Here is a 52,763-nt window from a genome sequence, read left to right as displayed (position 1 = left end):
TCATTGCACTGTCCCAGGCCCGCGACGACCACGAGCGTGAACTCATCAAGCTCTACCACGACGGCGGCAACACCATTGAGCTCTGCGGCCTGACGGAGAAGCTGAAGGCCAAGGGCCTGCTGGTCGAAGACTAACCGTCCGCAATGGGCGCCTGCACACGCCTACCACATTACGATCGAAAGCCACAGCCTATGAGAAGGGCACTGTGCCTGGCTGACCGGAAAGACTGGGACGCAGAGGACTTCGATAATCTCGACGAATACCGCCAGAAACCACGGCGTCAGCAACTGGTCTGCCTGGCCTGCGGAGGCAAGGCGAAGTTCCGCTCAGCCGGTTCCAACCGGAAGGCCACGTTCAGCGCCCGGCACTCTGCGGACTGCTGCCTGAACTCCCCACCATGGACGGTGTTCCGGTACTTACAGTATTGAAGCGTCGGAAGGCGGGTGGTTCAGTTCTTGTCCAGGGTCCCGCTGGCCATTGCTCCGAGTAACCTGCAGTCTTTGTCAGAAATATCCGATAGCGCCCGACCCGACGACCACCACGTGCTTCGTCCGTTGCGCGGCCTGACGAGTGCTTTCATCTTATGAGCCCCGCCGGTCCCCGGCCGCTGGGTGCGGGCTGTTCAGCTTGGCGGGGAGCGGGGCGCGCCGGTGGAAAAGACGGACCAACTTTCATTGCTAGGACAGCTCACGGACAAGTATTCTTCGAGTGTGGAACTGACCGTGACGGCGGTGCGTGACGGAGGCAAGGTTGCCTTCCCAAACGATTACCGCTGCCCAGGTGCGCTTGTCGAATACAGGGCAGGAACCCTGGAAATCCAGGCCCACCACCAAGATGGCCGGCTTCGGCGTTTCGGGCGGCATAATTGCCGCCGTCAGGGGTTCACCCGTGCCGCTTACCGAACGCATGGTCTCCGCCCGATGGGTGATGCGTTTCTCTGCAGAATCGTGAGGAGATCACCCTGTTAGTAAAAGTCCCTGATCAGGCGTCTGAAGCGGTCGACGACGCCTGCGGCACCTGACTGCACACGCCAGTGGACGCCAGCGCTGTCCAGCGGAGGATCGTTTGACAGCGCAGTGGAACATCCTTGAGCGGTCGTGTTGAAGCATGGCTTCACGACGTCGGATGGCTGGTGCGGTTTTCGAAGTTCCCTGCGGGCATTCCCCATGCTGAGGGACCACCGGGACGCTAGTGAATCCCGTCCATATGTTGAAGCTCAGTGATAAGGCCACGTTCGTTCGGTCGAATCTGACGCCTTGGTTTTCCACGAACTGCCGATCCTGGCCTGCCACGGCTAGTCGAATCAAAGGACCAACCATGCAACGCATCTTTTCGTCACGGCCCCTCGCGCTGCTTGCGGGCTTATCTCTTGCAGTCGCCGGGTCCATCGTGAGCCTGCTCCCGGCAGCCGCGCCCGCGGCAGCTGCGGTACCTTTGGCCACGGACCGGATTGTCAGCACGCACCAGAGCACCCCTTCGACACGAATCGTCTCGCCCGCCTTCACGACAAGTCAGACGAACGAACTCCTAATTGCCTTCGTCATGTCGGACGGGCCGCAAGCCCCGGGGGAGACTTTCTCCTCGGTCGTCGGTGGCGGCCTCTCGTGGCGGTTGCGCGAGCGGACCAATGCCCGACCGGGCACCGCGGAGATTTGGCAGGCAGTCGCGCCGACCATACTGACGAACGTCACGGTTACGGCCACCAACTCGGGTTCGTACCAGTCGTCGATGACTGTTGTCTCCTTCGTCGGCGCGGATTTGGTCACTGACGGCGCTGTTGGAACAGGAAACGCCGCTACGGGGGCGCCCAACGCTTCCCTGACCACATCGCGGGCAGGCTCATGGGTGTGGGGAGCGGGAAATGACTGGGACAAAGCCACTGCCCGTACAGTCGGCGCCGGGCAAACAAAGGTCGACGAGTACCTCTCAAGCCAAGGCGACACGTTCTGGGTCCAGCGCCAAAGCGCGATAACGACGGCGGCACCTCCTACCGTGGTGGCGATCAATGACACAGCACCCACAACGGACAGGTGGAACCTCTCCGTCATGGAAATTCTTCCAGCCTCGACGGCAACAGGTGACACCACCGCGCCGGTGATCTCCTCCGTATCTGCCGGCACGCCCAGTTCCAGCGGAACAACCATCACCTGGACCACCGACGAAGCGTCCAACTCCCAAGTGGAATACGGCACGACCACGGCATACGGCCAGAGCACACTTCAGAATTCCGCGCTGCAGACCACACACTCGCAGGCGCTGTCCGGGCTCTCGGCCAGCACCCTGTACCACTACAGGGTGAAATCCGCCGACGCGTCAGGCAATCTGGCTGTCTCGGGCGACGCGACGTTCACCACGGCGAGCGGGTCCAGCACGGACCCGTCAGTGATCGGCTCGTGGGGCCCTGTCGTGGGTTGGCCGGAGGTGTCCATCCACGCGGCGCTGACACCTGCCGGCAAGGTTCTCACATGGCAAGGCGACTTCTCCCAAGGCGGCCAGCAGTACCTGCTCGATCCGGCGACAGGCAACTACACCCAGGTACCGAGCGCCGCCGTCGATCTTTTCTGCGCAGGGCAGGCGGTCCTGTCCGATGGCCGAATTCTCGTCGTCGGCGGGACCTCGACAAAAGGTGGACTGGGCATCCGCGATGTGACGGCCTTCGACCCGGTCACGGAAACCTGGCAGACCCTGGCGCCTATGAACCATCCCCGGTGGTACCCGACGGCGACGACGTTGGCCGACGGGCGCGTGCTGGTGACCTCGGGTTCGAACGCCAGCTTGCCGGACCTCGTGACCATTCCGGAAGTCTATTCACCCACCACGAACTCGTGGACCGACCTGACGGGCGCGAACCGGAGTATCCCGTATTACCCCTTCATGTATCAGCTGCCTGACGGCCGCGTCCTCCAGGCAGGGGCGTCCGAACAAGCCACCTCGACCCTTGCCCTGAATGTGTCCACGCAGCAATGGACCACCGTGGACTCCCGTGTACTGGACGGCGGCTCGATCGCGAACTACGCGCCGGGCAAATTCATCAAGGCCGGATCCGCCTCGGACGGTGGATTCACGGGGCAATCCACCAATACCGCCTCCATCCTGGATATGAACGCGCCAAGCCCTGCGTGGCAAGCGACGGCCCTCATGGCGTTTCCCCGTAGCTTCGTGAACTTGACGAACCTGCCCGATGGCTCAGTCCTTGCCACCGGAGGCGGAACGGACAAATCGGGTCAGGATGTCACCAAAGCCGTGATGCAGGCCGAGGTCTGGCAACCGGCCGCGGGAACGTGGAACTCGATGGCGCCGATGTCGGTTCCTCGCCTCTACCACTCGGTGGCCGTTTTGCTCCCGGACGGTCGGGTCTTCATATCCGGCGGCGGGGACGACGGGGTCACGGACCAGAGAAGTTACCAGATCTACTCCCCGCCGTACCTCTTCAAAGGCCCGCGGCCAACCATCTCCAGCGTACCGGGCAGCGTCCAGTACGGTTCGACCGCATTCATCGGAACACCGGACGCGAGCCGGATCCAATCGGTGTCCCTGATCAAGACAGGATCCGTGACCCATGCCTTCGATGAGAACGCGAGGGCCTTGAACCTGAACTTCTCGCAAACTTCCGGCGGTCTGAACGTCCAAATGCCTGACAACGGCAACTACGCCCCTCCAGGGTATTACCTGCTCTCGATCATTGACGGCAATGGTGTTCCGTCCACAGCCGGCATGGTCCGGTTGCCGGCACCGGGCCAGGACACCACCCCTCCAACGGCGCCGGCGGGCCTGGCTGCCTCTGCCTCTGCAGGGCAGATCGCCTTGACGTGGACGGCCAGTACAGACAACGTGGGTGTCACCTCATACCGGGTTTCGCGCGACGGAACCGTGATCGGGACTTCGCCGTCGACCAGCTACACCGACAGTTCGGTGGTCTCCGGGACGACGTACACCTACACAGTTGCCGCCCTCGACGCGGCAGGCAATGTCAGCCCGCCGTCGAACACGGCCACGGCGCAAGCCGTCGCAGCACCTCCCGGCGTCACGGTCGACAAGATCGTCGCGGTCCACCAAGGCACCAGCACGACGACGATCAGCGCCCCGGGTGTGACAACCACCGGCTCCAACGAACTCGTCCTTGCCTTCATCAGTTCGGACGGGCCAAGCTCCGCGAATTCAGCCCGGATAGCCAGCGTTGCCGGCGCAGGGCTGACCTGGACACTCCGGCAAAGAACCAACACGCAACCAGGCACCGCCGAGATCTGGCAAGCCGTCGCCCCCGGCCCCCTTTCGAATGCGACCGTCACCGCCACACAAGACTCGGGCAGTTGGCAAGCCGCCATGACCGTCGTCGCCTTCCGCGGGGCAGACACCACACCAGGAGCAGCACTGGGTGCGAACGCCTCCTCTGGCGCGCCAACGGCCACCCTCACCACCACCAGGGCCGGTTCCTGGGTCTGGGGCGTCGGCACGGACTGGTCCAACCCGATATCCCACGCGCCAGGGCCGAATCAGACCCTCGTTGACCAGTTCCTGGCGCCAGCGGGGGACACGTACTGGGTCCAACGACAGAACTCCACCTCACCGACGAACGGCACGCCTGTGACCATCAACGACACGTCCCCAACAACCGACCGGTGGAACCTCGCGATCATCGAAATTCTCGCCGCGCCCTAGACCTGGGCGCGACGACGCCATCCCGATTGAATTCGTGGGTGCCAAGGGTCTCCTGGCCCGCCGCCCGTTGGAAGGCATAGAGGACCCCGGAGGGAACATCGTGTACCTCGCCGACCGGATCTGACCTACGCAGACGCGGCGCAACTCACGACTTCGTGCTGAAGATACTTCCGCGGAGCCCTGCTTTGGTGACTTTCCGTTACTCCCGAATGATGTTGTACGTGTCACATCTATTTGCTTCCGGCAGCGTGCGGCCACGATCCTTGCAAGACCTAGTCTTTTTTTAGCGCTTGTCAGAGCGTGCCCAATGGAGGACACAATTTATGACTAACGTTCTTTGGTTTTCTGAGCTTGGCTTGTCCGACCTTGACCAGGTCGGCGGCAAAAATGCATCGCTCGGGGAAATGGTCCGGAATCTCGCCTCTGCAGGGGTGAAGGTTCCGGGCGGTTTCGCGACGACGGCGGACGCTTACCGGCGTTTTCTGGCGGAGTCGGGCCTGGATGCACGGATTGAAGGCATTCTTGAGGGTCTGGACAGCGGCGATGTGACTGCTTTGGCCAAGGTCGGCCAGGATATCCGGACCCTGATCCGTGAGACGCCGTTCCCTGCCGGTTTCGAAGACGACGTCCGCACCGCCTATCAGCGCCTAGCCCAGGAGCATGGCGGGGACGTGTCGTGGGCGGTACGTTCCAGTGCCACGGCGGAGGATCTTCCGGATGCTTCGTTTGCGGGCCAGCAGGAGACGTTCCTGAATATCCGCGGCATCGGGAACATCCTGCTCGCCATCAAGGACGTGTTCGCTTCCTTGTACAACGACCGGGCCATTGCCTACCGCGTGCACCATGGCTTCACCCACTCTGAAGTGGCGCTTTCGGCTGGTATTCAGCGGATGGTGCGTTCCGACGTCGGCGCTTCCGGTGTGATGTTCACCATGGACACCGAAACCGGCTTCACTGACGCTGTCTTCATCACGTCCTCGTACGGTCTGGGGGAGGCCGTGGTCCAGGGCGCTGTGAACCCGGATGAGTTCTACGCGTACAAGCCGGCCTTGGCGGCCGGACGGCCCGGCGTGCTTAAGCGCGGCCTGGGGGACAAAGCTGTGCAGATGGTCTACACCGATTCCGACGAGGTTGGCCGGACTGTTGACTTCATTCCGGTGCCCCAGGATTTGCGGTCCCGTTTCAGCCTGACCGATGCCGAAGTTGAAGAGCTTGCCCGGCATGCGGTGGCTATCGAAGCGCACTATGGGCGCCCGATGGATATCGAGTGGGGCAAGGACGGGGTGGACGGAGAGCTGTACATCCTGCAGGCTCGTCCCGAAACCGTGGAATCACGCAAGGCTGCCGGGACCACTTCCCGGTACACCCTTGCCGAGCGCTCCACGGTACTGGTGGAAGGCCGGGCCATCGGGGCGCGGATCGGCGCCGGGCAGGTGCGTGTATTGTCCTCGATTGACCAGATGGCCTCGTTCCAGGAAGGCGATGTCCTGGTGGCCAACATGACGGACCCGGACTGGGAACCCATCATGAAGAAGGCCGCAGCAATCGTCACGGACCGGGGTGGGCGTACCTGCCACGCCGCCATCATTGCCCGCGAACTCGGCATTCCCGCCGTCGTCGGCACCGGCTACGCATCCCAGATGCTCAAGGACGGCATTCCGGTCACCGTCAGTTGTGCCGAGGGCGAAGCAGGGCTGGTCTATGACGGGTTGCTGGAATACTCGCTGCACGAAACCAGCCTGGAGACCATGCCGGAGGCTCCAGTGAAGATCATGATGAACGTTGGCACTCCGGAACAGGCATTCAGTTTCGCCAAACTTCCCAACCATGGTGTTGGCTTGGCGCGGCTTGAGTTCATCATCAACCGGCAGATCGGCGTCCACCCCAACGCCCTGCTGGCCGTGGCCGGCGAGATCGAGCGCCCTGCAACCCTGGATGACTTCACCGTCCGGCAAATCCAGGAGAAAACTGCCGCCTACGATGGTCCACGCGATTACTACATCAGGCGCCTGGCCGAGGGAATCTCGACCATCGCCGCCGCATTTGCGCCTGAGCCGGTCATCATCAGGCTCTCGGACTTCAAGTCCAACGAGTACGCCAACCTCATGGGTGGTCCTGCGTTTGAACCGGAGGAAGAGAACCCCATGATTGGGTACCGGGGAGCGTCCCGGTACCTTTCTGCAGCCTTCCGGCAGGCCTTCGAACTCGAATGCGAAGCACTGAAGTACGTGCGCAACGACATGGGCCTGACCAACATCAAGCTCATGGTTCCGTTCGTGCGGACCCTGGAGGAGGCCAGCGGCGTGATCGACCTGCTGGCCGCCAACGGACTGCGAAGGGGCGAGAACGGCCTGGAGATCGTGATGATGTGCGAGCTGCCGGCCAACGCGCTCCTTGCCGACGAGTTCCTCGAGTACTTTGACGGCTTCTCCATCGGCTCCAACGACCTCACCCAGCTCACCTTGGGCCTGGACCGTGACTCCGCTTTGGTGGCCGAAGGCTTCGATGAGCGGAACCCGGCCGTGACCAAACTGCTGGAAATGGCGATTACGGCGTGCCGGGCCAAGGGCCGCTATGTGGGGATCTGCGGCCAGGGACCCAGCGACCACCCGGACTTTGCCGAGTGGTTGCTGGGACAGGGCATCAGCTCGATTTCACTGAACCCTGACGCCGTCACCGAGACCTGGCTGCGGCTGGCACGCACCACGAGCACCGCGCTCTAAATGGCAGAGCATCACAGCGTGGGGGCGGGTTCACCGCCCGCCCCCACGGTGTTCTTCCTTTCGGACAGCACCGGGATCACCGCCGAAACACTGGGCAACACGCTGTTGACCCAGTTCCCCGGTCAGCGGCTGGAACGGCGGACCATCCCGTTCATCACCACTGTGGAGCAGGCGCGTGACGTTGTTGCCTTGATCGACAAGGTGGCGGCCACCGGCCCGGTTCCCATCATCTTTTCGACGGCGGTCGGGCCTGACATCCGTGCCGTCCTCGCCCAAAGCCGTGGTCGGCTTTTTGACCTGTTCGGTACCCACATCGGCCAGCTCGAAGAAACGCTCGGCGCCGCGGCCAACGGCAAGCCCGGCCAAGCCCACGGCGTAGGAGACGCCGTCCGCTACCAATCCCGCATGGCAGCCGTTGAATACGCCATCGAACACGACGACGGTCAGTCGCTCCGTGCGCTCGAGCGCGCCGAATTGATTCTCATCGCCCCGTCCCGATGCGGGAAGACTCCCACCACCATGTACCTGGCCTTGCAGCACGGCATCCTGGCCGCTAACTTCCCTTTGGTCGAAGAGGATTTCGACAACATGGCGCTCCCGAAGCCAATTCAGCCATTCGCGGGCAAGTGTTTCGGACTGACATCCCAGCCCGTCCGTCTGAGCCAGATCCGTCAGGAGCGACGACCCGGCAGCAGCTATGCATCCCTGAACCAATGCACGTTTGAGTTGCGCAACGCCGAGGACATGTACCGGGCCAACAACATTCCTTATGTGAACTCTGCCTCCATGTCCGTGGAAGAAATTTCCGCCACGGTCCTCCAACGCCTGCAACTGCATCACTGACGGAACAACGGTGCGAGTGACTCCCGTCCGGCGATGAGTCCGGCGACGTGCCCGGCGTCCCTGCCGACCCCACCCACGAGGCCCGAGGTCAACCCGTATTGAAACGGCATGCCCACGAAGAACAGTCCTGGCAGTTGTTCCACGGCGCCCCGGGAGGTGAGCGGCCAGCCCTCTTCGTCCGCGGGAAGCCCCCGGATCCAGCCGAAGTCCGGTTGGTAGCCGGTGGCCCAGATTACGGTGGAGACTTGAAGTGTTGCGCCATCATCCAGAACAGGTTGGCCCTCACGGGCGCCGGCCAGTCGTCGCAGGCGCGTGACTCCCGCCGCGTCGAGCTCTTGGGTTGAGGCCCGGATCAGCGGGGCGCCGTGCGTGGTGAAGCCGATCGCGACTTTGCGTCCGATGGGGGTTGAACGGGTCAGCAGGTTGTGGATGAGGAGCCACCAGAGCCCGACGGCGTATCGCGTCACCGGATCCGGAACGTGGAATGGGGGAGTTCCGGCGACATAGGTACGGTGCGTGCGCGCGAGCTCCAGGGCGATTTCGACGCCGGAGGTACCGGAGCCGACCACCAGGACGTCCCCGGGCGGAACTGAGTCCGCGTTCTTGTATTTTGCTCCGTGCATTTGCTGGATGCTGGGGTCAAGATCCGCGGCGAAGCTCGGAATCCTTGGCCGCGCATTCGGACCCGTGGCAACAACAACGTTCTTAGCCAGGATCGGTCCCTCGCTTGATTGGACCCGGAACAAGCCGTCCTCGCGTTCGATGCCATCGACCTGGACACCATGACGTACCGGAAGTTCCCAGTTCGAGGCATACGCCTCGAGGTATCCGGCCATCGCGTCTTTGCTGGGAAAGCTGCCTCTAGCGGCCGGAAATGGCAAACCGGGGAGCGAATCGTGCTGTGCCGGCGTGAAGAGGCGCAGTGAATCCCAACGGTTCCGCCACACGTCGCCGACGCGCGGATGGGAGTCCAGGATGAGGAAGTCTTGGCCACGTTTTTTCAGATGGAAGCCGGTGGCGAGCCCTGCCTGACCGGCACCCACAATCACGGTGTTAAGTGGCTCAATGCTGTCCATCGCGAAGCCTCCTGAAGAGCGAATTCCGACTTGATTAGAATACCATTCCAGTCATTAGAATGCTATTCTTTCTCTGTGGAAATCCGGCACAATGACAGACGAATAGCTCAAGCTGCCGCTACCAAAGCCGCCGTGGTGGAGGCCTCTCGTCAGCTGTTTCTGAGCAGGGGATACGTGGCCACCACTGTCGGGGCTGTTGCCGAGCAGGCTGGTGTGGCAATCCAGACCATCTACAACTCCGTGGGCAACAAAGCCGCATTGCTCTCGGCCGTGGTTGACGCTACGGCTGCAGGCCCGGATGCCTCCCGCTCCGTTCCGGAGATTATGCGCGAACGGACAGCGGCCGCCGCTGATGCAGACGCAGTTATTGCACTATTGGCCGACTGGTTTGCCGAAGTTCATCCACGGAGCAGCGAACTATTCAGCGTGATGAGGCAGGCATCCGCCGTCGATCCTGAGGTGGCCGAAGTGCTGCGGGACCGGGCCGAGCTCCGGCTGCGGAACTATGCGGAGGCGGCGGCCGCGCTCAGGAAACGCGGGGTGCTTACCTCCGGAATGAGCGACGAGCAGGCCGCTGCGGTGATCTGGTCGGTGGGTCACCCGGACACCTACAGATCACTGGTGCTGGATTTCGGTTGGGAGCCGGAACGGTACCGGGATTGGGTGCACGCAGCCCTGAAAGCCGCCCTCGCCTAGCCAGGCAGACTGGCGCCAGCTTCTCAGATGGACGCCTTCGCCGCCGACCCTCGCCCCACTGACTTGAGTCAGCCCAAACACAATGGGCGCTGCTTGCTGGCCCTCTGTTGAAATGAAGCATCTAACGATGCGTCACATAAGGTAAACCGTCAGGTAGCTCTCGGGATTCTCGAAGCGAATGATCTTACGGTTCGGGAATGCTTACAAAACCTCAGCTCATCAACAGCGGCATCGGGGTGGCCGTCGTCGGCATTGTCGCCGGCGCCTTTTTTGTGTTGGACGGCGTGCCGCAACCGGCCTCCAACACGGCAGTCCGTACCGTAGCGATCGGCGCAGCGGACCTCACTGCTGTGTCCACCGCAAGCGGTAATGTTTCGCCCGCAAGTACGACCGTCATCAACGCGCAGAATTGCACCGGACCGATCGCGACGGTCTCCGCAGTGACGGGACAGCAAGTTACAGCAGGGCAGGTGTTGGTCACCATTGATCCGACCAACGCCCAGAACGCGCTTGCTGTTGCCCAGGCCCAACTGGATTCCGCCGCGGCGCAGGCGAACCAGCAGCAGGCATCAGCCAACAACCAAGTAGCTGCGGCAAACCAAACTCTGGCCAATGCCCAACAAACGGTCGACCTGGACGCGGGCCAGCAGGCCACTGCCGTGGCAGGTGCGCAGACCGCGGTGAACAATGACAATGCAGCTGTTGCGTCTGCTCAAACCGCTGCCAGCGCCCAGCCGAGCAACCAACAGGCCCAGGCCGCCCTCAGCGCCGCCCAGGCCCAGCTGGCGAAGGACAAGCAGGCGCTGACCCAGGCAGTCAACCAGCAGGCCAGCTCAGCACTCAAGGACAAAGAGCAGGTCGCATCGGCCGCGACGGCGCTCAACGCCGCGAAAAGCGGGGGTGGCGTGACCGCCAATACCACCTCTGCCCAAGTCGCCGTCGACACTGCCACCAAGAACCTGGCGTCCTGCTCCCTCGCGGCCCCGGTTAGTGGGACGGTCACCGCCGTCAACGCGGTGGTTGGTGGCAACGCCGGCAGCAGCGGCGGCTCATCCAGCTCCGCCTCCTCAGAGGCATCCAATGGATCCGGCACCACGGGCAGCGTGTCCAAGGATGCCACAGGAACATCGTCCTCCGGGCTCATCACGATCAGCGACACCGCACATCTGCAGGTCATTGCCAACTTCGCCGAATCGGACATTGCCGCCATGAAGGCCGGTGACTCCGCGACCTTCACGTTTCCGGCCCTCAAAACCGACCCCGCCGCGGCACCGGTAAAGGGCACGATCACGGCGATCGCCCAGAACGCCACCACCACCAACAACGTAGTCAGCTATCCAGTGACCATCTCGATCAGTAATCCCCCGGCTGACCTCCGGCTCGGGCAGAGCGCGAACATCTCCGTGACCACTGCGACCGCCAAGAACGCCCTGGCGGTGCCTTCGCTGGCAATTACCACCACCGGAGCCACGCAAACCGTCAGCGTCCTCAAGGACGGGACCCCCACCCCGGTGACCATCACAACGGGGATTACGGATAACGGACGCACCCAGGTGCTTACCGGCCTCAGCGCAGGTGACCAAATTGAACTCCCGGCCATCTCCTCCACCTTGGACACCACCGGGACCACGGGACGAACCGGTGGCGGCACCGGCGGGTTTGGCGGAGCTGGAGGCGCCAGTGGCGCACGTGGAAACGGCGGGTAAGCAACAATGAACGACGCCGTCATCGAACTGCAATCCGTGAGCAAAATCTACGGCAAAGGCGAGGCCGAAGTGCGGGCACTGGACTCGGTCAGCATCTCCATTCACCGCGGCGATTTCGTCGCCATCATCGGGGCGTCTGGCTCCGGAAAGTCCACCATGATGAACATCATTGGCTGCCTCGATGGGGCCAGCGAGGGTACCTACCACCTCGATGGCATTGATACCGGGACTCTGGATGAATTCCAGTTGGCGCAGATCCGCAACCGGAAGATCGGCTTCGTCTTCCAGAACTTCAACCTGATTCCGCGTACCCGCGCCGTGGACAACGTGTCCATGCCCCTCGCCTACGCAAAGGTGCACCGCAAGGAACGGCGTGAACGGGCCCTGGCGGTACTCGATTCGGTAGGACTGGCCTCCCGAGCCGACCACAAGCCTTCACAGCTCTCGGGCGGGCAACAGCAGCGCGTTGCCATCGCCCGCGCCCTCGTGACCAACCCGGTACTGCTCTTAGCCGATGAACCAACGGGAGCATTGGACACCAAGTCCTCTCACGAGATTCTTGACCTGTTTGAATCCTTGCACGCCAGCGGACGGACCATCGTGATGATCACGCATGAAACCGACGTCGCGGCACGCGCCAACCGCGTCGTGCGGTTCCAGGACGGCCACATCATTGAGGACTACAGGCTCCGCGACGTCCATGGGCGGCCGGAAGCGACGACGGTACCAGCATGATGATCGCCGAATGCGTACGCTTCGCGCTGACGGGGGTGATGGCCAACAAGATGCGCTCTATCCTCACGACACTGGGCATCCTGATCGGCATCGCATCCGTCATCATCCTGCTGGCCGTGGGCGCAGGAACCTCGAACGCCATCAAAGCCCAGATCGGCAAACTGGGAACGAACGTGCTGACCGTAAGCCGCCAAACCACGTCCGGGGGCCGCACAGTCGGGGGACAGGCAGTCACTGGGCCACGGTCCCGGGGCACCAATCTCACCGTCCAGGACATGGCAGCGTTGACTGATCCTGTCATGGCTCCCGACATCGCGGCGACAGCCCCGGTTGTCACTGCCCAGAACGTCACCAGCACGTACCAGGACGCAACCCATACCGTGGCGACCTTCGTGGGGACCACGCCGTCGTACTTTGCCATTTCGAACGACACCCTGGCAGCGGGCTCCTACTTCAGTGACGGCGACGCCGGCAGCGGCACCGCAGTGGCCGTGATAGGCAATACCGTGGCACAGGATCTGGTAGGCAGCTCAGCGACCTCGGCGGTGGGGCAGACCATCGCCCTCAACGGACAGAACTTTGTGGTCTCCGGAGTCTTGGCCCAGAAAGGGTCCTCGGGACTGAATGATCCGGATGACCTTGTGGTCATCCCCTACAGCGCCGCCCAGGACAAGTTCACCGGATACTCGCCCTCCCTGGCCTCCATCACTGTCCAGGCAAAGTCAGCGGACGTGATGAACCAGGCACAGAACGAGGTGCAAATGATCCTCGATGCCAGGCACAACGTCACCTCCGCCAACCGTGACTATCAAGTGCGGAACCAGGCCCAGATCCTCACCACGGCCACCACCACCACGGCCACGCTGACCGTCCTCTTGGGCGCCGTAGCCGGTATCTCGCTCCTGGTTGGGGGGATCGGCGTCATGAACATCATGCTCGTCACGGTCACCGAACGTACCCGCGAGATCGGCATCCGCAAAGCCATCGGGGCCTCGAGGGGAAGCATCGTGAGCCAGTTCCTGATCGAATCCTTCATCATTTCACTGATCGGCGGGGTGCTTGGCATTGCTGCGGGCTACGTCGGCAGCGCCTTTCCCGTGATGGGAACCCAACCCGAGGTCCAATGGTGGACCGTGTGGCTCTCATTCCTGGTGTCCGCAGCCATCGGCCTCATTTTCGGCATCTACCCGGCCAACAAAGCGGCGAAACTCCGGCCAATCGACGCCCTTCGATACGAATAACCGGCCCACTTCCCCCAGCACGTCCAAGAGAAAATCCCAACAGGAGTCCCACATGTCCTACCCAACGCCCGAGCCCGGTTCCAACAACCAGCCAGAGCCCCACCAGCTCGACAACGAACGTCCCACCGCAGGACAGCAAACCGCCGGACAGCAAACCGCCGTACTGCACGCCACCGGCCAGGAACCCACCGCCCAAGGTTGGGGACAGCCCCAGACATCGGAGCCGTTCGTGCCAAAGAAGCGGTTCAAGATGGGCCGCCTGACGCAGATCCTCCTTGCGGTGCTGCTGGTTGCCATCGGTTTCTTCGCCGGCGTCGGCGTCACTAAGGCAATGGATGCGGGACAGGCCCGTCCGGGGCGGGGCCAGTTCCAGAATTTCAACGGCGGCCAGGGGCGGAACCGCCAGAACGGGTCCCCCACCAACGGGGCCTCGCCGAGCGCCATTCCCTCGGCGCCCACCACAGCGGCGCCGTAATCACCTACGTAACTGTTACGTTCGCAGGGAAGCGGAGCCACGGTCGTGAAACACAGACAAATTGTTGCTGTTTCCTCCGGCGGGTCAGGACCTTAGAAAAGGGCCTCGGCCACGGCCCCTGTCACTTGGTGGATGACCTCGGTGCGCTCGGGGACGCTGCTTAGATCCTCACCTTTGGTGTAGACGACAAGGGCGTAGGCGCGGCCATCCTTGTCCAGGACGCCGGCGTCGTGCAGTTCTCCGCCCAGCTCGCCGTACTTGTGGAACACGGTGACGCCGGCGGGAACGGCGGCGGGGATGAGCGTCTCATCGTTAGTGTCCTGCATGGTAGATAACAGTTCAGTGGTGTCCCCGGCATTGAGCAAGTTCCCGGAGTAGAGCCCGGCAAGGATGCGCGCCATGTCCACCGGGGCGAGTGTATTGCTCTCGGGGTCGTACTGCACGCCCAAAGAATTCGCGTACGCCGTCAGCTCCTGGTGGCCGACGGCATTCATAATCAGCGACCAGGAGTCATTGTCGCTTTGCTGGATCATTGCTTTCAGCTGGAAGGACGCGGGATAGGCTGCGAGGGGCTCGTCCAGGGATGCCCCGCCCGTTTCAACAAGATGGTAATACGCTTCCGCGGCCAGGACCTTGGCGGTGCTGGCGGCCTCAAAGGGCTCCTCGACCCCGTATTGATGGACTTCCTGCCCGTCGGCTCCGGCCGACACATCCATGAGCGCCACCCCGATCTGATACTCCGGGTACGCGTCGATGATGCCCTTGATCTTGGCGTCCAATGCCGGATCAATGACGTTGACTGTTCCGGGGACAGCCGCGGCGGATGGAGCTGCGCTCCTCCCCGCAGCCGGATTATTCGTCGTGCCACCCGGCCGGACGATAGACGTCGAATGGGCCTGCGCGGCCGAGTGGACGCCGACAGGCAGCGCCACGGCCAGAAGAATCGCGCCCGTGGCCATTATGACCACCCGGCGGCGTCGAAACGTCAGGGAGCGGAGGCGCGCGTCGCCCATCCGGGGAGACTGTCTCCCAAGGGGCCGGGGTGTGAGTTCTTCCACAGTCGGTACGATAGCCACGGAACCTATGTCGGAGCTTTGAACTGGCTGTCAGGGGGATCTGGTCCAAGGGATGCCCGCTGTCGTGGCCGACGGCTACCATCGGGTATGCGCAAGCTACTACACGGACGAAAACACCGACATTCCACTCAACTGGCTGACGTGCCCCGGTAATTACCGCAAGCCAACCGCATGCCGGGTGGAAGGAGGAAGGTGTCGTTCTTTCAGCTTTCGCTGATCGCCGCGGTCGCGCTACTGGGACCGCTGCTGGCGCTTCCCCGGAGATGGCATTTCCCCGTCGTTCTGGGGCAGTTACTGGCTGGCATCGCCATCGGGCGTACGGGTTTGGGTCTGGTGGACTCCTCGGATGCCACGTTCACCTTTGTGGCCGACGTCGGGTTTGCCCTCGTCATGTTCGTCGCAGGAACGCATGTCCCAGTGCGGGACAAAGCCATCCGCCCGGCACTGGGCGCGGGTGCGCTGCGTGCCGGCATCGCCGCAGTGTTGGCGGCCGTCGTCGGAATCGGCATTGCCTTTGCCTTCGGCACCGGACATGCTCCTCTTTACATCGTTCTGCTCGCGTCCTCGTCGGCAGCCTTGGTCCTGCCGATCGTCGATTCGCTGCGGCTGAGGGGACCACAGGTTTTGACGACGACGGCGCAAGTGGCGGTGGCGGACATCGCCTGCATTGTGGCGCTTCCGCTTGCTGTCGACCCATCCAATGCGCCGAGGGCAGCTGCAGGGGCAGCCGTCGTCGCGGCGTGTGCTGCGGTTTTGTTCTTCGTGCTTCGCTGGCTGGAGCGCAACGGCACGCGCGCACGGGTGCATGCCGTGTCCGAGGACCGGAAGTTCGCCCTGGAGCTGAGGGTCCAACTTGCCGTGCTGTTCGCGCTCTCCGGACTTGCTGTGGCGGGTCACGTGTCCATCATGCTGGCCGGGTTCTCCTTCGGCCTGGTGGTCGCAGCGGTGGGCGAACCCCGGCGATTGGCTCATCAGCTATTCGCCGTCAGCGATGGCTTTCTGGGGCCAGTGTTTTTCGTCTGGCTTGGCGCATCGCTGGATCTGCGCGCCCTTGCCGGAAGCCCCAAAATGCTTCTCCTCGGGATTTGCCTTGGTCTGGGTGCCCTGCTGGTCCATGGAAGCCTGCGGCTATTGGGCCAGCCTCTGCCGCTCGCGGTGCTTGCAGCGTCCCAGTTGGGAGTGCCGGTTGCCGCGGCAACGATCGGCTCCCAATTGCATTTGTTGGCGACGGGAGAAGCCGCGGCCATTATCCTCGGAGCCCTCATCACCATCGGGGCGAGCACCGCCGCAGGCTCACGGGCCGCGCGCACGTTGACGCAGCCCGGCCCGGCGCAGGCGGGCAACGCATCCGGGGGCGGCCCGACCTTGGCTGCGTAGTTCGCCTGCGCTGGGCAACTTCCGCCAGTCCCTGAGTTCCGCGCTGTTGCCGTAGCGTGAGGCCAGCGTCCGCTGGCCGTTGCAGAACTACGAAGCCCTATCCTTCGGGGGCGTGACGCTGTATTCGGCAATAATCACGCCGGTGGTGGTGGCGATGCTGCGTTCCAACTTTAGGTCCGTACGGGCTCCTTCCGGGAAGAGACGGGTTCCTGATCCGAGCACGATGGGGTGAATAAGAAGTGCGTATTGATCGATCAGGCCTGCGGCGTATAGTTGGCGCACTAATTTATCGCTGCCCATGATCATGAGGTCGCGGGGTTGCGGTTCTTGAGCGCGGCTACGGTCGAAACTGCATCTCCGACGAGGAGTTCGCTGCTGGGGTACGACAGCTTGACGTCAGGGTTGTGCGAGACGACGAACTTTTCTGACCCCACCAGTACGTCGACGAATGGGTTGGGCCCCATGGAGGTCCAGTATCCGAGGACGTCGTCGTAGGTGCGGTGGCCAAACAGGAGGCTATCCCCAACGCTCATTCCCTCGCCGGCATACTTCATTGATACGTCGTCCTGGTATCCATCGGCCCACCCGCCGTGCGCGAACGCGTCTCGTGTGTCTTCATCGGTGCGGCCGGGTCCCACTAGGGGACACTGCACAATAACCGATGTCTTGCCGGACTTGAGCTGCGCCCGGTCAAGGATCCACCATCGGACGCTCAGAACCAGTTCAGAACATCTTGCATTAGCCACATGACCAAGCCGAAGAGTAGGAAGATCGGCATCAGGTATAACACCCAGAGGCCGTGAATTTTCCGCTTTGTCATGCGAGGCTCCTTCCGTTGACTGCGAGTTTACCCAGAGCCGCAGCCCGAACTGCCGATTGAGTGCCCATAAGCCGGTGGCTATAAGGACGCTTCAAAGCGCACGGTCAGAGCCTGTTGCCTCATTGCAATACCTCCGGGAAGAGAATACGTTGCCTCATTTGAAGCCTCCGGATGAGTGGCTTCGTTGCCTCGTTGAAGAACCTCCGGATTGCCTAGCCGTTCCAGGCTCGGTTTACGGGTTTGAGGGGTGCTGGTTTCTTGACCAGGGCCAGTGTTTCCAGCTGTCCGGTGAGCGCCAGAATCTGACGTAAGAGGGCTCTGGGCTTGATGCCTTTGAAGGCGCCGGCTGGCACGAATCACAGCAAAGCATTGCAAATGACGAATCTAGAATCTACACTCTAGGGAACGACCAGATGTGGTCGAGCTCACTGAGAGGGAAAGCAATGTCGCTTGCACTTGCCGCGTTGTCACACGCGCCATCATTTGGGAACGTCGATCCCGGGGGAACGATCTTCGCCGAAATGAATGAAGCCCTGGGAGAAGTTCGCTCATTCGTTGAGGACTTCGCCCCGGATGTTACCGTCATCTTCGGCCCGGACCACTTCAACGGTGTGCTCTACTCGATGATGCCGCCGTTCGCCATTGGTGCTCAGGCTGTCGGTGTTGGCGATTACGGAACCGGCGAAGGCCCCCTCCCTGTCGATTCCGAGACTGCCCGGGAACTGCACGCGCTCACCATTGCCCAGGGAATCGACATAGCTCGTTCGGAGCGTCTCCAAGTTGACCACGGCGTCATGCAGCCGTTGGAATTCCTGTTTGGCTCGGGCTTCACCAACCCGTTCGTTCCCGTATTTGTGAACGCCATCGGCAAGCCCCTTACGCCCATGGCCCGGATCCGTCTGATGGGTGAGGCGTTGGGTCGCGCTGCCCAGCAACTGGATAAGCGCGTTCTCCTTGTGGCCTCGGGCGGGCTCTCCCACAACCCGCCGATTCCCGAGTACGACGGCGCGCCCGACCCTGTCCAGCAGCGTTTGGTCTCTTATGCACCGTCTAAAGAAGACCGTGCAGCCCGCGAAGGAAAGATCATTGAGGGCATTCAGGCTATTGCGGACGGCCGCGCATCCAGCGCACCCCTCAATGAGGAATGGGACCAGAAGCTGATGAAGGTGTTCCGTTCGGGCTCGCTGAGCGACGTGGACGGCTGGGACAACGACGAGTTCATTGCCGAAGGCGGAAGCGCAGCACATGAGATGCGTTCCTGGATCGCGGCTTTCAGCGCATTGTCGACGGCGGGCGACTACAGCATGGTGGTGGACCGCTACTGGCCGGTTAAGACCTGGGGTGCCGGCTTCGGTATCACAGCTGCTGTTCCCCAGAACGCATGACCCAGGTAACCATGTGGGGCGAGATTGCCGACCTTCCCCACACCCTTGAGTATGTTCAAGTAGGACCATGGCTGACACGGGTCCTTACCGTGGGCGCCGGACAGCAAACCCTGGTCCTCCTCAATGGCACCAGCGGGCACATCGAAGCGTGGACCCACAACATCCGTGCGCTGGCGCAGAATTACAAGGTCATCGGTTACGACTACCCCGGGCATGGCTTTTCAACGTTGGCTGAAGCCGACTTGGAAATCCCGGACTACGAGGCACATCTGCTGGATCTCCTGGACGTGCTGGGCCTGGACAAGGTGCACCTCCTGGGCGAGTCCCTCGGTGGGTGGATCGCTATCAAGTTCGCCGCGCACCACCCCGAGCGCCTGCACACCATTGTCCTGAGCGCTCCCGGCGGCCGCATGGTGGGCCCTATGTCCATGGATCGTGTCAGCCCAGTGAGTCGCAAGGCCGTGGAGGACCCCAGCTACGAGAACGTCAAGGCACGGCTCCAAGTGGTCATCCACAACCCCGAACAGATCACGGACGAGCTGGTGGAAGTACGCCGTGCCGTCTACAGCCGGCCGGGCTTCATCACCTCCATGGAGCACATCATGGCGCTCCAGGTTCCGGACATCCGCGCCCGGAACCAAGTGACCAAGGAAGACTACGCTGCCATCCCGGTGCCGGCCCTGCTCGTGTGGACGGACCATGAGCCGACGGGCGGTGTGGCAACGGGCGAGACCCTGGCGGCGGCAATTCCGGACGGCGAATTCGCGCTGATCCGCAACGCCGCCCATTGGCCGCAGTGGGAGGATCCCACGAAATTCAACGAAAAAGCACTCGACTTCCTCAGCAGAAAGGCGTGATGAAGATGTCGGACATCATTACGGAGATCGCTGACGATCTCTACAAGGCGCGGACAACGCGCACCCCTATCGAATTCGTTCGCCACCGGCTACCGGAGAAGGACAAGGACGCGGCCTACCGTATCTCCGAGCTCGTTACCCAGCAGCGCGAAGCCGCGGAAGGCCGCCGTCGCGTTGGTCGGAAAGTTGGCCTGACTAATCCTGTGGTCCAGGCGCGTGCCGGCGTGGACGAGCCTGACTACGGCATCATCCTGGACAACATGGTCTTCGAGTCCCCGGTTGAGCGGCCGTCGTCAGCGTACTTCCACCCCAAGATCGAAGCCGAGCTGGCGTTCGTCCTGAAGTCGGACATCCTGGATCCGGACCTGGCATCAGTGGAAGCGGCCATCGACTATGTGACGCCTGCAATGGAACTGGTTGATAACCGTTACCACAGCTACAAGATGGGTATCGTTGACACGATCGCTGACAACGCGGCCTGCGAAGGAATTGTCACAGGTTCGGTTCGCATCCCTTACGGCGAAGTCGACCTCAAGCAGGTCGAGATGGTCCTCTACCGCGGCGACGAAGAGTTGACGCGCGGCGTTGGCGGAAATGTCATGGGCGATCCCATCCATGCAGTGCAGTGGTTGGCAGATACCTCGTTGAGGATCGGCAAGCCCCTCCGTGCGGGAGAAATCCTGCTCTCCGGATCCATCGGATTGATCGTGGACTGGGATCCCAACATTACGTACTCGGCGAAGTACTCGCACGGGTTCGGAGACGTCGTGGCGCACCTGACGGAGGCCGTCCATGCATAAGGTGACGATCGAAACCCGGGTGGCCATCGAGGCACTCGTCGCGGAATTGCTGTGGCGCCTCGATCACGGCAAGGCGGACACAACCTGGGAGCTATACACGGAAGACGCTGTATCCACCGGCCCCTTGGGCGACATGGATGGCCGTGACGCCATCAAGGCCTGGGGCGAGCGTCGCGCCAAGGTCACGGGAGTTGTGGGCCGCCACCTCATCGGCGGCATCCGTTTGGAATGTGTAGGCGGGGAGCTCCATGGCTGGACGCAGTACCTGACGTTCCGGGACTCCTCGGAGAACCCGCTCATGCCTGCCAGCGTGGGTGAATTCCGGGAGGTCTACCGCGAGGTAGACGGGGAATGGAAGATCGCGCGACGCGAGATCAACCCCATATTCGGCGGAATGAACGCTGCCGCCCACGCCAAGCGCCTGACGGAAAGCACCGCGAAATGAAGTGGGAGAGCCGCGGCGGGCGGCCGCCCGCACTGTTGCACCAGGCAATCCCTTCCCTCTCCGTCACGGAGTGGGCGCTGGCTGCTGGATACGACGGCGTGGTGGTCGACCTGCAGCACGGCGAAGTGGGGCTGGAAGCAGCCTGCACCATGCTGCGGGCCACACCCCGCGATTCCGCCTACAGCTATGCCCGGGTAGGAAGCCTGGATCCGGCCCCCATCCTTCGTCTGCTGGACAGCGGTGCACGCGGAATCATCGCACCTACCATCGAGTCGGGGGAACAAGCGCGAATGCTGGTAGAAGCCACCAAGTACCCCGGTGTGGGCAACCGTAGCCTCGGTCCCAGCAGGCCGTCCCTTTATAAGGGAGAGTCCTACACCGAAGCGGGCAACCGCGCCGTGTCCACCATCGCCCAGATTGAAACAGTGGCCGGCCTGAAGAACGCGGAAGAGATCGTCACGACTCCCGGCCTGGACTCCATTTACGTCGGGCCGGCGGACCTGGCCGTGTCCTTCGGCCTTCCGGGCAGGGGCGACTGGGAAGACGGACCCGTCCGCGAAGCCATAGTCCAATTGGCTGCCTTGACGAGGGAACACGGCGTGACTTTGGGCATCTATTCTGGCTCCGGTACTTACGCAGCCGACCTTCTTGACCGGGAACTCGTCGACTACGTCGGCCTCGGCATTGACCTCGTCTTCCTTAGCCGTGCGGCTCAGGAATCCATCAAGACCCTGAGGGGCCCAGAATGAGCGACCGCAAGGACGTAATTATCATCGGAGCCGGTCCGGTCGGTTTGACCCTCGCCAACCTCCTTGGCCAGTTTGGCGTCAACACCGTGGTCCTTGAAGGCCGCGATGAACTCATTGATTACCCGCGTGCCGTCGGCATTGACGACGAGGCGCTCCGGACCATGCAGACCATCGGTTTGGTGGATAAGGTGCTGCCGCACACGGTGCCTGACCAGAAGATCCGGATCGTCAACGGCGACCGCAAGGTGCTGGCGGAAATCAATCCCACCACCCGCGAGTTCGGCTGGCCCCGAAGGAACGGCTTTATCCAGCCCCTGGTCGATAAGGCCCTGCTCGAAGGCCTGGCGCGGTACCCCCATGTGGAGGTGCGTTTCGGTTGCCGGGTGGACGCTTTTGGATCGGATTCCGACGGCGTTAGCGCCACGGTCAGCACGCCCACTGGACAGGGAAGGGTTACCGGCAGCTACGTCGTGGGTTGCGACGGCGGCCGGTCGCTGACCCGCCAGCACCTTGGGCTGGCATTCGAAGGCGAAACCCGATCGACGCGCGGACTCGTGATCGACGTCGCGAACGATCCCATCGGTACACCGCATGCAGTGTTCGGTGGAGACCCCAGCCGCGGCTACGCAACGCTCAGCCTGCCCCACGGCATCCGGCGCTGGGAGTTTACGCTGTTCGAAGGGGAATCGGAAGAGGTGGCCGAGGATGATGAGTTCGTCTTCTCCCTCCTGGCCCCCCACGTACCCGATCCAGCGAGCCTGAACATCATCCGCCGTCGGGTCTATGCCCACCACGCCCGCGTCGCGGAGAAGTTCCGTGTGGGACGTTTCCTGCTGGCGGGCGATGCGGCCCATGTCATGCCCGTTGTGGCTGGACAGGGGTGGAACTCCGGCATCCGGGATGCCTTGAACCTGGGCTGGAAACTCGCAGCCGTGGTCCACGGCAAAGCCAGCGACCGCCTGCTTGATTCCTACGAAGACGAACGCCGTGAACACGTCAAGGCCATGGTGGCTTTGTCGCTGAACATGGCAAACCTCGTGACGGACCACAACAGGCTGCGCACGGCCGTCCGCGATATGGCCGCCGCCGTGGTGGACCGGCTTCCCAAGGCCCGCGCCCGCCTGAACAACCAAGGCTACAAACCCATGCCTAAGTACGATCACGGCATTGTGGTTCCGTCGAAGCTCCCCACGTGGAAGTCTCTCCCGGACAGGGAAGACGCGCCGCGTACGGTGGGAACGTTGTTCCCACAGCCCACAGTCCGCAACGAGGAAGGTATGTCGGTCCTGTTGGACGACGCCACCGGCCAAGGGTGGCGTGTGGTGGTCTGGAACAACGATCCCATGGCGTTCGTCAGTGAGTCTGACGCGGAGAAGCTTGGGAGGCTGGGCGGTGTCCTTGTGCACGCAGTGCCGGCCACGCAGCTGCCGTGGGCCAAAGCTGCTGCCGCGCCTGGCGTGCGGGTAGTGGGCGACGAAAGCGGCGTTCTGAAGGCTTGGTTCGACGAAAGGCCCTTCTCTGCGATCATCGTGCGGCCCGACCATGTGGTGGCTGCTGAGTGCCTTGCACAGGAACTCAGCGGCGTTTTGGGCAAGGTTTTCAGCGTGGCCGACGTCACATTATCGCCGCAGAACGCATAACATGATTAAGAATGCATAATCCATTGACAAAGGCTTAATCCGCAAAATACTGTTGCTGCAACTCGCCAGCACAGGCAGTAAGGCGGGAAGGCCCGCCCAACGTTCACTCAAGGGAGAGCGAATCTCATGAACATCAAGAAAGCCCACGCAGCTACCGTTGCTGCCTTGGGCCTGGCACTGACCCTCAGTGGCTGCGCATCAGGATCTGTGGACGGTAGCACTCCGGAAGCAGCAGGCAGCACATCCGAGGGACTCACCAAGGTCACCTACGGTATCTTCCCGTCCAACACCGTTGCAGCCATGCAAGTGGCCATCGACAAGGGCTACTTCAAGAAGCAGGGCATCGACCTGGAGCTTGTGGTTGGAGCCGGCAGCAGCGCGGCCCAGCTGCCTGCGCTGGCGTCCGGCGAACTCGACTTCATGTTGGCCAGCCCGGTCACGGCGCTGACGGCAACAACACAAGGCCTGGACGTCCGCATTGTTGAGGGCGTCACCCAGAACGACCCCAAGATCGTGGAAGACTCCACGGCAGTGGTTGTTGGAGCCTCATCAACCATCAAGTCGGCCCGCGATCTTGAAGGCAAGAAGGTCTCGGTGAACGCCCTGGGAAGCATCGGTGAGATCGGCATTCGGGAAGCTGTAGCCAAGGATGGCGGCGACCCGAAGAAGGTGGCGTTCGTTCAGTTGTCCTTCCCGGAGGTTGCAGCGCAGATCGAGGCTGGCCAGATCGACGCCGGCATGGCCGGTTCACCCTTCATGCAGCAGGTGGTTTCCAAGGGCGGCAGGGTAGTCAGTGACTTCATCCAGGAGGCCGGGCTGGGTTCGAACGAACTAGTGACCATTTCCAGTGGCAAGCTGGTGGAGGGTGACTCCGATAAGGTGAAGCGCTTCACGGCGGCCATGAAGGAAGCCCTGCCTTTCCTGACGGAGAACAACGACCTGATCCGCGATGCAATGCCGGCCGCTTTGGGGACGGACCCTGCAGCTGCGAAGAAGGCCCAGCTCTCTCTCTACAACCCGGACATCTCAAAAGAAACCATCCAGCTTTTCGCGGATCTGCTCGTCAAGTACGGCATCGTCAGCACCAAGCCGGACGTTGACAAGGTGATCTGGAAGCCATAACCCGCTGTTGTCGGGGCCGCTGGCCGGCCCCGACAACAAATTTCATCGCAACAACCGAGAGCAGAAACCGTGGAAACACAAACTCCGATCCTGAGCCGCGTGGCTGTGCGCTCCCTGCCCACGCGGGAACAGACAGTGCGGCGTGCTGCGCAGTGGGCTGCTATTGGGCCGTATGTCCTGGGTGTCGCTGGCATCCTCGCCGCACTTATCGTCTGGGAAGTCTTCTCAGCCTTCGGCCCGGTCAGCCAGCACCACTTGCCACCACCATCGCTGGTCATTCCAACATTCCTCACCAACTTGACCTTCACCCAATTCTGGATCACCGTCGGCCAGACCATGTGGGCTTGGTTCCTCGGACTCATCATGGCCATCCTGGGTGGCGTAGCGGTTGGGCTCCTTATCGGTTCGAGCAAATTCCTACGGTCGGCGACCCACACCACCATCGAGTTCCTCCGCCCGATTCCGGCTGTCGGCCTGATTCCTTTGGCTGCACTGCTCTTTGGCCCGAGGATCGGCGCCGAGCTACTGATCGTAGTTTACGGTTGCTTCTGGATCGTCCTGATCCAGGTCCTGTACGGCATCACGGACATTGACAAAGTTGCTGATGACACAGTGCACACCTTGCGCATGACCTGGCTGCAGCGCGTGCGGTACCTCGTTCTCCCCACGCTCCTGCCGTACCTGATGACGGGCATCCGGCTCGCAGCTACTGTCGCCTTGATCCTGTCCATCAGCGCGGAGCTCATTGTCGGTACACCGGGGATAGGACGTGCGGTCGCCCAGGCCCAGCTCAATGACAACCCGTCGGCGATGATGGCCCTCATCATTACATCAGGTCTTTTGGGAATCGTCGTGAACCTGATTTTCCGTTTCATCGAGCGAAAAGTGCTCTTCTGGCACAGCTCCGTCCGTTCGGAGGTGGCGGCATGACCGTCCTCAAGCGTTTGGGCATGTGGCTGGGCCTGCCGGTCATCCTCATAGCCATCTGGTGGGCGGCAACAGCCCAGGGCGTCAACTTCTTTGTCCCCAAGCCCGACAAACTGGCCGACACTTTTGCCAAGGTGTGGTTCAGCGAGAAGTTCTTCAACGACGTCCTCCCGAGCATGGGGCGGCTCCTGATCAGCCTCGCAATCTCCCTGGTGCTCGGCGTCGCCCTCGGAATTGCAATCGGCCTTTCCCGCAGCTTGCGGTGGCTCCTTGAGCCGTTGCTTGAGTTCATCAGGGCGGTGCCGTCAACCATCCTCATCCCGGTCCTGCTCCTGCTCATCGGTATCAATGACACGATGAAGGTGACGGTGATCGTCCTGGGCTGTCTTTGGCCCATCCTGTTGAATACGGTTGAAGGCGTGCGTTCCCTCGATGAAGTATTGAAGAACACTTCGCTGGTCTACCGGCTCCGTGGCTTCAACCGCATGCGTTACCTGGTGCTGCCCGGAGCGATGCCGCTCATCATGGCCGGCATCCGGCACAGCCTCGCCGTGGGACTCATCCTGCTGGTCGTTTCGGAGATGTTCGCCTCGACCGACGGTATTGGCTACTCGATTATTAATTTCCAAAACCGCGTTGCAATCCCTGAAATGTGGAGCGGCATCGTCCTGCTGGGGATCATAGGTGTGTTGCTCTCGGTTGCATTCCAAGCGATCCAAAAATGGGTTTTGGGATGGTACTACGGTCTTAAGGAGGCCTCCAATGACGGCTAACAAGTCGGACGTCCGTCTCAGTGTCCAGCAGGTCCGGAAGGTCTACGGCGTAGGCTCCCGCAACGAGGTGGAGGCCGTCAGGTCACTCACCTTCGATCTCCATGCCGGTGAGTTTGCCTGCCTCGTGGGTCCTTCCGGCTCCGGAAAGACCACACTGCTGAAATGCATTGCCGGACTTCTTGAACCAACCTCCGGTGAGGTGGTGCTGGACGGCAAGCGCGTCTCCGGTCCAGCCGAGGGCATGGCGGTGGTATTCCAGGAATACAGCCGCAGTCTCTTCCCCTGGCTCACTGTGGAAGAAAACGTCGGGTTGCCTCTGAAGACATCAGGTGTGCCGAAGGCCGAACGCAGGGTACGTGTCAATGAAGCGCTGGAGGCGGTCAGCCTTTCCCACGCGACCAAGAGCTACCCTTGGCAGCTGTCCGGCGGCATGCAGCAGCGCGTGGCCATCGCCCGGGCTGTGGCATCCAACCCGAGCGTCCTGCTCATGGACGAACCGTTCGCGGCGGTTGACGCTCAGACCCGTGGCGAGCTCGAGGACCTGGTGCGGGACGTATGGAAGCGCCTGAACATGACCATCCTCTTTGTCACCCATGACATCGATGAGTCCGTGTACCTGGCGGAGCGCGTCCTGGTCTTGTCCAGCTCGCCGACCATTGTCCAGGCCGACCTCCACATCGACCTTCCGGACGTCCGCAGCCAAGCAGACACCAGGTCCCTTCCCCGCTTCGGCGAACTGCGCCACGAGATCTATGAGGAAGTGCAGTTTGCCAAGATCAACCCCGGCGGACAACGCTCTGCGACGCGTGGGGAGTTGAACGCATGAGTCCCCGGGCAGGTGCGGATGTCAGCAGCAACGGCAAGACCGAGACCGGCAAGCGTCGCCGCGTCCACCAATCCACGCCGGAAAATGAACGCGCCATCCTCGAAGCTGTGCTCCAGCTGGCCGTGAAAGTGGGCTACGAAGGCACCACCATGGCCGAGGTGGCCCGGGTTGCCGGCCTGCCGATCGGTTCGGTCTACTGGCACTTCGAAAACAAAGAGGGCCTGTTTGCTGCACTGATCGACTATTGTTTCGAAAACTGGCAGACCCGTCACCGTGGACCGGAGAACAGGGCAATCCTTCGTACGAGTATCGCCGGGTCCGCCGCCAATTCGACTGATCCCGAGCACGCACAGGAAGCGTTCTGGATCATCGGCCTGCTCTTCGCCTTGGAGAAGCGGCTGGCAGGAAACGCTGCCCGCCAGAAGTACCTGGAAGTGCGCGAGCAAATGTATGAGCTCATGGTGGAAGCCGTCACTCCAGGGCTTCCGGAAGCCGCGCTGCGCGCCAAGCCCGACCTTGCGCGGAAAGTCGTCATGCTGGGCCGCGCCCTTACGGACGGTTTCTACATCTCGGCATCCGCGGGAGACCAGATCGACTTCGCCGAAGCGGCCGAACTCTCAGCGCTCGCCATGGACAGGCTCGTCCAGCACTACGCCGAGCTCGGCGAGGCGGAGGACAAGGAGTGAACGCACCAGTCAAGGTAGCGCTGGTGGTAGGCGGTGGCCGCGGAATCGCGGGTGCGGCAGCCAGGGCGTTGGCTGATGACGGGTACAAAATCGCAGCCCTTTCTCCCTCCGGCAGTGCCATGGAGTTGGCACGTAGCCTCGGCGGGGTGGGCGCGGTTGGTTCGAACCGTTCCGTTGTGGACCTGCAGTCAATAACCGACTTGGCGCTGGAGACTTACGGGCGGATCGACGTCGTAATTAACAGTGCCGGCCACGCGGCCAGGAAGCCGGTGCTTGAGATCAGCGACGACGAATGGCTCGAAGGCTACGAGATGTACCTTATGAACGTTATTCGCATGGCTCGAATTGTCACTCCCCACCTGCTTGCCGCCGGCGGGGGATCGGTTGTGAACGTTTCCACCAGTTCCCCTTTTGAACCGAATCCGAACTACCCGGTGTCCGGCACTTTCCGTGCCGCACTGGGGTCGTTCACCAAGCTGTATTCCGACGAGTACGGTCCGTCCGGAATACGAATGAACAACGTCCTCCCGGGCTTCACCAAGGAGGAACCCGGTATCGTGCCGGCTGAATGGACCGCCCGGATACCGCTGCGCAGGGCTGCCAGCTCCGGGGAAGTGGCCCGGGTCATCCGGTTCCTCGCAAGCGAGGAATCAAGTTACATCACAGGCCAGAACATCCGTGTGGATGGCGGCTCGTCCCGCTCCGTGTAGGAACTGGGCATTCAAAGAAAGGTTTTAGCTATGGCAGTTGGTGTGATTGCCGAGATGGGCTATCTCGCAATGCGAACCAGGGACTACGACGAGTCCCTTGAACTGGCCACCGATGTCCTCGGCCTGCGTATGACGCTGAACGATGACAACCGTGCCTACCTGTCCGCTGCGGACCGCCATCACGAGCTGGTTTACGTAAAAGGCGAAGAGGACGGAATCGACCATATCGGCCTTGTTGCGGACAGCCCGGAGGGGCTTGAAATCATCCGCAAGCGCCTGGAGGCGGCTGGGTTCCCCATCCTTACCCGTAGCCCACTCGAGCGGGAGATCGGTGAAGGCTTCGCTGTCCTGGGTCCGGAGGGATACGTCTACCACGTCTATGTGGGGATGAAGGACTTCCGTCACGGTCCTGCGTCCTTTGGTCCAGACCGGTATGGCCACATCAATATCCATCCCCAGAACCCCGCCGTCATGAAGGACTTCCTGGTGGAGTTCTTCGGCTTCAAGGTTTCCGATGTCATTGGCCAGGACTTCGCGTACTTCCTGCGGTGCAACCCGGATCATCACGGTATTGCCCTCATCAAGGGCCGCGGTTCCTTGCACCACCACGCGTGGCAGACCCAGTCCATCGCAGACCTTGGCAGGCTGGGTGACAGGTTGTTCGCCAAAGGTCGTCGGTTGATCTGGGGTCCCGTGCGCCACGGAGCGGGACACAACATCGCGGCCTACTACGTCGAGCCCAACGGCACTGTGGTGGAACTGTATACGGATCTGGAGCAGATCCACGACCTCGACCGTCCTCCCATCGAATGGGATCAAGATGACCGGACTTGGTTCAACCGCTGGGGCGTCTACAACGGCGAGGACTTCCGCTTGCACGGTGCCTTCCCCATCGCGTTGAACTAGTAACGGGCCGGGTCGCCCTTACTCGTTGGGCAGCCCGGCTTCGGACGCGGCATGGAACTCGGCTTCTTCGATCACATCGATCGTGCGCATGTAGTGCTCACGCAGAAGCTTGGTGGCCGTCGGAGCATCGCGGGCAATGGTTGCCTCGAGAATGGCCCGGTGCTCGGCCTCTATGTCCCGGGTTTGGGCGCGCTTGTCCGGAGCGGTCCAGAGGCGGTACAGGGCGGTAGCCTCGCCCAGGGTGGCAGCGAAGTCCTGCAACAACGGGACGGGGCAGGCTTCCAGCAGCTTCGCGTGGAACTCCTGGTGGGCCAGGAACCATTCAACCGAAATATGGTTCGGGTCCTCGGTGGTGCGGCGCGGAGTCCGCTCCAGGCGGTGGTGCACTGCAAGAAGATCGGACTCCCAGGCAACGTCGCCCTGTTCGATGGCCAAGGTCAGGCCATATTCCTCCACACGGCAACGAAGTTCACCCAGGCCGCGCAGTTCTTCCAGGGTGTATTCGGAGACGAAAAAGCCTCTGTTGGGACGGAATTGCAGCAACTTTTCACCAGCCAAACGCACCAGCGCTTCACGGACGACAGTGGAACTGGCGCCGTACCGCTTGGTGAGCTCACCAACCTGGAGGTTGGTACCCGGGGCCCACTGGCCAGCAAAGATTTCGGCCCGTAACTTGCCCCGGACCACTTCGCTGATGGTTTCTGCATTCGCTTGTCGTGCCATGGCACAAGCGTACACTTACGCACTCATGGATCGAAAGTACATTATTGACTCAAGAATGCATTCTTTGTATAGTTCAAAAACCGGCAAGCCCGGAGGCAATGACGCCGGCACAAGAAAGGATTCACATGCGCTACGCAAGTTACTTGAACCAAGAAGGCCAGCCCACATGGGGCCTGGAGGCCAACGGAGAACTGCTTGACCTTGGTCCCAGTGGCGCCAGCCTCAGCCCCTCGCTGCAGTCGGCCATCGAGGAAGGCCTGCTGTCAGCTCCCCTGGAGGGGGACAAGGCGCCGGTCCAGCCGGTTGAAGGAACCACCTTCCTCCCCGTCCTGTCAGCGCCCGGCAAGGTCATCTGCATCGGCGTCAATTACCGCAGCCACCGGGAGGAAACCGGACGGGACGAGCTAGGCAAGCCCACCGTCTTCGCACGCTTCTCTGACACCCTTGCTGCCCACGGCGCAGACCTGCCGATTCCCGCAGAAAGCTCCATGTACGACTACGAAGGCGAAGTCGCACTGGTGATCGGAGCCCACGCGGACCACGTCAAGCCGGAAGACGCGTGGAACTACATCGCCGGCTACGCCGCGTTCAATGACTTCAGCGCCCGCGACTGGCAGCGCCACACGGGTCAGTGGACCCCCGGCAAGAACTTCCCACTCAGCGGAGCCTTCGGCCCCTACTTCATGTCCGCCGAGGAAGTCGGTGACGTCACCGAGCTCGTGGTGGAAACCCGTGTAAACGGCGAGGTCCGGCAGCATGCCGCCGTCGCTGACCTCATCTTCGACATCCCCGCCATCATCGAGTACGTCACCGCGTTCACTCCGCTGGCTCCGGGCGACGTCATTGTTACAGGTACGCCCGGCGGTGTGGGGCTGTTCATGGAGCCGCCAACATTCCTGGTCCCCGGTGACGTGGTTGAGGTTGAGGTCGGCAAGCTCGGCACCCTTCGCAACGTCCTCGTTGCTTAAGAATGCGTGGAGGTAACACCATGGAGGACTTCGAAGTTGCGGTCGTGGGGGCCGGCCCGGTTGGACTGACGGCGGCGCTGCTGCTTGCCGACGGCGGTGCACGCGTTGTGCTGCTCGAAACCGCCACGGCGCCGATGGACCTGCCGCGGGCCATCAGCATCGCTGACGAGACCTTCCGGACGATGGACCGCTTGGGCCTCGCGGAAGCGCTGAAGACGGAATCGCTGCTGGGAACCGGCAGCCGCTACTTCGGGTTGAATGACAGGCCCCTTGCGTCGTCCACGCCTGTTCCCTCCCGCATCGGCCATCCTGCGAAGTCGCAGTTCGACCAGCCCGTGCTGGAAGAGCTGCTGTGGAACAAGGCCCAAAACCACCATGGGATTGAGTTCCTCGCCGGTGCCCAGGTAACTTCCATCAGCCAGAAAGCCGACGGTGTGAGCGTCGGATTCGACTCCGACGCCGACGCCGGCGCCAGCGCCGGCACCGTGACGGCGTCCTGGCTTGTTGGGGCGGATGGTGGTCGCAGCTTTATCCGCGAGAGCCTGGGCATCGACCTGGTGGGTTCCACCCAGCAGGAACGATGGATTGTGGTGGACTTGCTCAACATCCCCGGGGCACGCGAACCCTACGCCGAGTTCCATGGAAACGGGACCCGTCCCTACGTCCTGGTTCCGGGAATCAAGGGCCGCCTGCGGCTTGAGTTCATGCTTTTCGACCACGAAGACGCGGACGAAATGACGTCCCCGGAGAAGATCCTGGAGCTGTCCAGACCCTTCCACCCGGAGCTCCGCACCGAAGACGTCAGGCGTGCTGTGGTCTACGTAGCCCATCAGCGGCTGGCACGCACCTACCGTTCGGGACGCGCGTTCCTGATCGGGGACGCGGCACACTTGATGCCTCCCTTCTCCGGACAAGGGTTGAACGCAGGCCTGCGGGACGCCCTGAACCTGAGCTGGAAACTGCTGGAAGTGCTCCGCGGTGTAGGCACGGACCGCCTCCTGTCCACTTACGAGTCCGAACGCCGCACCCACGCGGCCAAGATGGTCAAGGTTTCACGCCGGACCGGTGCAGTAGTCATGGCCGTCGGCGCTTTCCGGACCAATCTCCGGGATATTGCTTTCCGTACGGTCAGCCTGATTCCCGCTGTGCATAGGTACCTGGGTTCGATGCGGTTCATCACGCCGCCGGACTACCGCAACGGTGTGGCCATCAAAGCAGATCGCGACGTTGATCGTCGAGTCGCAGCCTGGGTGGGCCTTGCCCTCAGCCAACCGGCCGTAGCCGATGAGGACGGATCGACGGCGCCACTCGACTCACATCTGGGGAGCGGGTGGGCGCTCATCACACTTGGGGCAGGTGTCGCCGAAACGTTAGCCGGCAGCCAGTTCTGGTCCCTGCTCGGCGCTCGCCGGATCACGCTCACGGGGAATTCCCACGCGACCCGCCGGAATCGTGATGAGCAGGTCCTGATGGATGCGGGGCGTGTTCTCGCGCTTCCCGGGTTGGCCACACGCCACACCGTGCTCGTCCGTCCCGACCGTTACGTCGCTGCCGCGTTCACCGAGCAAAGTGAGCAGGCCGTGATCAACAAACTGCGTTCATACGTCCATCCGCTGTCGCGGCCGTGACGAATCAAGGAGGAAAAATGCCGAGCATGCAGGAAATGAGATCTGAGACGATGCGGTTTGACGACCTCTACTGGCAAACAAGTGCAGAGCCGATCGTCGAAGACGACGTCGACCTGGAAAAGATCGTCGCCCAGGCGGAACTTCCTGTCCTGCTCGCCGCCCTCGCGGCGGCGCTTGGCGATACCACTTTCCTCAGCAGCGATCTGCAGCCTCCCTTGACCCTGGTGGATACCCAGCCTCATCCACACGGGGGCATGTCACCGGATCAGCAGGAACGCGCCAAGGCGCTGGCTTTGGAGGGCTTGCGCAGGCTGCGGGACAAGGAAATCACCAGCGTTGACATGCTGGAGGACGACGCAGTAGCGGACCTCCTCGGCTTCCTCACGGGCGGCCGCGAGCACTGGCACGCGTCGCTGAAGCATGAACTCGACCTCGCTGCGGACAAGGGCGGAGCTCCGCAGTGGAGTTTTGACGAGGTCGCTGACGGACGCGACTTCCCGGTGTTGATCATCGGTGCCGGGATCGCCGGAATTGCTGCGACGTACCGCTATTCACAGGCAGGTGTGCCCTTCACCGTCGTGGAGGACGCACCGACCCTGGGCGGGACCTGGGCCAAGAACACCTACCCGGGTGTCCGCCTCGATACCCCCACGTTCGGATATTCGTATTCCTTCGCCCAGCGTGGTGACTGGCCACACCAGTTCGCCGAAGGCGGAGACGTTTTGGATTACGTCCGTGACGTGGCCGAGCGTGCAGGTGTGGTGGAATCCATCGAGTTCTCCACCCGTCTTGTCCGCTTGTTATGGGACGAGGAGTCACGCACTTGGCAGGCGACCACCCGCCATAACGGCGGCCTGGAGCGGGTGCGCACCTTTGCCGCCGTCGTAAGTGCACTAGGCCAACTGGACCGGCCCAACATCCCTGACTTCCCTGGGGCTGAGCTGTACCACGGCGTGACCATGCACTCGCAGGAGTGGTCGCACGACGCCGACTACCGCGGCAAGCGCGTGGCAGTCATTGGCACCGGTGCCAGCGCTTACCAGATTGTGCCCGCGCTTGCTGACGAGGTCTCCGGGCTGGTGCTCTTCCAGCGCAGCGCGCCGTGGATGCTTCCGGCTCCGAATTATCACGACGGCGTCAGCGACACCTTCACGTGGTTGCGACGCAAGGTTCCCCACTACGCACAGTGGTACCGCCTGTGGGTGACGATTCAAGGCATCCCGGGCCGCTTGCACACGGTGACCGCCGAGGACGGATGGCAGGGTGCGCCGTTGAGTGTTTCGGCCAAGAACCAGGAAGTCCGTGAAGTGCTGATCGACCGCTTGAAGGAGCAGTTCGCCGACCGTCCGGAACAGTTGGAGACCGCCATCCCCAACTATCCGCCGGGAGCCAAGCGGATGCTGCGTGACAACGGGGTGTGGGCCGCTGCCCTCAAGTCCGAGCGCACCACCGTGGTTACCGCCGGGATAGAGCGGTTCTCCGAGAAGGGGATCATCGACAAGGACGGCGTTGAACATGAGGTAGACATCGTGGTCTTCGCCACCGGGTTCAAACCCTCCGATTACCTCGACGAGGTGGAGGTTGTTGGCCGCGAGGGTGTGGAGATCCACGATTTCTGGAAGGGCGACGCCAGGGCCTACAACGGCGTCACTGTGCCCGGGTTCCCCAACTTCTTCCTTATCTATGGCCCCAACGTTGGAGGAGTGGTGGCGGGAAGCCTGCACTTCATGATCGAGCGGGCCGTCGAGTTCTCCCTGAAGGCCGTCCACGAGCTCCTGCAGCGTGGCGCCTCCGCAATCGACGTCAAGCCGGCGGCGCTGGACCGCTTTGTGGAATGGGTCGACGCCGGAAATCGCCGGATGGCTTGGGGGCAGCCCTACGTGCGCAGCTGGTATCAAAACGCGCATGGCCGGGTTTCCCAGGTATGGCCCTACACAAACGTGGAGTACTGGGAAACAACCGAGACGGTCAAAGCGGACGATCACGAGTTCCTTGCGTGACGGTTCTGTGGATTGATATTCCCGCTGGGGAGGTCAGGGCGAGTCTTCGTGCAGGAATACTGGACGCACCCGGACTTCGCTATGGGACGGCGGGTTCGGACCCGCGGAACGGTGAGGTTTCCAGGGTGGTTGCCGGCAACGCGCAAACCCGCCCGGCCGCCTTTCCGCAGCGCCCGGGCATGCTGGACGGGTTGCTTGGCGCTGCGTTGAGCGAGCTTGAACAGAATGAGGATGCTTTTACCTTGCGGGTCCAGGCCCCTGCCGGTGCCCATGGACTGCCCGTGCTCTTCTTCATTCCTGGCGGCGGTTTCACCACCGGCTCCGGGGAGAGCCGTTGGTACGACTCGCCGGACCTTGTGCGGAACGGCGGCTTTGTTCTGGTCACAGTGAACTACCGGCTCGGAGTGACAGGGCATTTCGGCTCGCTCGGGGAACCCTCGGAATCCACCAAACCCTTGCGTGATCTTCGGGCCGCACTGGCTTGGGTGCGGGAGAACATCAGCGCCTTTGGCGGAGACCCCGGGAAAGTCACCTTGGCCGGGGATTCAGCCGGTGCTTGGTATGCCTATGCCCTGAGCACGAACCCGTCAGTGCGTGGTTTGGCAGCGCAAACCCTGTTGATCAGCATGCCCCGCCTGGCGCCACTGCCTGTAGGGGTCTGGCTCAGCCATCGTGCTGCCGTTCTTGAAGCCTTGGGGTCGGGCCCTGAGGCTGCTCGAGTTCCGGCACTTCTTGATGCCCAGGAGGCTGCAAGGGCAGGTCTTCGGCCGTTCCCGTATATGCCCGTGGAGTCAGGGGAGGCTCCGGCCGACCTGGTGAGGTATGCGGATTCGGTTCAGAGGATCCACACCGGCGCCCTGCTCATCCTTACCACCGCTGAAGAGTCCGCGGCGTTCCTGCGCAACCACCCGAGGGACCAGTTCTCCACTGCGGACGTGGACGAGTTCCTTGAGCGAACCTTCGAAGACCCTGTGCTGGCTGCGGAACGCCTGGTGACCAACGGTGAAGAGCCCGATGCTTACCTCCGGATGGTTCGAGCCGCGACATTGGCACAGTTCCGCATCTCCGCCCTGGAGATCGCCGCGCACTCACCTGTGCCGGCCCAGGTGGTCCGATTCGATCACCGAAGCAAGCTTGATGGCGCCTACGCAGCCCACTGCTTTCCGCTCGCGTTCATCTTTGACGGCACTGACCGTTGGGGGGATTCCCCGATGATGGTCAACGCCTCAGAGGCGGAAACCGCTCGGGTGACTGCTTCAATGCGGGAGCTGATTTGCCGATTCCTGCATTGCGGAGTGGCCGAAAGCAGCCGCTACGACGCCGGGGCTCCGCGGTCGTTGGTCATCGACGCTGATGGGGTCCGGTCGGAGCCGGTCCGAGAAGCGGAAGTACGGGCGTTGGGGTAGGGGGGCATTCAGGGCGCGCCTTTTCGCGAATAGGCGAGCTGGCCGTCGATGCCGTGATCGCCACTAGAGCGCCACGGTACGGAATCCGCAGTTGCCGCTGGAGGATTCAGCGGTGTTCGATGTACGGGCTGCAACCCGGTATCGGTTGCAGTAAGAATCGTGACAGAGGTAGGAACCTCCGCGCATCACTCGCCCGGTCCCGATGGTGGGACCTTGTGGGTTATCGACCGGCGAGTTCCGGTAGTACTTGGGCAGGAACCAGTCGGAGCACCATTCCCAGACATTTCCTGCCACCTCGTAGAGTCCGTAGCCGTTGGCTGGAAAAGACTTCACTGGCGCCGTTCCCAGATGACCGTCTTCGGTTGTGTTCTCGTGGGGGAACGCGCCTTGCCAGATGTTGCAGCGGTGCTCGCCGTCGGGTGTTAGCTCGTTGCCCCAGGCATACCGCTTGCCGTCCAGACCCCCGCGTGCTGCGTACTCCCATTCCGCCTCCGTGGGCAGTCGGCGCCCGGCCCAATCACAGTAGGCAAGGGCGTCATTGTGGGATACGTGGACAACAGGATGGTCAGGGATATCCTCCCAGTGTGAATCTGGGCCAGTGGGGTGCGCCCAATCAGCCCCTCGGATATTCAGCCACCAGTGTGCTCCTGTCGCGACGCCGAGGATGTCGTCCGGTTTAGCGGTGGAGAGTAGGTGGAAGACAGCGGACGAGCCAAAGACTTCGGCTTCTGAACGATAGCCGGAGTCGGCGGTAAACGCGGCGAACATCTGGTTGGTGACCGTGGTGGCGTCGATGGTGAATGGGTCCACCCGGACGTTGTGCGTGGGTGATTCCCCATCGCGTGGATACCCTTCGTCGAAGGCATCCCCCATGCTGTAGGTTCCGCCGTGGAGGGGGATTCCCTCATGCGCGGGTTTCCCGGTGCGTGGCCGCGGTGAGTCAGGGTGGGGGAGGAGCTGCGCGGGAAGTGAATCGCGCATTGGGGCGCAACAGCTCTTGCCATGACCCGCATTTGAATCGCTTGAGGTCAGAGGTATCACTTTTTCGTCTTCAGGTCTCGTTGACGGATCAGGGCCTCCAGACGCACTTCCGTCGCTTCGAGCCACGCCATCAGACTGTTGACCATGTAGAGGCCTCTTTCGCTTTGCAGCCTGATGAGTTCCTCGCGCCAATAGCGTTCCTCTTCATCTTCGTCGGGGCCGAAGTCTTCTTCTGCAAGGGCCATGACAATGAGGTGGTTTTGCCGGTGTTCGCGGCGGAAGTGGAGCTCGGTGCGAACCAATTCCAGGGCTTTCTCGGGGCTGTGTGTTCCCGCGAACCTAAGCCGTACCTGGAAATCCGGGTCCAGGGGCCGAACGGGGGGCTCGTAGGGGGAGTCAATCCATTCCTGCAGTTTCCGTCGTCCTTGGTCGGTTATCTCGTATAGCTTGGCATCGGGTCCGGAGTCTCGAGGGTCAGGGACCGGGATGGCCCATTCACGGTCCACGAGCTTGCCGAGTTGGCGGTAGATCTGCGAGGTCTGTGCGCTGTAGCCAACATAGGGGCCGTGGCGGTCAAGCCATTTGCGAACGTCGTATCCAGTCCGGGCGCTGGTGCTTAGCAAGCTCAGAAGGATCACTTCAAGGCGTCCAAGGGAAGTGCCATTTTCGACACGGGAACGCTTCGACGGCGTTACGTTTTCGAGAGGTACAGTTTCCACTTTTACTCCTGGGCCATGATTGTTGCAGCAAACCGCTTCCGCATTGCCTCTCGATCTTCCTCGCTTATGGGCACCTGGGCGTGCCAGGAGACGTGTGTCGCCGAGTTCCCCGGAGTCAAGCGTTCCTCGAGATGCTTGGCGAGGTGGCCCCGACCGGTGTTGCGGAGATGCTGCATATAGTCCTTTGGTTGATTGTAGAGGGTGGGGCCTACCTGAAGTGCCCCCTGCATCGGGTCAGGAAGTGCTCCTGGAGTTCCGGCGTAGAAGCCGAGCCATTCCATGAGGTTGGACCGCATTTGCGTGGCGAGGCCCTGATCGGCGTCGATCAGGTTCTTCGTAAGGTAGGGGTCCTCCGTGACGTTGAACAGGGACTCTAGTTCGGCCCGAAAGCAGCCTGGATGGTAGGTGCGGATATATAGGTGGTCGCGGGTCCGGACGGCCCGCTGGTACGTGTGCGCCCCGTGTCCCCAGACAAGATAAGGGCGTGAATCGATGCTCTCTCCGCGGACCGCCGGCGCATAAGACACGCCTTGCCACTTTTCCGGCTGCTGCAGTCCCAGTAGGTCCAGGATGGTCGGCGCGTAATCAATGTTGTACAGCAACGCGTCGTTGCGGGTCCCAGCTACTCCATGCTGGTCGGTGATCCCGGGCCAGTGAATGATCATGGGGAGGCGATGCACAGGTTCGGACGCAAGGCCATGCTCGGCGTAGAGGCCGAGTTCGCCGAATGATTCGCCGTGGTCCGAGGAGACGACAATGGCGACGTCGTCGGCCAGTCCCATTTCCTCGATCGAGCGGCGAAGCCGGCCGAACTCCGAATCCCAGAAATGAATCGCCCCGTCGTAGCCGTTGATGAGATGTTCGAAATCCGCCCGGGTACGGATCTCGTCCGGCATATTGTGGGGCACGCGTGACTTCCGTGGTCCTCCTGAATAGTGGAGATCAAGAGCGCTGCGCGCACCATATACCTCGGCGTGGCCATCGATGGCCTCCTGGTCCGGCCAAGCGGGAGCAGGGCCCGAAGCCGCAGCTCTCTGCGTCCACGACTCGTCCTGGAGGTAGTCAGTATGCGGGTCCCAGTAGGTGAGGTGGAGGTACCAGTTTTCCACGTCTCTATGCTTCCCGATCCATTCCAGGGCAGTGTCCGTGATCATGTCTGCCGGTTCGTCGCCCATGTCAGGGGTGACTTGGATGTTTTCCCGGAAGTTGCCCATGAAGTAGTAGGCGCGGTGACGTTCAGCGAACGATGAGACCGCGGCACAGGTGTAACCAGCCATGTTCAGTGCCTGGCCCAGAAGCGGACGGTGAGGCTGCGGGGCGTGGCCGGCGTCGAGGCGGAACCGGGCATCGTCGCCAAAGTGTCCAATTACCCCGTTGGTGATCCCATGCTGGCCGCTGGTGAGTGCGGTCCTGGAGGGAAGGCATGGGGAGTCGGAGCAGTAGTACCGGTCGAAGACCACACTGCTTTGGGCCATCTCATCCAAATTGGGCGTGATGTTCCTCGCGTAGCCATAGGTTCCGGTGTGATCGGGGCGGAGCGAGTCCACGTCCACGTAGATGATCTTCATCGATCAGTTCCTTGTCTCCTGGTTGCTGAAGTCCGGGGGTGGTCATGTTTCGGCCCGGCATCCTTTGATGTTCTTAGTTATAGCACTAGTGGAAATGCTGGAACAGTCCCTGCCGCATGTTTGGGCAAGAAAGCTATTTCACAAGTTAAATAGCTCAGGTCTTGTGTCGTGACTCACAATCTGTCATTCTCGAATTACTGCTCAATGCTGAGCGGCAGGTACTGCGGCATAAAACGGCTGGGTGCCTCCACAGCTGAAAGGACGTAACGATGCGTTTTAAGAAGGCCGCCGTAGCAGCCACGATCGCCGCCGGGCTTGTGCTGGCTGGATGCAGCGGTGGCGGCGGGACGAGCGACGGGTCGAAATCAGCGGCCAGCCTTGTTGTCGGCAACATCATCCCGCCGGCCACCTTTGAGGCAAGGAACCTCAACTGGGGTAACCAGTCGGTCTATTTCCAGGCCGTGTACGACAGCCTCCTCAAGCCCTCACCCAACGGCAAGGACGTCGAAGCGAACCTCGCCACAGACTGGAAGTACAACGAAGACAAGACCGTCCTCACGATGAAGCTGCGTGATGATGTCACCTTCACCGACGGAACTCCCTTCACGGCCGAGGTGGCGGCCCAGAACCTTCTTCGGTTCCGCGATGGAACGTCCCCTCAAAAGAGCAAGATCGTGGACTTGGCGGGTGCCACCGCCAAAGACAAGAACACTCTGGAAATCCAGCTCAAGCAGGCAAATCCTGCGTTCGTGATCTACTTGGCCCAGGCCGCGGGCATGCAGGAAAGCCCTGCTGCTTTTGACAAGCCGGATGTCCAGACCAACCCGATTGGTTCCGGGCCCTACATCCTTAACACCGGCTCCACTGTTGTGGGGACGTCTTACAAGTTCGACAAGAATCCCAAGTACTGGAACGCTGATGCAGTCAAGTACGACACCCTGACAATCAATGTTTACAACGACGCGACCTCACTGTTGAACGCACTGCGGGGCAAGCAGCTTGATGCCTCAGCCATCAACGACGTCAGCATCATCCCCCAGGTCAAAGCCGCCGGCTTCACCGATAACGGCAGTGACCTGAATTTCGCCGGCCTGATGCTTTTTGACCGCGCCGGACAAAGCAACCCAGCGCTGGGCAAGGTCGAAGTACGGCAGGCCATCAACTACGCAGTTGACCGTGACGCCTTCCTCAAGGCCGTTGGCCTCGGCTTCGGCAAAGTGACCGGCCAGGTCTTCCGTGAAGACTCCCCGGCTTATGACCAGCAACTGAACGACACCTACAAGTTCGATCCTGCAAAGGCCAAAGACCTGCTCGCCAAGGCAGGCTACCCCAATGGTTTCGAGCTGGCGATCCCCACCTCACCGGGATTCCCGAAGCAAGTGTGGCCGTTGCTGCAGCAGCAGCTTGGCGACGTGGGCATTAAGGTCTCCTACACCGACGTCGGACAAAACATCATCGCCGACCTCCAGGCCAAGAAATACGGCGTGTCGTTCTTCACCCTCCAGCGCGACGCGAACGAATGGCAGTTGATCAGCAACCTTCTGGCCCCGACAGCAACCTGGAACACCTTCAAATACCAGGATCCAACCGTGGATGCACTGGCATCCAAGATCCGCACCGCCGAAGGTCCTGATCGGGACGCGGCCCTGAAGGAGCTCAACAAGTACGTCGTTGACCAGGCCTGGTTCGCCCCGTGGTACACACCCACGAACTTCTTCGTCACCAACGCCAAGACCAAGGTTGAGCTCAACCAAGGCAACGCCTGGCCGAACCTCTGGAACATCACCCCCAAGGCCTAGGACCACTGTCGGGGGTCCACCGAAAGGGCCCCCGACAGCCCTACCCACTGAAAGATCACCATCATGATTTCATTCATCGTGAGAAGGCTCCTCACCGGCATCGTAATGCTTGCTGCCATTACTACCGTCGGGTTCACGCTGCTGTACATGGGCGGCGGTGACATCACCAGGAAAATCCTCGGCGAATCGGCGGACGCTCAAACTGTCGCCCAAAAAGCACACGAACTGGGTCTGGACCGTCCCGTCCTTATCCAATACGGCGACTGGGTTGTCCACGCACTTTCCGGCGACTTCGGCTATTCGTGGTTCACCGGCCAGACGGTCTCCGCCGCGATCATTTCCCGCCTGTCCGTCACCTTGTCTCTTGTCATCGGTACCGTGCTTATCGTCGCCGTCGTCTCGGTGGTGCTGGGTGTGCTTGCGGCGACAAAGCGGGGCTGGATCGATAAGCTGGCCCAGCTGCTCGCCGTCCTGGGCCATGCAATCCCCGGGTTCCTCTTCGCCGTCGGCCTGGTTCTGTTCTTTGCGCTCACCCTGGGCTGGTTCGACCCGACAGGGTATGTCCCCTTCACCGAATCACCTTCGGGATGGCTGAAGACCGTGACCCTGCCGGTGATTGCCTTGGCGCTGGGCGGCATCGCCAACGTTACCCAGCAGATACGTGGCGCCGTCATCGATGCGCTCCGTAACGATTACGTCCGCACACTGCGCAGCCGGGGCATCCCTGAGCGCAGGGTCGTCCTCAAGCACGTCCTGCGTAATGCCGCGGGTCCGGCATTGGCAGTCCTCGCCGTCATTTTCGTCGGACTCCTCGGCGGCGCGGTCATCGTGGAGCAGGTCTTCGCGATTCCCGGCTTGGGACAAGTAGCCGTGCAGGCTACAACTCAGGGCGATATTCCGCTGGTGATGGGCCTGCTCGTCGCCACCGGTGTCATTGTCATCGTCTTCAACCTCCTGGTCGATCTGGCCCAGGGCTGGCTCAACCCGAAAGTGCGTCTGTCATGACAACTCCGGCAAATACCACCGATCCCGAGATCGTCGTCGTACCACCCAGTTCCACAACGGTCCCCCTGTTCCGCCGGGTTCTTCGCAACCCCCTCGCCGTAGCCTCGATGGCGTTCCTCGCTGTTGCCATCCTTACCGCGGTATTTGCCCAGTTCCTCGCTCCACACGATCCGAACAACGCCGTGATCCAAAACGTGCTGGGCCTTCCAGGAGGCGAGAACCCACTGGGCGCCGATGGTGCAGGCCGCGACGTACTGTCCCGGCTGATTTATGGTGCTCAGTTCAGTCTGGCCGGCGCACTGGTCGCCCTGCTGACCGCGATGCTCATCGGCGTGACCGGTGGCCTTCTGGCCGGCTACTTCGGAAAGTGGATCGACACTCTCTGGACCTGGGTGATCTCGCTCATGATGGCGCTGCCGACCATCATCGTGCTCCTGGCCGCACGGGCCGTGGTGGGACCATCGCTGTGGCTGTCGATGCTGATTTTCGGCGTCATGCTGTCGCCGGCGTTCTTCAGGCTCGTCTACGCCTCCGTCACTGCAGTCCGCAATGAGCTTTATGTCGATGCAGCCCGCGTCTCGGGGCTTAGCGACACCCGCATCATCGCCATCCACATCCTGTCCGTCGTCCGCGCCCCTATCGTGATCCAGGCAGCCATCGTCGGAGGTATAGCCCTGGCTGTTCAGTCCGGACTGGAATTCCTCGGACTGGGCGACATCAACGTCCCCACCTGGGGTTCAATGCTCAGCGATGGCTTCACTAACCTCTACACCTCTCCCATGCTCATCCTCTGGCCGGCACTGGCCATCGGCCTGACGCTGATCTCCCTGACCCTGCTCGCCAACAGCCTCAGGGACGAACTTGAACGCGCCAACGCACCCCGTAAGCAGGGCCGCAAGAAAGCGACCGAAGCCATCGCGACCGACGTTAAGGATACGGAAGACATCATTCGGCACGCGGAGCCGGCGGCTCCCGAAGGAGACATCGTCCTCGAAGTTTCGAATCTCTCCGTTGGCTACCCGAGCCCGGACGGAGGCACGAAAAAGGTCGTTTACGACGTTTCACTCACGGTCCGAAGGGGTGAAGTCCACGGACTGGTCGGGGAATCGGGTTCGGGCAAGACCCAGACTGCTTGGTCCATCCTGCGGCTGCTGCCCGAAGGCGGCAAGATCGTCGGCGGCTCGATCCTTTTCAAGGGGAAGGACCTGGCACAGCTGTCGGGGCGGGACATGGAAAAAATGCGTGGGCGGAATATCGCTTACATTCCACAGGAACCTATGTCCAACCTGGACCCGTCCTTCACGATCGGCAGCCAACTCGTTGAGCCGATGCGCATCCAACTACATATATCAGCTGATGAGGCCAAGGAGCGTGCATTGAGCCTGCTGGCAAGGGTGGGTATCCCCAACCCTGAACGGACGTTTGACTCCTATCCCCATCAAGTCTCCGGCGGTATGGCCCAACGTGTCCTGATTGCCGGCGCCATCTCCTGCAACCCCGATCTTCTGATCGCCGACGAACCAACCACCGCCTTGGACGTCACCGTCCAGGCAGAGGTCTTGGATCTCCTTCGGGACCTGCAGTCCGAGTTTCACATGGCGGTAGTCCTCGTCACCCACAATTTCGGTGTCGTCGCCGACCTTTGCGACAGGGTTTCCGTCATGCGCCTCGGACGGATCGTCGAAACCGGCCCAACCGAGCCAATCTTCGACGCCCCACGCCATCCGTACACCAAAGAGCTCCTCGGAGCCATCCTCAGCGAAGCCGAACCACGCGGTCCACTCGTTGCTGCCGAAAGCACCACCAGCCCGAAGGGAGCAGTTCGATGAACGAGTCACTGTTGGACATCCAAAAGGTCATCGTCGAATATCCCGGCCGCGGCTTCCGCGGCAAGCCTTTCAGGGCGCTTGACAGCGTCTCCGTCGACGTTCAGAAGGGCGAGTGCGTGGGCCTGGTCGGTGAATCCGGTTCCGGCAAAACGACGCTGGGCAGGGCAGTCCTTGGATTGGCTCCTGTGACAGGAGGAAAGGTGCTGTTCCGTGGGGAGGACATCTCCCACGCCAACCGCGCCGACCGCCGTCGGCTGGCAAGCGACATACAGGTCGTCTTCCAGGACCCCTACACTTCCCTTAACCCCTCCCTGACGGTCGAACAGATCCTGTCCGAGCCGCTCAACGTCCGTAAGGTCCCCAAGGCCGAATCGTCCAAGCGGATCAAGGACCTCTTCGACATGGTCCGCCTGCCAGGCGACGCCGGGAACCGTCTACCCCGGGAGTTCTCCGGCGGGCAGCGGCAACGCATCGCCATCGCCCGAGCCCTGGCACTCAAACCCGCGCTGATCGTCTGTGACGAGCCGGTGTCCGCCCTGGACCTCTCGACCCAGGCCCGGGTCCTGGAATTGTTCCAAGACATCCAGGAGCAAACCCAGGTGGCCTACCTCTTCGTCTCCCATGACCTTGAAGTCGTGCGGCATATCAGCCACCGCGTTGCGGTGATGTACCGGGGAGAAATCGTCGAATTCGGCGATGGGGACCAGGTCACCAGCCGTCCCCAGCACCCGTACACTCAACGCCTGTTTTTCGCCGCCCCAGTGGCAAACCCGAAGGCTCAGGCGCGACGCCGCGAAGAACGCCGCCAGTTGCTCGCCGCCCAGAACGCATAGGAACACGGACTCATAGGAACACGAACAATGGACGAAAGAGTCGACGTCGGCGTGGACGGCAAGACAAACATCCTCCTCATCACGGCCGACGACATGGACGGCAACACACCCGGCGCATTCGGAGGCCCGTACGACGCCACCCCCAACCTCGACCGGCTTGCCGGAGAGGGAATGGTGTTCGGGCGCGCCCACGTCCCCGCGGCCGTGTGCCAGCCAAGCCGCTCCGCCCTCATGACGGGGCTGTGGCCGCACCGAAACGGCGCAGAAGGCTTCGAACCCATCAACGACGGCATCGGCGTTATCAACGACCATCTGAAGCAGGCCGGATACAAGGTGGGAATTCTCGGCAAGGTAAGTCACATCCAGCCAGTCGAGCGCTTCGGCTGGGACATGGCGGCTGACATGCGCCAACTGGGCCTCGGGCGGAACCCCGAAGCCTACGGCAGCCGCGCCGAAGAATTCATCGCCGAAGCCTCCCGTGACGGTCACCCATGGTTCCTCATGGCCAACGCCCACGATCCCCATCGCCCATTCCACGGAAGCGCAGCGGAGCGTGAACTCTGGACGGCAGAGGAGCGCAGCGAATACCCCGAGCCATCAAAAGTATTCAGCGGAGATGAAGTGGAGGTCCCCGGTTTCCTTCCAGACATACCGGGAGTGCGTCAAGAATACGCCGAATACTTGAGCTCTTCGCGCCGTTGCGATGACGTCGTGGGAGCCGTACTCGCCGCACTCGATCGAACAGGAAAGGCGGATGACACCCTCGTAATTTTTATGTCGGACAACGGCATGGCCTTCCCATTCGCCAAAGCAAACTGCTACCTCCGCAGCACCCTGACTCCTCTTATCGTCCGTTGGCCTGGGGTGACCACTCCGGGAAGCAGCAACGCCGACGCCTTCGTCGACATGCTGGACCTTTTCCCCACCTTCTGCGACGCCGCCGGTGTGGCGGTGCCCGGGGGAGTCGACGGTGCCACACTGACCCCGCTCCTGAAAGGCGGGAGAGAACGGGACCGCGACCAGGTCTTCACTGTCTTCCACGAGACCTCGGCCAAACAGCGTTTCGAAATGCGCTGCGTCCAGGACTTTCAGTATGGCTACATCTGGAACGGATGGGCTGACGGCAGCGTCCAGTACCGCGCCGAGAACATGTGGGGGTTGTCCTGGCCCGCAATGCTTGAGGCAGCCGAAAACAACGAGGCCATCCGACAGCGCACCGACTTCTATCTCACCCGGGCCCGCGAAGAGCTCTACGACCTCACCGCGGACCCCGATTGCCTCAACAATCTCGCCGACCAGCCCGATCTTGAACCCGTCCTCACCCGGAAGAGGACCAGCCTGTCCCGTTGGATGACCAGCACAGGGGATCCGATGGCGACAGAATTCCACTTAGGAACCGGGCAGCCGGTTGAACACACTGCGGCAGTCACGGAATGAAAACTCCCAACGTGGTGTGGATTTCCACGCATGACATCAACCCGGACCTTGGCTGCTACTCCGGCATCTGGCCCGGCGCCGACTACGCGCACACACCCAATCTGGACCGCCTGGCGGCAGACGGGGCCCGATTCGACATGGCCTTTGCCTCCGCGCCGGTGTGTGCGCCCGCCCGATCAGCGATAATGACAGGCTGCTTTCCCAACGCCATCGGCACCATGCACATGCGCACGAAGGCCATCCCCCCGGCTGAAGTGAAGCTGTTGCCGGAATATTTTCGGGCAGCGGGCTACTACTGCACCAACAACTCCTTCACTGACTTCCAGGTAGACGTCCCGCCGGTCGTTTTTGATGAATGCAGCCCCACGGCACATTGGCGCAACCGGCCGGATGAGGATACGCCCTTCTTCGCAGCCTTCCATGGAATGACCACCCACGAGTCCCAGATATATCTCGATGACGAGTCCTTCCAACGCGCCACCCTCAACGTTGCGCGACAGGTCCGGCACGACACGTCGACTGCGCCACTGCCGCCCTACTACCCGGATACCGACGTCTTCCGTAAGGCCTGGGCACGATACGCGGACCTCATCACCGAGATGGACCACTGGGTCGGCGGTATCCTCGACCAGCTCGAGGAAGACGGGCTGGTCGAGGATACGATCGTGGTCTTCTGGAGCGATCATGGCAGAGGCATGCCCCGCGCCAAGCGCTGGGCGACTGAAGCAGGCCTGCGCGTACCCCTGCTCCTGCGGTGGCCAGGTGTCATTCAACCTGGCACGGTCAGGACTGACCTTGTCCACACAATGGACCTCGCTCCCACAATGCTTGAAGCCAGTGGCCTGCAAGTTCCTGGGCACTTGCATGGTAAGCCGCTCCTGAGGCGGGGCGGCTCGTTCACTGACCGTCCAAACGCCTACGTTTACGGCGGTCGGGACCGCATGGACGAATCGGAAGACACCTCCCGGACCGTCCGCGACGAACGGTACCGCTACGTCCGGAACTTCCATCCAGACCGATCGCCCATGCCCCACATCGACTATCCCGATCACACGGCTACTTGGTCGGAGCTCAGGCGACTAAGGGGAGAAGAAGCCAGGCAACTGGCGTGCGGCGAGCTGCCCAGCCGCTTGACCGACCTTCAACGCAGCCTCGTAGCAGCGTCCAAGCCAGGGGAGGAACTTTACGATCTGGAGCAAGACCCTCACGAAACCCGCAACCTCGTCCAGGACCCGGGACACATGAAGGCGCTTGCCAGATTACGGGGAGCGCTCAAGACATGGCAGGACAGCGTTCAGGACCTGGGAATGATGCCGGAACGCCAGTTGATGGAAAATTGGCGGCCCAATGGCGAGGCTCCGGTAACAGCCACACCAACCCTCTCAATCACGGCCGAAGGAATCAGCGCTGCATGCGAGACGCCGGGGGCGTCCATCGGTTGGACAGCCTCACCCCCAAATCCGAGCTCATCACCGAGGCCCCAGGAGCAACGGAAACTCATGGACCGGGTGACAGGCAGTCCTGAGGAAGACGGACGTATATGGAACCTGTACACAGCCCCGGTTCCCTCCATGGGGACCAGTTCCGTGCGCTTCAAAGCGTGGCGTCTCGGCTTCACGGCCAGCCAAGAGGCCAGTGTGCAAGGCCGGGTGGCTGGACGCGCCCCGAAGTCCCCAGAGGGTCACCTCCACGAAGACAACAACCTGCCCCTTTGAGGCGGCGAACAACAACTTGCAGCGAAAGAAGGAAACATGGAAACCATCACCATCGACCAACGCATGGAAGCACTGGTCCAAGAACTGACTCTCGAGGAAAAAGTTCAGTTGCTCACCGGGCACGACTTTTGGACGACGTGGCCGATGGAGAAGATCGGCCTGCGCCGGATCCTGGTTTCGGACGGCCCGACGGGTGTTCGTGGTGAGGCTTGGGATGAGCGGCAGCCGTCGGTGAATTTCCCGTCCGCGACGGCGATCAGCTCGACTTGGGACCCTTCCATGGCCGACCGCCTGGGCGCGGCCTCCGCTGTGGAAGCCCGGCGGAAGGGAGTTGATGTCGTTCTTGGTCCGACGATTAACCTGCACCGTTCCCCGCTGGGCGGCCGGCACTTCGAAGCCTTCAGTGAGGATCCGGTCCTCACCGGTGAACTGGCCGCATCATACGTGAACGGGGTGCAGCGCAACGGCGTCGGCGCCACACCGAAGCACTATGTCGCCAACGATTCCGAAACCGACCGGTTCACCGTTGACGTGCAGGTCGATGAGCGGCCGCTGCGCGAACTGTATTTGCTGGCGTTTGAGAGGGCCATCGTCGAGTCCAGGGCGTGGCTGGTAATGAGCGCCTACAACTCCATCAACGGCACCACCGCCACCGAGAACGAGCTGCTGGAAACGCCGCTGAACAGCGAATGGGGCTTCGACGGGGTAGTGATCAGCGACTGGACCGCGGTCCGCAGCGTCGACTCCGCCCGCGCTTCCCAGGATCTGGTCATGCCCGGCCCGCAAGGGCCTTGGGGCGACGCCCTTGTGACCGCGGTACGCGCTGGGGAGATCCCTGAAGCCAGCATTGACCGGAAGGTACTGCGGATCCTGCAGCTCGCCGCCCGGGTGGGCGCCTTGGAAGGGTTCGAAGCCGTCCAGGCGGAACCGGTGGACCGGGAAGACCTGGTCGCCTTCACTCGAGAAGCTGCTGCCGCCGGCACTGTGATGGTGAAGAACGACGGCGTGCTGCCGCTGGATCGGGCGGTGACGGGGACCGTCGCCGTGATCGGGCACAATGCCAGGCACGCCAGGACGCAGGGTGGGGGGTCAGCGACGGTCCTGCCGGACAAGGTCGTCTCGCCGCTTGAGGGCATCCGGACCGCATTCGGAACTGACAAAGTCACGTACAGCATCGGCGCCATTGTGCAGGAAGGCGTCGCCGAACTGCCACTGGGCCAGTTGACCAACCCTGCCACAGGAGAACCCGGTCTGCGGGTGACCTTCCTCGACGCCGCTGGGGCTGAACTGTTCACCGAGGACCGCCGCTCGACTGCCCTCGTCTGGTTCGGCGGCGACGCCCCGGTCAGGGAGTCCTCCACGGTGCGTCTGCACACCACCTACACCCCGGACGAATCCGGCAACGTCCGGCTGGGTGCGGCCACCGTCGGCCAGACTCGGATCTACGTCAATGACGGCCTCGTCCACGAAGCAAACATCCACGTGAATGGCAAGGACATCGCCGAGTCCTTCCTCGCCCCGCCGTCCTCAACCGCGGAAATTCCGGTCGAAGCGGGTGTTCCCCTGGATGTCCGGGTGGACCTCGACATTTCCGGCCGGACCGGACCGCTCGAGAACGCCCTCAGCGTTACCCTGGGGACCGAACCCGCCGACACGGACCCTGAAATGCTGATCATTGAAGCAGCCAAGGCTGCACGGGAAGCCGATGTCGCCGTCGTCGTCGTCGGTACCAACTCCCGGGTCGAATCCGAAGGTTACGACCGCACCACCCTGGACCTGCCCGGGCTGCAGGACCGGCTGGTCCACGCCGTTGCCGCCGCGAACCCGCGCACGGTGGTGATCGTCAACGCCGGATCTCCGGTCATCATGCCCTGGCGCCACGAGGTCGCCGGGATCCTGATCGGTTATTTCGGCGGCCAGGAATTCGGCAACGCGCTCGCCGATATCCTCACCGGGACTGCCGAACCCGGCGGCCGACTGCCCACCACCTGGCCCGCCACCCAAGGCAGCGTCCCGGTTCTCAACACCACCCCTGACACTGATGGGAAGCTCCGCTACGACGAAGGGATCCACATCGGCTACCGCGCCTGGCTCAAAACCGGCGCCACTCCCGCCTACGAATTCGGTTACGGCTTGGGCTACACCACGTGGAAACTGGACACCGTCGATGGACCCACAAAGCCCGTCACCCCAGGCGAAGCCGTACCCATCACCGTCACGCTGACCAATACCGGCGGACGGGCCGGTAAGCAGGTGGTACAGGTCTACGCTGAAAAGCCGGACTCCGACGTCGAACGGCCAGTCCGCTGGCTCGTCGCCTCCGTGCCTGTATGGGCCGAACCCGGCGACACCGTCGCCGCGACCGTGGATGTACCCACCCGTCTGCTGGCTTACTGGGACAAAGGCTGGCGCTATGAAAGCGGCGAGTACAGCCTGCGCATCGGGACGTCCGTGACAGACCTGCCCATCGAGGGAAGCATTCGTCTTCCCTGAAACTAGACAGCAGTGCACTTGGGAGTGCACGAGGTACCCAAGAACTATGGAAAGGAAGAGAGATGTCGAAGACGAACATCATCTTCATCATGTCTGATGACCACGCTGCGCACGCGATCTCGGCGTACGGCAGCCGGGTCAACTCGACCCCGCACCTGGACCGCATTGCCGAAGGAGGCATGCGCCTGGATGCCGTGTACTGCACGAACTCCATTTGCAGCCCTTCGCGTGCCTCCATCCTCACGGGAACCTACAGCCACATCAACGGCGTCTCGTCGATTTGGACGGAGATGGACTACCGGGTGCCCACGTTTGTTGATGTGCTCCACGGGCAGGGTTACAAAACCGCGCTGTTTGGAAAGTGGCACCTGGGTGAGCACGGCAGGGCCTTGCCGCGGGGTTTTGATAATTGGAAGATCTTCCCAGGGCAGGGTGACTACGTCGATCCGGAGATGGTTGATGAGAACGGTGCCACTACAGTCCCCGGGTATGCGACGGACATCGTCACCGATCTTTCCCTTGATTGGTTGAACGGGCTGACGGGAGAGGAGCCGTTCTGCATGCTTGTCCATCACAAGGCCCCGCACCGCCCCTGGATTCCTGACGAGAAGCACAAGCACCTGTATGCAGATGGGCAAATTCCTGAGCCGGAAACGTTTTTCGATGACTACGCCACCCGCAGCCAGGCTGTCCGGAACGTTCACATGACCATCGCGGATGACATGGGGGCAGAGGACCTCAAAACCGAGGTCCCGGAAGAATTGCGCGGACCCGAAAACAGGGAAGCGCGCATGCGGTGGAAGTACCAGATCTACATGCGCGATTACCTGCAGTGCATCCAATCCATCGACGACAACGTCGGCCGTCTTCTGGACTACCTCGATGAGCGTGGACTGTCCGAAAACACCCTCGTCGTTTACACCTCGGACCAGGGGTTTTTCCTGGGTGATCACGGCTGGTTCGATAAGCGGCTGATGTTTGACCAGTCCCTACAGATGCCGATGTTGATGAAATGGCCTGCCGAAATCAGTGCCGGCAGCCGTTGCGAGGCAATCATTACCAACGTTGATTTCGCGGCCACGTTCCTGGACATTGCCGGGATCAAAGCGGATGAGTCACTTCCCACATCGCAGGGCCGTAGCTTCCGGCCTCTTCTGCGAGGAGAGGCGATCGACGATTGGCCGGACGCAGCGTACTACAGGTATTGGGAGCACGATGATCCAATCCATGCTGCACCTGGCCATTACGGCATTCGCACCGCCGACTTCAAACTCATCCATTATTACAACGCCGGTCTTGATGTCCCGGGTGCCTCAGACCGCGTATTCGATGCTGAATGGGAACTGTACGACCTGCAAAATGATCCCACCGAAGTCCGCAACGTAGCTGACGATCCCGGCTACGTCCATATTCGCGCTGAGCTGGAACAAAGACTCGCCGAGTATCAGCGTCACTACCGGGATGAACCCTATGCCGGTCCCGGCACACCGCATCCGGCATGGGGTCCCCACGATGCAAACGTGCTGGAGCGAGTTGAAACGTACGTCCGAGTACTCCGGGCGTCCAGCTAGGATCCACGCGAGGGGGCTGGCCAGTCCGAAGAGACCGGCCAGCCCGGGATGCGTACTTTGTGGACCAGATTTTGCCACATCGACCCAAATTAAGCGCCGCTGTTAGGAATTCCACGACCATGAGCATCAGGCCTGCACCCGCTACTCAACACACTCCCGGCGCTGCCGTCCTCAACGCCTTGCGCTGGGTCGCGGTCATTCTCGGATGCGGCCGCCGGGAACGGGCCCGCAGATTACTCGCGCTGGTCCTCCCTCGGGAAAGTCACTTGGAGGACCGGAACACCACGCCACGAAGCTAACTGCTCCCGAGCATGCACAACGAAGGCCGTGGCGGATTGTCAGCCGCCCTTCTTCAGCCAGGAGCTGCGGAAAATCCTCGCAGTTCTTCTCCTCGCACTGGCGCTGTTCCTCAGCGGCGGCTCACTCTTACGCTGTGTCAATATTGAGCGTGCGATCGGGCAAAGGGCGTCTCTGCCGCTGCCCATAATCGCGCTGGTCCCGGCCGTTGTGGATCCCTGGTTGCCGCTTCGATGGTTGCCTTCGTTCTGGCTGGACAGAAACCGATATGCAATGAGTCAACAACGCCTTCCGATTCGATTGTTTCACTTATTTTGTTTGTTTCGTTTATAGGGTACCGTGAACGCATACACGCAGAAGGCGGGATGAGGAGAGGATACGATAATGCCGACCCATGCACCAATCCCGGCCTACCCGCAAGGAAATGATTCTGAACTCGCGCGGGAGGCCTTGAAGACACTTCGTCGCGCCGTTGAGGCGCACTCGGATCCACAGCAGCCGGTGGAGATGAGGGTTACTGACGGCGGGCAGCTGGAGA

At 62.0% G+C, this 52,763-nt stretch carries 44 protein-coding genes; 35 read left to right on the top strand and 9 right to left on the bottom strand.

The annotated features are described in order from the left end of the window. Positions 1-677: 677 nt before the first annotated feature. Positions 678-908 (bottom strand): hypothetical protein, encoded by a 231-nt coding sequence (locus AB4Z15_RS22205; RefSeq protein WP_442018987.1) that lies wholly within the window; start codon positions 906-908, stop codon positions 678-680. Between the two features lie 409 nt (positions 909-1,317). On the opposite strand from AB4Z15_RS22205, the gene AB4Z15_RS22200 reads away from it, so the two are divergent. The 3 genes from AB4Z15_RS22200 to AB4Z15_RS22190 all read left to right on the top strand — a co-directional run bounded on the left by AB4Z15_RS22200 (position 1,318) and on the right by AB4Z15_RS22190 (position 8,225). Then, positions 1,318-4,659 carry a galactose oxidase-like domain-containing protein gene (locus tag AB4Z15_RS22200; protein ID WP_442018986.1) on the top strand — a complete coding sequence of 1,114 codons (3,342 nt, stop codon included), beginning with the start codon at positions 1,318-1,320 and terminating at the stop codon, positions 4,657-4,659. 323 nt (positions 4,660-4,982) lie between these two features. Then, positions 4,983-7,382: a phosphoenolpyruvate synthase gene (ppsA, locus tag AB4Z15_RS22195; protein WP_442018985.1), complete on the top strand. Its 2,400-nt coding sequence runs from the start codon at positions 4,983-4,985 to the stop codon at positions 7,380-7,382. Continuing rightward, positions 7,383-8,225, top strand: coding sequence for a pyruvate, water dikinase regulatory protein (locus AB4Z15_RS22190; protein ID WP_442018984.1), 843 nt, complete (start codon positions 7,383-7,385; stop codon positions 8,223-8,225). On the opposite strand, the gene AB4Z15_RS22185 is transcribed toward AB4Z15_RS22190, so the two are convergent. Beyond that, positions 8,219-9,301, bottom strand: coding sequence for a flavin-containing monooxygenase (locus AB4Z15_RS22185; RefSeq protein WP_442018983.1), 1,083 nt, complete (start codon positions 9,299-9,301; stop codon positions 8,219-8,221). The genes AB4Z15_RS22190 and AB4Z15_RS22185 overlap by 7 nt on opposite strands. 75 nt (positions 9,302-9,376) lie before the next feature. Between AB4Z15_RS22185 and AB4Z15_RS22180 the strand changes: the two genes are divergently transcribed. The 5 genes from AB4Z15_RS22180 (at position 9,377) to AB4Z15_RS22160 (ending at position 14,154) form a co-directional block, all read left to right on the top strand. Then, a complete protein-coding gene (locus AB4Z15_RS22180) occupies positions 9,377-9,997 on the top strand; it encodes a TetR/AcrR family transcriptional regulator (RefSeq protein ID WP_442018982.1) in 621 nt (206 codons plus the stop codon). A 197-nt stretch (positions 9,998-10,194) separates the two neighbouring features. Further along, positions 10,195-11,703 carry an efflux RND transporter periplasmic adaptor subunit gene (locus AB4Z15_RS22175; RefSeq protein WP_442018981.1) on the top strand — a complete coding sequence of 503 codons (1,509 nt, stop codon included), beginning with the start codon at positions 10,195-10,197 and terminating at the stop codon, positions 11,701-11,703. A gap of 6 nt (positions 11,704-11,709) precedes the next feature. Further along, positions 11,710-12,438, top strand: a complete 729-nt coding sequence (locus AB4Z15_RS22170) for an ABC transporter ATP-binding protein (RefSeq protein WP_442018980.1) — start codon at positions 11,710-11,712, stop codon at positions 12,436-12,438. Next, a complete protein-coding gene (locus AB4Z15_RS22165; RefSeq protein ID WP_442018979.1) occupies positions 12,435-13,679 on the top strand; it encodes an ABC transporter permease in 1,245 nt (414 codons plus the stop codon). Before AB4Z15_RS22170 ends, AB4Z15_RS22165 begins: the two co-directional genes overlap by 4 nt. A gap of 52 nt (positions 13,680-13,731) precedes the next feature. After that, on the top strand, positions 13,732-14,154 hold the full coding sequence (locus AB4Z15_RS22160) for a hypothetical protein (RefSeq protein ID WP_442004987.1): 423 nt from the start codon (positions 13,732-13,734) through the stop codon (positions 14,152-14,154). Between the two features lie 92 nt (positions 14,155-14,246). Here the strand turns inward: AB4Z15_RS22160 and AB4Z15_RS22155 are convergent, their stop codons facing one another. Continuing rightward, positions 14,247-15,167: a serine hydrolase gene (locus AB4Z15_RS22155; protein WP_442018978.1), complete on the bottom strand. Its 921-nt coding sequence runs from the start codon at positions 15,165-15,167 to the stop codon at positions 14,247-14,249. 255 nt (positions 15,168-15,422) lie between these two features. Here AB4Z15_RS22155 and AB4Z15_RS22150 point away from each other — a divergent pair, with 255 nt between their 5' ends. Continuing rightward, positions 15,423-16,607 carry a cation:proton antiporter gene (locus AB4Z15_RS22150; protein ID WP_442018977.1) on the top strand — a complete coding sequence of 395 codons (1,185 nt, stop codon included), beginning with the start codon at positions 15,423-15,425 and terminating at the stop codon, positions 16,605-16,607. A gap of 87 nt (positions 16,608-16,694) precedes the next feature. On the opposite strand, the gene AB4Z15_RS22145 is transcribed toward AB4Z15_RS22150, so the two are convergent. Continuing rightward, on the bottom strand, positions 16,695-16,889 hold the full coding sequence (locus AB4Z15_RS22145; RefSeq protein WP_442018976.1) for a dihydrofolate reductase family protein: 195 nt from the start codon (positions 16,887-16,889) through the stop codon (positions 16,695-16,697). Between the two features lie 20 nt (positions 16,890-16,909). Continuing rightward, positions 16,910-17,353 carry a hypothetical protein gene (locus AB4Z15_RS22140; RefSeq protein WP_442018975.1) on the bottom strand — a complete coding sequence of 148 codons (444 nt, stop codon included), beginning with the start codon at positions 17,351-17,353 and terminating at the stop codon, positions 16,910-16,912. A gap of 517 nt (positions 17,354-17,870) precedes the next feature. On the opposite strand from AB4Z15_RS22140, the gene AB4Z15_RS22135 reads away from it, so the two are divergent. The 13 genes from AB4Z15_RS22135 (at position 17,871) to AB4Z15_RS22075 (ending at position 29,253) form a co-directional block, all read left to right on the top strand. Beyond that, positions 17,871-18,812, top strand: a complete 942-nt coding sequence (locus AB4Z15_RS22135; protein WP_442004991.1) for a 3-carboxyethylcatechol 2,3-dioxygenase — start codon at positions 17,871-17,873, stop codon at positions 18,810-18,812. Beyond that, positions 18,809-19,669, top strand: a complete 861-nt coding sequence (locus AB4Z15_RS22130; protein ID WP_442018974.1) for an alpha/beta fold hydrolase — start codon at positions 18,809-18,811, stop codon at positions 19,667-19,669. Before AB4Z15_RS22135 ends, AB4Z15_RS22130 begins: the two co-directional genes overlap by 4 nt. Continuing rightward, entirely contained in the window at positions 19,669-20,469 is an 801-nt protein-coding gene (locus tag AB4Z15_RS22125; protein ID WP_442004993.1) for a 2-keto-4-pentenoate hydratase, read from the top strand. Before AB4Z15_RS22130 ends, AB4Z15_RS22125 begins: the two co-directional genes overlap by 1 nt. Next, complete coding sequence (locus AB4Z15_RS22120; protein ID WP_442004994.1) at positions 20,462-20,914, top strand: nuclear transport factor 2 family protein; 453 nt, start codon at positions 20,462-20,464, stop codon at positions 20,912-20,914. Before AB4Z15_RS22125 ends, AB4Z15_RS22120 begins: the two co-directional genes overlap by 8 nt. Beyond that, positions 20,911-21,663: an HpcH/HpaI aldolase family protein gene (locus tag AB4Z15_RS22115; protein WP_442004995.1), complete on the top strand. Its 753-nt coding sequence runs from the start codon at positions 20,911-20,913 to the stop codon at positions 21,661-21,663. The genes AB4Z15_RS22120 and AB4Z15_RS22115 overlap by 4 nt, the downstream gene beginning before the upstream one ends. Beyond that, the gene (locus AB4Z15_RS22110) at positions 21,660-23,303 is read left to right on the top strand and encodes a bifunctional 3-(3-hydroxy-phenyl)propionate/3-hydroxycinnamic acid hydroxylase (protein WP_442018973.1); all 1,644 of its coding nucleotides are present in this window, start codon (positions 21,660-21,662) and stop codon (positions 23,301-23,303) included. Before AB4Z15_RS22115 ends, AB4Z15_RS22110 begins: the two co-directional genes overlap by 4 nt. 126 nt (positions 23,304-23,429) lie before the next feature. Next, a complete protein-coding gene (locus tag AB4Z15_RS22105; protein WP_442018972.1) occupies positions 23,430-24,425 on the top strand; it encodes an ABC transporter substrate-binding protein in 996 nt (331 codons plus the stop codon). A gap of 69 nt (positions 24,426-24,494) precedes the next feature. Continuing rightward, a complete protein-coding gene (locus tag AB4Z15_RS22100; RefSeq protein WP_442018971.1) occupies positions 24,495-25,355 on the top strand; it encodes an ABC transporter permease in 861 nt (286 codons plus the stop codon). Beyond that, positions 25,352-26,125 (top strand): ABC transporter permease, encoded by a 774-nt coding sequence (locus AB4Z15_RS22095; protein WP_442018970.1) that lies wholly within the window; start codon positions 25,352-25,354, stop codon positions 26,123-26,125. The genes AB4Z15_RS22100 and AB4Z15_RS22095 overlap by 4 nt, the downstream gene beginning before the upstream one ends. Then, positions 26,115-26,951 carry an ABC transporter ATP-binding protein gene (locus tag AB4Z15_RS22090; protein WP_442018969.1) on the top strand — a complete coding sequence of 279 codons (837 nt, stop codon included), beginning with the start codon at positions 26,115-26,117 and terminating at the stop codon, positions 26,949-26,951. The genes AB4Z15_RS22095 and AB4Z15_RS22090 overlap by 11 nt, the downstream gene beginning before the upstream one ends. Further along, the gene (locus tag AB4Z15_RS22085; protein ID WP_442005001.1) at positions 26,948-27,637 is read left to right on the top strand and encodes a TetR/AcrR family transcriptional regulator; all 690 of its coding nucleotides are present in this window, start codon (positions 26,948-26,950) and stop codon (positions 27,635-27,637) included. The genes AB4Z15_RS22090 and AB4Z15_RS22085 overlap by 4 nt, the downstream gene beginning before the upstream one ends. Further along, positions 27,634-28,347: an SDR family oxidoreductase gene (locus tag AB4Z15_RS22080; RefSeq protein ID WP_442018968.1), complete on the top strand. Its 714-nt coding sequence runs from the start codon at positions 27,634-27,636 to the stop codon at positions 28,345-28,347. Before AB4Z15_RS22085 ends, AB4Z15_RS22080 begins: the two co-directional genes overlap by 4 nt. A gap of 30 nt (positions 28,348-28,377) precedes the next feature. After that, the gene (locus AB4Z15_RS22075; protein ID WP_442005003.1) at positions 28,378-29,253 is read left to right on the top strand and encodes a VOC family protein; all 876 of its coding nucleotides are present in this window, start codon (positions 28,378-28,380) and stop codon (positions 29,251-29,253) included. Between the two features lie 18 nt (positions 29,254-29,271). Here the strand turns inward: AB4Z15_RS22075 and AB4Z15_RS22070 are convergent, their stop codons facing one another. Continuing rightward, a complete protein-coding gene (locus AB4Z15_RS22070; protein WP_442018967.1) occupies positions 29,272-29,976 on the bottom strand; it encodes a GntR family transcriptional regulator in 705 nt (234 codons plus the stop codon). 125 nt (positions 29,977-30,101) lie between these two features. On the opposite strand from AB4Z15_RS22070, the gene AB4Z15_RS22065 reads away from it, so the two are divergent. From AB4Z15_RS22065 to AB4Z15_RS22050, 4 genes are read left to right on the top strand one after another with little or no spacing between them, the layout of a single operon-like run. After that, positions 30,102-30,944, top strand: a complete 843-nt coding sequence (locus AB4Z15_RS22065) for a fumarylacetoacetate hydrolase family protein (RefSeq protein ID WP_442005005.1) — start codon at positions 30,102-30,104, stop codon at positions 30,942-30,944. Positions 30,945-30,946: 2 nt separating this feature from the next. After that, complete coding sequence (locus AB4Z15_RS22060) at positions 30,947-32,572, top strand: FAD-dependent monooxygenase (protein WP_442018966.1); 1,626 nt, start codon at positions 30,947-30,949, stop codon at positions 32,570-32,572. Positions 32,573-32,589: 17 nt separating this feature from the next. Then, entirely contained in the window at positions 32,590-34,572 is a 1,983-nt protein-coding gene (locus AB4Z15_RS22055) for a flavin-containing monooxygenase (RefSeq protein WP_442018965.1), read from the top strand. Continuing rightward, positions 34,569-35,978, top strand: a complete 1,410-nt coding sequence (locus AB4Z15_RS22050) for a carboxylesterase family protein (RefSeq protein ID WP_442018964.1) — start codon at positions 34,569-34,571, stop codon at positions 35,976-35,978. The genes AB4Z15_RS22055 and AB4Z15_RS22050 overlap by 4 nt, the downstream gene beginning before the upstream one ends. A 63-nt stretch (positions 35,979-36,041) precedes the next feature. On the opposite strand, the gene AB4Z15_RS22045 is transcribed toward AB4Z15_RS22050, so the two are convergent. The 3 genes from AB4Z15_RS22045 to AB4Z15_RS22035 are packed head-to-tail and all read right to left on the bottom strand — an operon-like array spanning position 36,042 to position 39,246. Further along, positions 36,042-36,959: a formylglycine-generating enzyme family protein gene (locus AB4Z15_RS22045; RefSeq protein WP_442018963.1), complete on the bottom strand. Its 918-nt coding sequence runs from the start codon at positions 36,957-36,959 to the stop codon at positions 36,042-36,044. Between the two features lie 56 nt (positions 36,960-37,015). After that, a complete protein-coding gene (locus AB4Z15_RS22040) occupies positions 37,016-37,678 on the bottom strand; it encodes a helix-turn-helix transcriptional regulator (RefSeq protein WP_442018962.1) in 663 nt (220 codons plus the stop codon). A gap of 2 nt (positions 37,679-37,680) precedes the next feature. Beyond that, positions 37,681-39,246, bottom strand: coding sequence for a sulfatase family protein (locus AB4Z15_RS22035; RefSeq protein WP_442018961.1), 1,566 nt, complete (start codon positions 39,244-39,246; stop codon positions 37,681-37,683). Between the two features lie 269 nt (positions 39,247-39,515). On the opposite strand from AB4Z15_RS22035, the gene AB4Z15_RS22030 reads away from it, so the two are divergent. The 9 genes from AB4Z15_RS22030 to AB4Z15_RS21990 all read left to right on the top strand — a co-directional run bounded on the left by AB4Z15_RS22030 (position 39,516) and on the right by AB4Z15_RS21990 (position 52,227). Continuing rightward, positions 39,516-41,045, top strand: coding sequence for an ABC transporter substrate-binding protein (locus AB4Z15_RS22030; RefSeq protein ID WP_442018960.1), 1,530 nt, complete (start codon positions 39,516-39,518; stop codon positions 41,043-41,045). Between the two features lie 63 nt (positions 41,046-41,108). After that, positions 41,109-42,050, top strand: coding sequence for an ABC transporter permease (locus tag AB4Z15_RS22025; protein ID WP_442018959.1), 942 nt, complete (start codon positions 41,109-41,111; stop codon positions 42,048-42,050). Then, positions 42,047-43,879: a dipeptide/oligopeptide/nickel ABC transporter permease/ATP-binding protein gene (locus AB4Z15_RS22020; RefSeq protein WP_442018958.1), complete on the top strand. Its 1,833-nt coding sequence runs from the start codon at positions 42,047-42,049 to the stop codon at positions 43,877-43,879. Before AB4Z15_RS22025 ends, AB4Z15_RS22020 begins: the two co-directional genes overlap by 4 nt. After that, positions 43,876-44,712, top strand: coding sequence for an ATP-binding cassette domain-containing protein (locus AB4Z15_RS22015; protein ID WP_442018957.1), 837 nt, complete (start codon positions 43,876-43,878; stop codon positions 44,710-44,712). The genes AB4Z15_RS22020 and AB4Z15_RS22015 overlap by 4 nt, the downstream gene beginning before the upstream one ends. Positions 44,713-44,739: 27 nt before the next feature. Continuing rightward, positions 44,740-46,149, top strand: coding sequence for a sulfatase family protein (locus tag AB4Z15_RS22010; RefSeq protein ID WP_442018956.1), 1,410 nt, complete (start codon positions 44,740-44,742; stop codon positions 46,147-46,149). After that, positions 46,146-47,864, top strand: coding sequence for a sulfatase family protein (locus AB4Z15_RS22005; protein WP_442018955.1), 1,719 nt, complete (start codon positions 46,146-46,148; stop codon positions 47,862-47,864). Before AB4Z15_RS22010 ends, AB4Z15_RS22005 begins: the two co-directional genes overlap by 4 nt. Positions 47,865-47,900: 36 nt before the next feature. Next, entirely contained in the window at positions 47,901-50,357 is a 2,457-nt protein-coding gene (locus tag AB4Z15_RS22000; protein ID WP_442018954.1) for a beta-glucosidase, read from the top strand. Between the two features lie 62 nt (positions 50,358-50,419). Beyond that, complete coding sequence (locus AB4Z15_RS21995; RefSeq protein ID WP_442018953.1) at positions 50,420-51,928, top strand: sulfatase family protein; 1,509 nt, start codon at positions 50,420-50,422, stop codon at positions 51,926-51,928. Positions 51,929-52,047: 119 nt separating this feature from the next. Beyond that, positions 52,048-52,227, top strand: a complete 180-nt coding sequence (locus AB4Z15_RS21990) for a hypothetical protein (protein WP_442018952.1) — start codon at positions 52,048-52,050, stop codon at positions 52,225-52,227. The last annotated feature ends 536 nt before the right edge of the window (positions 52,228-52,763 follow it).

This window comes from Paenarthrobacter sp. 2TAF44, from assembly GCF_052114885.1.
Taxonomy (GTDB): domain Bacteria; phylum Actinomycetota; class Actinomycetes; order Actinomycetales; family Micrococcaceae; genus Arthrobacter.
Note: the sequence above shows the minus strand (reverse complement) of the source record. Positions and strands in the feature narration are given on the sequence as shown.

Excerpts from the sequence above, each read along its gene's own strand:
- AB4Z15_RS22095 (WP_442018970.1), top strand. The coding sequence starts at position 25,352 with ATGACCGTCCTCAAGCGTTTGGGCATGTGGCTGGGCCTGCCGGTCATC.
- ppsA (WP_442018985.1), top strand. The coding sequence starts at position 4,983 with ATGACTAACGTTCTTTGGTTTTCTGAGCTTGGCTTGTCCGACCTTGAC.
- AB4Z15_RS22120 (WP_442004994.1), top strand. The coding sequence starts at position 20,462 with ATGCATAAGGTGACGATCGAAACCCGGGTGGCCATCGAGGCACTCGTC.
- AB4Z15_RS22170 (WP_442018980.1), top strand. The coding sequence starts at position 11,710 with ATGAACGACGCCGTCATCGAACTGCAATCCGTGAGCAAAATCTACGGC.
- AB4Z15_RS22055 (WP_442018965.1), top strand. The coding sequence starts at position 32,590 with ATGCCGAGCATGCAGGAAATGAGATCTGAGACGATGCGGTTTGACGAC.
- AB4Z15_RS22160 (WP_442004987.1), top strand. The coding sequence starts at position 13,732 with ATGTCCTACCCAACGCCCGAGCCCGGTTCCAACAACCAGCCAGAGCCC.
- AB4Z15_RS22130 (WP_442018974.1), top strand. The coding sequence starts at position 18,809 with ATGACCCAGGTAACCATGTGGGGCGAGATTGCCGACCTTCCCCACACC.
- AB4Z15_RS22200 (WP_442018986.1), top strand. The coding sequence starts at position 1,318 with ATGCAACGCATCTTTTCGTCACGGCCCCTCGCGCTGCTTGCGGGCTTA.
- AB4Z15_RS22060 (WP_442018966.1), top strand. The coding sequence starts at position 30,947 with ATGCGTGGAGGTAACACCATGGAGGACTTCGAAGTTGCGGTCGTGGGG.
- AB4Z15_RS22085 (WP_442005001.1), top strand. The coding sequence starts at position 26,948 with ATGAGTCCCCGGGCAGGTGCGGATGTCAGCAGCAACGGCAAGACCGAG.
- AB4Z15_RS22020 (WP_442018958.1), top strand. The coding sequence starts at position 42,047 with ATGACAACTCCGGCAAATACCACCGATCCCGAGATCGTCGTCGTACCA.
- AB4Z15_RS22030 (WP_442018960.1), top strand. The coding sequence starts at position 39,516 with ATGCGTTTTAAGAAGGCCGCCGTAGCAGCCACGATCGCCGCCGGGCTT.
- AB4Z15_RS22135 (WP_442004991.1), top strand. The coding sequence starts at position 17,871 with ATGTCGCTTGCACTTGCCGCGTTGTCACACGCGCCATCATTTGGGAAC.
- AB4Z15_RS22015 (WP_442018957.1), top strand. The coding sequence starts at position 43,876 with ATGAACGAGTCACTGTTGGACATCCAAAAGGTCATCGTCGAATATCCC.
- AB4Z15_RS22065 (WP_442005005.1), top strand. The coding sequence starts at position 30,102 with ATGCGCTACGCAAGTTACTTGAACCAAGAAGGCCAGCCCACATGGGGC.
- AB4Z15_RS22165 (WP_442018979.1), top strand. The coding sequence starts at position 12,435 with ATGATGATCGCCGAATGCGTACGCTTCGCGCTGACGGGGGTGATGGCC.
- AB4Z15_RS21995 (WP_442018953.1), top strand. The coding sequence starts at position 50,420 with ATGTCGAAGACGAACATCATCTTCATCATGTCTGATGACCACGCTGCG.
- AB4Z15_RS22025 (WP_442018959.1), top strand. The coding sequence starts at position 41,109 with ATGATTTCATTCATCGTGAGAAGGCTCCTCACCGGCATCGTAATGCTT.
- AB4Z15_RS22125 (WP_442004993.1), top strand. The coding sequence starts at position 19,669 with ATGAAGATGTCGGACATCATTACGGAGATCGCTGACGATCTCTACAAG.
- AB4Z15_RS22205 (WP_442018987.1), bottom strand. The coding sequence starts at position 908 with ATGCGTTCGGTAAGCGGCACGGGTGAACCCCTGACGGCGGCAATTATG.
- AB4Z15_RS22155 (WP_442018978.1), bottom strand. The coding sequence starts at position 15,167 with ATGGGCGACGCGCGCCTCCGCTCCCTGACGTTTCGACGCCGCCGGGTG.
- AB4Z15_RS22115 (WP_442004995.1), top strand. The coding sequence starts at position 20,911 with ATGAAGTGGGAGAGCCGCGGCGGGCGGCCGCCCGCACTGTTGCACCAG.
- AB4Z15_RS22070 (WP_442018967.1), bottom strand. The coding sequence starts at position 29,976 with ATGGCACGACAAGCGAATGCAGAAACCATCAGCGAAGTGGTCCGGGGC.
- AB4Z15_RS22175 (WP_442018981.1), top strand. The coding sequence starts at position 10,195 with ATGCTTACAAAACCTCAGCTCATCAACAGCGGCATCGGGGTGGCCGTC.
- AB4Z15_RS22035 (WP_442018961.1), bottom strand. The coding sequence starts at position 39,246 with ATGAAGATCATCTACGTGGACGTGGACTCGCTCCGCCCCGATCACACC.
- AB4Z15_RS22005 (WP_442018955.1), top strand. The coding sequence starts at position 46,146 with ATGAAAACTCCCAACGTGGTGTGGATTTCCACGCATGACATCAACCCG.
- AB4Z15_RS22105 (WP_442018972.1), top strand. The coding sequence starts at position 23,430 with ATGAACATCAAGAAAGCCCACGCAGCTACCGTTGCTGCCTTGGGCCTG.
- AB4Z15_RS22045 (WP_442018963.1), bottom strand. The coding sequence starts at position 36,959 with ATGCGCGATTCACTTCCCGCGCAGCTCCTCCCCCACCCTGACTCACCG.
- AB4Z15_RS22110 (WP_442018973.1), top strand. The coding sequence starts at position 21,660 with ATGAGCGACCGCAAGGACGTAATTATCATCGGAGCCGGTCCGGTCGGT.
- AB4Z15_RS21990 (WP_442018952.1), top strand. The coding sequence starts at position 52,048 with ATGAGCATCAGGCCTGCACCCGCTACTCAACACACTCCCGGCGCTGCC.
- AB4Z15_RS22185 (WP_442018983.1), bottom strand. The coding sequence starts at position 9,301 with ATGGACAGCATTGAGCCACTTAACACCGTGATTGTGGGTGCCGGTCAG.
- AB4Z15_RS22190 (WP_442018984.1), top strand. The coding sequence starts at position 7,383 with ATGGCAGAGCATCACAGCGTGGGGGCGGGTTCACCGCCCGCCCCCACG.
- AB4Z15_RS22000 (WP_442018954.1), top strand. The coding sequence starts at position 47,901 with ATGGAAACCATCACCATCGACCAACGCATGGAAGCACTGGTCCAAGAA.
- AB4Z15_RS22010 (WP_442018956.1), top strand. The coding sequence starts at position 44,740 with ATGGACGAAAGAGTCGACGTCGGCGTGGACGGCAAGACAAACATCCTC.
- AB4Z15_RS22075 (WP_442005003.1), top strand. The coding sequence starts at position 28,378 with ATGGCAGTTGGTGTGATTGCCGAGATGGGCTATCTCGCAATGCGAACC.
- AB4Z15_RS22090 (WP_442018969.1), top strand. The coding sequence starts at position 26,115 with ATGACGGCTAACAAGTCGGACGTCCGTCTCAGTGTCCAGCAGGTCCGG.